This window comes from Nocardia terrae, from assembly GCF_009760405.1.
Lineage (GTDB): Bacteria > Actinomycetota > Actinomycetes > Mycobacteriales > Mycobacteriaceae > Nocardia > Nocardia terrae.
Map to the genome: position 1 here is coordinate 397,504 of NZ_WRPP01000006.1, position 57,671 is coordinate 455,174.

Below are 57,671 nucleotides of genomic sequence, written 5' to 3' on the forward strand. Positions count from 1 at the left end.
CACGGCGTGGCGGGTGTCGTAAAGGATCTGCTGCTGCTCTGGTGTCAGGTCTTCGAGCGGGGTGCCCACCACCGCCTGGAACTCGTCCTGGGGAATGCCAGCACGTTCCAGCGTCGGGGCGATTGCATCGGAAATCGTCGGTCGACTCGTCGCTGCTGCGTCACCTGCAGCACCGAGGCTGGAAGCGGTTTGTCCCGTACCGAGAAGGAACTGCGGTGCAGATTTGCCCAATTGGCTGGTGGCGAGCAGGATTTGGGCGTCGGACAGTCCTTGGGCAGCCAGTTCGCGGGCGATGAGTTCGGTGCCGACCAGTCGACCTGCGGTCCAGCCGAGTTCGGCGACACCGGTGACGGCCATGACTGCGTTGAACACGTCACTGGCCTTGTCCTCGACGTTGCCGGCATCCATCTTGGTGGTACCGACCAGATGGGTGACACCGTCGACGGTTTCGTATTTGACGATGGTGACGCCGGTGTAGTCGGAGGTTTGCAGGAACGCCAGGTTGCCCTTGGCATCGAACATCGCTGTGGCCGAGTATTGCTCGCCGTCGGGGCCGCGATAGAACCATTCCTGGGTGCTGGTGCCGTCGGGGTTGGTAATGAGAGGTCCGCGGTGGGTGACGGGGTCGCTGCGCCAGGTGCCGGTTTCGGGGTCGAACTGGTTCCAGTAGTTCGGCCCTCCGATAACGTCGCCGTAGCGGTCGATGGGCACGGTGGTGCCGTCGGGTTCGCGGACAACGCGGGTGCCATCGGGTTGGGTGATGATGCTGACCGGTTGGCCGTCGATGCGTCCAGGCCCGGTGGTGACCTGGGTGTGGCTGTCGTCGGGGTTGGTGATGTCGGTGTTGATGTAGTTGTCGGTTCCGAGATGGGAGTGCGCGGAGCTGGTGGTGCCGTCGTTGTTGTGTACGACGGTGTCGACGGTGGTGCTGTCGGGGCTGACCTGCGCGGTGATCGGCGCGGGCCCGTCGGTGTCCCCGCCGGGCGGCACGACATACAGTTCCCCGTCGGGGTAGCGCACGGAGTGGGAGCCGTCGGGGTTGGCGGTCCAGGTGGTGGCGCCGCCGTTGCCGTCGGGTACCGACCTCATCTGGCTGGTGGTGCCGTCGGGGTTGTGGATGGTGGTGTCGATGCTGCCGCCACTGTCGGGCACCGGTGTCGACATCGCGCTGGAGACGCCGCCGTGTCCGTCGTCATGGGTGGTGAATACGCTGCCGTCGAGGTGGGAGCTCGAGGTGGTGGTGCCGCCGTGCCCGTCGTTGGTGATCGTGCACTGCGGGATGGTGTCGGGGTCGGCCAGGATCGGGAACATGTCGTCGCCGTCGGGTTCGATGTGCTGGACGATGGTGTCGCCGTCGACCTCGTACCAGGTGCGGACCGGTCGGCCCAGCGCGTCGTATGCCCACGGCGGATTCGTGTGTGACACAACGTTTCCGGTGGCGTCGAGCACGTCGACGGAGCCGTCGGGGTTCTTGCGTAGTTGCCCGCCGGGCGGGACGTCTTGGGGGAAGCGGTATTCCCGCGGTGCGCTCGGGTCGTCCATGAGGATGAAGGTCTGCTCACCGCCGTCCCAGGGTTTGGTGATCGTCAACTGCTGCGAGGAACCGCCGCGCAGGCGCAGCGCGGGCGCGAGGAACGCTGCCACACCGGCGAGCAGCAGCCACGGAATCCGCTCATCGCTACCGCCGTGCGCAGGAGCCGACGACGTGGGTGTATCTCGGTGCGCCGGAAGCGGAACCGTCGTCACCGGCGGGGCCGGGGCCTGCGCTGGTACGGGTGTCGCGGTGGGCGCGGGTGCGTCATTGGCTGGCGGGGCCGCTGGATTCGTCTCTGGCGCTGGAGGGGTCGGCGCCGGCTGTGGTGCTGCTGGTGCCGGGGGCTGATTGCCGGGCAGGACCTGGGGCTCGGCTCCGGGAACGGGGACGATCGGTGTCCCGTTGCCGGGCGGTATGGGTGGCAGGGTGAGTGCGCCCGCGCCGATTCCGCCACCGCCGCCGGGCTGGGAGGGCAGGCCCGGGGTTTGCGAGGGTAGCGGCGGTGGGGTGGACAAGGTGGGCGGGCCGCCCGGCGGTACCGGTGGTACGGTCGGGGTGTCGATGCAGGGCCAGCCCGGGTGCATGGCCTGCCACTGCTCACACGGCACGTACCCTTGCGCGGTCGCGGCAGGGGATCCGGCCAGGATCACGGCTCCGATCCCGAGTCCCGTGGCGGTCGCGGCGAGGGCGAGCGCGGTGTGGCGGGCGAGTCGGGCTCTCATCGGCGCTCCCGCCGGTTCTTGGCCTGGTCGCGCAGGGTGTCGATCCCCCACCAGGTAAGTCGCCCGGCGATGGACATGTAGAGGAAGAACGCCAGATACACCAGGACCGCGCCATAATCGTCGGCCCAGCCCGGCATCCGGTTGAGATTCGCGAACGCCACGATCAGCAGCAACAAGCCGAGTACGAGGCCGCCGACCGCGACGACGGTTGGGTTCACCGGTTCCGGTGTGGCATCGGCACGAGAAGCCGCCGCAGTGTCGGCAACAGGAGTGGTATCGGTCATCGGTGTCTACCTTCCGGTGCGTCCGCTGCGTTATGAGCTGCGGGAAATGTTCTGGGGTGCAGGGTCTTTCACAACCAGATGGGGTCGCCGTAGACGGAGATGTTGTTGTCGGCAGTCGGCGTGGAGATCGCGGCAGTGGCGAAACTTCTGATGGTCACGGGCCCGGCGCACGCGTCCACGCGGATCTCCACCTGCTCGGCGGTGATCGATCCCCGCGGCCCCGCAAGGGGTTTCGACCCGAACGCGATGGTCGAGATCGCACCCGGTTTGAGGGTGGTGGAGATGTTCGGGTTCACTGCCGCTTGCCCGCCGATGGTCACACCCGGGAATTGGGAGATGGTGACCGAGGCGTTCGGGCCGATCGAGAATCCCAAACCCAGCGTGAGTCCGCTCGAAACATCGACGGCGCAGCCGATTTGATAACCGAGCGTCACGGTGCCGGAGGTGATCGGCTGGCCGCCACTGCCGGTGACCTCGGTGATCGCCTTGAGGCTGACGAAACCCTCCCGGCTGACCGGGGAATTGGCGAGGTTGGGCCAGCGGTCGAGGTTCTCGCTGGTCTTGGTGATTGAAAGGGTCCAGCCGTCGTCGGTAATGGCCTGCCGATACTTGTCGGCTATCGGATCAGCACTGGCCGAACCCGCCGTCCATGCAGCCCCCAGCAGGGTCGTGGCCAGCAGTCCGACCCCAGCAGCCATCGCCGGTCGTATCATCAACACGAGATCCCCTGCACTTTCAGACAACATTCAGCAAACTTTCTGGGCCGCCAGGCTGGCATGCAGGCCACGCACCGCACCAGGCAGATGGGATGCCCATCACTCGGGGCGGGAATCATGACGGCAATCACGAACTTCCGACCGTGAATCGAAAGATGTTCGGGTACTAGATGATTCAAAGCGTCGCGACCACTTGCGCACCCGGCTGAGTCTGGCCGTGTATCCATATCGTTACGGCCGCTAAGGGGTCGACGTGATCCCATTCGCGATGCTGGTCGAGCGCCACAGTCTGCCCGCCCGGCAGGCACGGCGACCCGGACCTGTGGCGCTACAGCCCGGATCGATCCCGCCGCAGCTGTGGAGACAGGCAGGATGCACGCAACGGAGGGCATCCGCCGCCGCACCGCAGGGCGAAACGAATGCGTTGAGAATCGCGACCGGCAGCCGGACGAGTGCAGTGCCGCGACCGTGGCGTTGCCTGCGCTGCTGACGTCGGTGGGGGCGATCAGCGCGCGCCAAACGAATGCGTGCGCACCTGGGCTTGTCCTGGCGTGCGAATCGTGCGCGCCGACAGCGTGTATAGGGGTGTTCGGGAACACCGGCAATCTCGAGCGTGCATAGGAACCTTCTCCCGTGGGGAATCCGATTGCGGGACGCTGCCTCCCTCCGTGTGCGTCGGGCGAAAGCTCACCGCGGACGGCCGTGAGTATCTCGGCGAGGCACACCACGACGTTCCAGGGCGGCGCGGACTGTGGTGGCCTTGACGCCGAGCCGGTCGCCGATGCGGGCAAGCGTTTGGCCGTCCTGATAGTCGACGACGGCCTGATCGATCTCCTTGCGGGACAGTCGGCACTGGTGGCGGATCGCCGCGCCTGCTGTGCGAAGGATTTCGAGGATGCTGCCCTTGGCAAGTTGGTGATCGGAGGCGAGCTGATTGGCTGAAGCTCCACTTTCGTAAGCGGCGACGATCTGTGCCCGATCCGACTCCGACAATCGCCGCGCCAGTGAATGTACCTTCTGAATCTTGGCGGCCGGTTGACGTTTGGGCTGGTCAGAGACTTGACCGCGGAGCTTTCCGAGAGCGGAAGTTAGGGTGCCCTGGTTCGAGTAAGCTCGCATAAGGTCCACCAATCGTGTCATTGCACGAACCGACTCCATTGGGGCTGGTACCGCAGAAGCGGTACCAGCCCCAATGTCGTTCGGTGCGGACGGAACGACCTGGTCGGTGGGCAAGGGTTGCTAGCGTTTCTGGTGTGGCCGGTGCGGTAGGTGTTGTAGTCGAATGGCTTTCGTCCCATGGGGGATGGGTCTCGCCTGCGATCGCCGCGGCAAGTGCGGGTGTTGCCACACGGGCGTACCGGACGTCACGCACCGTGGCTCGGCGGGATGCACTGCGATTTGCCGCCGACCTGCACAAGGACTTGACGACCGGAGCCGTCGCCGACGCGAGGCATGTGATCGGAACACGACTCTATGGAGATTTGGCTGCGCGCGGCCGAGTCGAAGATCGTGTGATCGAGTGCTACTACGTTCTGCTCTGGGCTTATGAACGGCTCGCGACCGGAGCCGACGTGTTGAAGCGAGCGAGGTACGTAGAGGCGCTTGCGGTCCTGAGTCAGGCTGTCGATTGGCATGCGGTCGAGATCGCTAAGAATATTCGAATACTGAACGCGGACACCGAACTGCGAATTCAAGGCGAGCAAGCGATCGCTCGATTCGAGCAGTGTTTCGAGACACTCAGGACCGCACGTATCGAATCGGGGCGGAGGAATCCGATCACGTAGTTGGTCATGGCTATTTCCCGGCATATTCGCGGTATTCGGGGCGGGTGATCGCGAGGCGACCCCGATTGGTGCAGCGCCAGCGCGCAGGTCCCTGCAGGGTGCCCATCGCGAGCCCGGTGCGCGACAGTCGCGCGCCTGGATGTCGGCGACGTAGACCACTAGCGAGATGGTGATTTACCACGGCAACGCTCCGTTGCCGGGTACTCCGGAGGCGGAGAGGATGCCGGAGGAGGACAAGAAGGCAGCCTTCGCTGACTACGCCGCCCTGGCGGAGATCGAGAACTGGAGCGGTGCACCGCCGATGGGATTGCCGCAGAACGCGACGATCGTCACGGTGACCGACGGTGCACCCGTTCTCACCGACGGCCCGTGGCTGGACATCAGGCACACGGTCGGCGGTTTCGCGGTGGTCGAGGCTCCAGACCTGGATGCCGCCGTCGCGCTCGCGGCCCAGGTCCCGCGGGCACGGCTGGGCGGCGCAGTCGAGGTGCGTCCATCGGTCTCGCTCTTCTGAAAGGCCGGGCCCGGCGTGCTTTTCACATGTCGGGCCCTGAGACATCGGGGTCAGTCCGGTCGACGGTCGACTTCGGCGGCGACACGGCGGACGCGGTCGGTGTCGCGGATGACGTCGATCCTGACGATCTTGTCGCCTGCGACAGTGAACACCATCACCGCGTAGGGCTGCTCGTCGCGGATGCTGAGGGCGCCGATCGCCCCGTTGATCACCAGGTGGCGCAGCCGGCCGCCCTGCGGAACGCGCACTTGTTCAGCCACGGCCGCGGGACCGCTGACAACACTCGCGGGACGGCCGGCGCCGTAGTCGGTCCGCAGCACGATGTCTGGATCCAGAACATGGAGCAAGGCATCGAGATCGGCATTACGGGCGGCCGCATAGAACGCATCGACCACCTTCCGCTGCTGTGCCAGATCCGGATCACAGCGCGGGACCTCGGCTCCATTCACGCGCCGCCGAGCACGACTGGCCAGCTGCCGCGTGGCCGCCGGACTACGCCCAACGATGTCGGCGATGTCGGAGAAGGGCAGGTCGAACATGTCGTGCAGCACGAACGCCACCCGTTCGGCCGGAGCGTAAGCGCAGACCCTCACACGAGGATGAATTCGGACATCACGATCTGAGACAGTTCGCCGCGAAGCCGGATGACTCGGGGGCGGTTTCGCCCCCGACGTCGTCAGCAGGTGGAAGTTACGGGGTCGCCTCGGAAGCGGGATTCGACGTAGTTCCAGGCGTCGGCGAAGCCGACGACCGCACCGGTCATGTGTTCGGCGACGTCGACGGGGTGGAACTGCAGGGGGACACCGGCTTTGCAGTAGCGGGACGCGACGTCGGCGACCGGGTCGAAGGCGGTGAGGGTGTCGTAGCGGGCCTGCCAGAAGTAGGTGGGGGCGGTCGGCACGCCGGTGTCGTAGCGGAGGCTGTTCTCGCGTAGGACCGCGTGCGCTTCGGTGCTGTCGAGCAGGCTCTTGGAGGCCGCCATCTGTTCGGCGCTGCGGAAGGCGCCGTGGAACAGCAGGAAACGGCGGCAGGCGTCGTGGGTGAATTCACGGAACCACAGGCCGTTTTCGTTGAGCTGGTCCGAGACCGGCAGCCGGGCAGGGTATTCGCGTTCGAGGCCCATGGCCGCCGCGAATGCCAGACCGAAGCCCGGATGCGGTTCGAAGCCCAGGGAGAGCGCCATCTGCTCCTCGTCGGCCGGAATTCCGCCCGCCACTACGGCATCCAGCTTCAGGTCCGGCGCGTAGGCCGGTTGCAGCGCACCCGCCCACGCGGTCGCCATGCCGCCGCCGGAGTAACCGGCCAGCGCCACCGGCGAATTCGCCAGCCCCAGCTCGCTCACCTTGCGCACGGCCTTCACGCTGTCGAGGGTGACCATCCCGCTGAGCTTGGCCGCGCCGTAGGCCACGTTCGGGCCGAGGTAGTCGGGCAGTGAGACGGCCCAGCCGCGCCCGATCGGCAGCATCGCCCCGACTCCGTCCTGGAGTTCGCCGTTGAACAGCGACCGCGACGGATTGCACTGCGAGCCCAGCGAATTGATCAGGGCCTGATAGGACACCAACGGCGGATTCCGCACCCCGGCGGGCATGAGCACGGTGGTCATGCCGAGAATCGGCTGCCCGGTGGAGTTGGTGCTGCGGAAGGCGATCTGCCAGCCCTCCGTACCCACGTACAGCCCGGTGTCGATGCGGCGCGTGCGCACCACGTCCCCGGGGGACAGGGCGGCCAGATCGGCGGGCGCGCCGTAGAACGGGTCGGGATCCGCCGTGGGATACAGGGGTTGCGCCGAGACCGGGGCGCTGATCAACCCCGCGGTCAGGATGCTCAAGGCCATCACGACAGCCTTGACGGAAACTCTGGACACTGTGTTCCTTCACATGTCAGCGTCACTCTCTCCGGTACCCCGACCTGGACGGGAGAGAGCTCACAATCAACAAGGGCACCACTGCGGCAGCCGAACTCACGCCCACCGCAACATGAGCGAGCTACCGGATAGCGAATACCACAGGAACAGTAAAACGGACAAATCGCCCAGCGAGTCGGTGTCGGGTCTGGGGAACATTTCTTCAATACCCGGCGTGATCGGCCGGTCGATAGTGGTGTTCATCCCCACCCCGATCGACGAGAGGACATGTCGTGACCGGCACCCTCGGCCCCGAAACCACCGCGCGAAGCACCGAAAAGCGGTCAGCGGCAACGCGAATACTGCTGGCCTGCGGCATTATCGGCCCGTTGCTCAACATCGTTGTCGTTCTCGCCCTCGGGGCGATACGCCCTGACTACGACGCCCTGGTAGTCCCGGACAGCAATCTGGAACTGGGGCCCGGCGGGTGGATGCAAATCACCAATTACATCGTGACCGGGGCGCTCCTGCTCGCTTTCGCCGTCGGGATGAGGCGGCCTCCGCGTACAGGAGGTGGATCCACCTGGGTCCCCATCCTGCTCGGCGGCTACGGCCTCACCTTCGTCGCCGTCGGGCTTCTCCTGCCCGACCCGTCGATGGGCTACCCGGCGGGAGCGTCGGACGCGCTGACCGTTCACGGCGCCGCGCACATTCTGCTCGGCCTGGTTCAGTTCGGTTCGCTGATCGCGGCCTGCTTCGTGCTGGCACGACGCGACGAGGCACTCGGAAACCGAGGCTGGTCCCGGTATTCGATGGCCACCGGCGTGCTGGTCGCCACCTCGTACGTGGCCTTCGCCCTCATCGCCAAATTGGTGGACGGGGGCCCGGCGGGGCTCATCGAACGGATCGGGATCGCCGCCTGCGGCATCTGGATCGCCCTGTTGGCGATCCGCCTGCTGACCGGTCCGGCCCCATACGGGTCTGCCGAATAGCGGTGCGGGGTCTGCGAACTCAGTGGCAGCAGTGCCCGTCGGGTCCGTCGGTCGACGGAAGTCGGCAGAAGCAGGACGCTCGAATCGGGACATCCGACAGGGCGGTAGCCAGTTTCAGCTGCTGGCCGATGATGTCGGCGGCGTCGGTCTTGCCGAGGCGCAGCAGGCATTCGTGGTAGCCGTGCAGGGCCCACACATTGCCCGGATGTTGGCAGGCGCGCGGGAGGGCGTGGTCGAGGCCCAGGTCGGCGCGGTAGACGGCCTCGGCTTCGGTGATTCGGCCCTGCTCGAGCAGGAGATGGCCCAGGGCGTGCCGGGCCGGGCGCATCCAACCCCAGGGCTCGTCGTAGGGGAGCGAGTCATCGAGTTCGACGGAGTGGCGCAGCGCTTCGAATGCCTTGTCGTGATCGCCTTTTCGATAGAGCAGCTCGCCGTCCAGCGTCGCGGCGGCAATGGCGAGGATGTCGCGGCAGGTGTTGTTGAACAGGGTTCTGGAGTCCGGCACCCGGGCCACGGCGGCGTGGAACAGTTCCCGCTCGCGCTCCGCCTCCTCGATCCGGCCGGTGGCGGAGTAGGCGACGCCCTTGCCGTAATGCAGCATCGCGGTCGTAACACAGTACAGCTGAGGGTCTTTCGGCAGTTCCAGTGCGATGATCTCCGCCCAGAGGCCGAAACGGACGAGTACGTGGACACGCATCGCCACGAAGCTCTCCAGCCAATCGGCCATCGGCCAAGGCTTGTTGTAGTTGGGGCCCAGCGCGAAGGCCAGGCCCCAGTGTGCCGAAGCGCAGCCGGGATCCGCTCGCAGCGCTCGCTGGAAACAGCGCGCGGCCTCGTCGTGGTTGAAGGCATAGGTTCAGATCAGGCCCCGGTCGAACCACCGCTGCGCGTCGGGCGAGGAAGTCGTGACGGGCCTCGAATACGCGCCGAGATCGAAGTAGTCCGTACTCATTCCATGATCGTGCCACCTGCCGGAATAAGGTGGCGGGTATGACGAGCAACCCGTTCTTCGAGCGCAGCGCGCTGCCCTATGAGCTGCCGCCGTTCACGGAGATCAGCGAAGAGCACTATCTGCCCGCCTTCGAACGGGGGATGGCGGAGCAGCTGGCCGAGATCGCCGCGGTCACGGCGCTCGAGGAGAGCCCGACGTTCGCGAACACCATTGCGGCGCTGGAGCGTTCGGGTGAGATCCTGACACGGGTGTCGCAGGTGTTCTTCAACCTGGTGTCCTCGGACACGAACGAGCGGATCCAGGAGATCGAGGCGGAGGTGTCGCCGCGGCTGGCCGCGCACGCGGATGCCATTCACCTGGATCCGGTGCTGTTCGGCCGGATCGACGCGCTGCACGAGCGCCGCGGCGAACTCGGGTTGGATGCCGAGCAGCTGCGGCTGCTGGAGCGGTACCATCTGCGTTTCGTGCGCGCCGGTGCGCGGCTGGATGCGGCGCAACAGGCGCGGCTGCGGGAGCTCAATGCGGAACTCGCCACGGCGTCAACGGAATTCGGTCAGAACAATCTGACGGCCACGAACGCGGCGACCCTGATTCTCGACAGCGCGGACGAACTCGCCGGGCTCACGCCGGCGGCGGTGACCGCCGCGGCGGAGAACGCCGACGCCCTCGGACATCCGGGTAAATGGGCGCTGAGCCTACAGAACGTCTCCAACCAGCCCGTATTGGCCGATCTGGCGGATCGGGCGGTGCGGGAACGGATGATGGCGGCCTCACTGGGGCGCGGGTTCGGAGCGAACGGCGACAACGCCGCTCTGGGCGCTCGCATGACGGCCTTGCGCGCCGAACGGGCGGAGCTGCTGGGCTACTCGGATCACGCCTCCTACGCGGTCGCCGATCAGACCGCGAAAACCGCTGCGGCGGTGGAGGACATGCTGGCTCGCCTGGTGCCGCCCGCGCTGGCCAATGCGGAGCGGGAGGCGGGCGAGCTCACCGCGGCCATGCGCGCCGTCGACCCCGATGCCGAACTGCGTTCGTGGGACTGGCAGTTCTGGTCGGAAAAGCTGCGGGCCGAACAGTTCTCGGTGGACGCCGAGGTGCTGCGCCCGTACCTCGAACTGGAGCGGGTGCTGTGGGACGGCGTATTCCACGCGGCCGGACTGGTTTACGGGCTCACCTTCCGGGAACGCACGGATCTGACCGGCTATCACCCGGAAGTGCGGGTGTTCGAGGTGTTCGACGCCGACGGCAGCGCGTTGGGTCTGTTCCTCGGCGACTTCTTCAAGCGTCCCTCCAAACGCGGTGGCGCGTGGATGAATTCGCTGGTGCGCCAGTCGAAACTGCTGGACCAGCGCCCCGTCGTGGTCAACAACCTCAATATCGTGAAACCGGCCGAGGGTGAACCGGCCCTGTTGACCTGGGACAACGTCCGCACTCTCTTCCACGAGTTCGGGCACGCCCTGCACGGACTGTTCTCGGATGTGGTGTATCCGTTCTTCTCCGGCACCGCGGTGCCCCGCGACTTCGTGGAATTCCCGTCGCAGGTGAACGAGATGTGGATGGCGCGGCCGGAAGTCCTGGCCAACTACGCGCGCCACATCGACACCGGCGAGCCGATGCCGGCCGAACTGATCGAGCGCATGGTCGCGGCGGAACGCTTCGGGGAGGGTTTCCGCACGGTCGAATACCTGGCCGCGGCACTGCTGGACTGGGCCTGGCATCGTCGCACCCGCGCCGACGCGGAGGCCGACACCGATGCCGCGGCGTTCGAGGACGAAGCCCTGCGCAAGGCCGGTATCGCCGTCGCCGCCATCCCGCCGCGTTATCGAACGGGCTATTTCGCGCACATCTTCGCGGGCGGTTACGGAGCCGGCTACTACTCCTACATCTGGAGCGAGGTCCTCGACGCCGACACCGTCCAGTGGTTCGACGAGGGCGAGGACTCGATCCGCGCCAAGGGCGAGCGGTTTCGCGGCGAACTGCTCTCGCGCGGCGGCTCGGTCGACCCGTTGGACGCTTTCGCCGCCTTCCGCGGACGCGCACCGGAGATCGAGCCGCTGCTGATCCGCCGGGGTTTGGCCGGATAGCCGATTCGATCGCCGATCACCGGGTTCAGTCGGTGCGCAGCACGCTGTAGGCGGTGATCGAGACGGGGGCCGGGCGCGGGGTCCCGTGCCAGCCGATGGTCTTGGCCCGTTCGGCGACCGCCGCGTTGGCGGCGGCCGCGGCGTTGTCGTCGTCGAAGAGGGAGATGCTCAACCCGTTTCCGGTGTCGGGGTCCTTCAGGTGGTAGGCGGCGACGAAGCCGGTCGAAAGTACTTAAGCGTGACGGATTCCCTGGTCGTCGGATCTCAATAGCGTTGTGGTCAGTAAGAACAACCACGGACGAGCAGGAGAATCCGATGCCGTACTTCGACTCCCATGACGGTACCCGGTTGCACTACCAGGACTGGGGTACCGGACAGCCGGTGCTGTTCCTGGCGGGCGGCTGGCTCAGCAGCACCTCCTGGGAACTGCAGATGTTGCCGCTGTCCAAACAGGGGCTGCGTTGCCTGTCCTACGACCGGCGTGGGCACGGCAAGTCCGACTGGGCCGGGCACGGTTACGACTACGACACCCTTTCCGAGGATCTGGCGGCGTTCCTCGAACACCTCGATTTGACCGATGTCGTGGTGGTCGCGCATTCCATGGCCGGCGGCGAGATCATCCGGTACCTGACCCGGCACGGCAGCGACCGGATCAATCGGATCATGCTGGTCTCGGCGACCCTGCCCTTCCCCGCCCGGACCGCCGACAACCCGGACGGCGTCCCCAAGGCCATCTTCGACGCGGTGAACGCGGCCCGTGCCGCCGACCGTCCGCTGTGGATGGAACAGAATGCGCAGGCGTTCTTCGCAACCCAACTGGGCAACCAGGTGTCCTCCGCGCGCATCGCATGGATGGTGCAGAAGTGCATGGACTGCTCACTGCTGGCGGCCGACGCGATCATGGAGACCATCTTCACCACCGACTTCCGTGCCGAACTGCGGGAAGTCACGGTTCCCACCATGATCATCCACGGTGATGCCGACGCCTCCGCCGCCATCGACATCTGCGGCCGCAAGACCAAGGACCTGATCCCCGTGAACACCTACAAGGAATACCCGGCCACCGGTCACGGCATCATGATCACGCACGCGGCGCAGCTCAACGCCGACATCATGGACTTCATCAAGTCCTGATTCCGGCCGCGGCCGGTTCCGATCGTGGCGGAGATGACCCGAAAGATCACCACCGCCGTACACGTCGCCTGAAACACCCAGGCGCACAACGGTCGCCGAGTCGCTCCGCGAGATCGACTCGGCCCGTCGCTACTCGGCGATATCACCCTTCCCGCTGGGATAGAGTGGATTCCCTGAAATCAGGTGGGAGGGGTGGGCGTAGTGAGATTCGAGGGACGCCGGACGTTTCGGGGTGTGTTGAAGCGGATCGTCACCGTCGCCGCGACGGCCGTGCTGGTGTCGGCCCTGGGGGCGGCGCAAGCGACGATCGGCAGCGGGCGGGCCGTGGCCGCGCCGTCGGGCGGATACGAGGAACTGTGGGTGCCCTCCAGCATGGGGCCGATCAAGGTGCAGGTGCAGTGGGCCGCGCACGGCGGCAGTTCGGCCCTGTACCTGCTGGACGGGTTACGCGCGCCCGGCGATCACAATCAGTGGACGTCCGATACCGACGCGCTGCGCCAATTCGTCGGGGACGACGTCACTCTGGTGTTCCCGGTCGGCGGGCACTCGAGCTTCTACACCGACTGGTTGCGGCCGAGCAGCACCAACGGGCAGACCTTCACCTACCGCTGGGAGACCTTCCTCACCGAGGAGCTCCCCAACTTCCTTGCCGGATACGGTGTTTCGCGCACCAACGATGCCATCGTCGGGCCGTCCATGGGCGGTAACGCCGCACTGGTGCTGGCGGCCCACCATCGGGATCAGTTCCGGTTCGCCGGATCCTTCTCCGGCTACGTGAATCCCACGTTCCCGCTGTGGAACGAGGGCATGCGCGCCGCCATGCGCGACGAGGGCAACTTCAACCTCGACGACATGTGGGGCCCGATCACGAATCCGGCCTGGAGCCGCAACGACGCCACCGTGCAGGCCGAGCTCCTGCGCGGCCTGCCCATGTACATCTGGAGCGGCAACGGCGTCCCCACCGGCGCGGACCTGCCCAACGGCGTCGGCAACACCGTCAACGCCATGGCCCTGGAAGCGATGACCCAGACCGCCACCCAAATCCTGCGAAACCGCCTCGCGGCCTTGGGAATCCCCGCCCGAGTCGACATCGGCCCGGGCACCCACACCTGGCCCTACTGGCAGGAGGCCCTGCGCACCGCCCGCCCCATGATCCTCGACGCCCTCGCCGCGCGCTGAGTAGGCGGTTCTGAGATTCGGGTGGCGGGGGGAATGATTTCTCGTTGATCGTTCCGTGATGACCGGGCCACATCGATGTGGACCGCAACACCGATACCTGGCGCTATCGGACCGCCTCGAATCCGGCCGATCCCAGCGAGCCCAACGACGGCGACGCGACCACCGCCACGCTCATGCTGGATCCGACGACGCCCGCGCAGCAGCAACAGACCTTCCCCTGTCTCGCGCACGACACCGAGGGCGCGAAGGGCGCCGGCCCCCGAAACGGCGCTCCGCCGCTCACGGTGTTCCTCGACGGCGACCCGATCAACCACGGATACCTGCTGATCACCGATGATCGAGGCAAACGGATCGGACACGTCAATGGCAAACGGGTGAACGAGATTCCGGGCGCCCGCTTCAACGACGTCAAATCCAACAACTCCACCTACAAGTTCGAGCCGGAATACCAATTCCCGGCCGGGACGCACTTCACCGTCACCGTGGACGGCGCCGGACTGACGAAGCCGGACAAGACCGACGTGGTGATCCTCGACGCCGACTGCGACGAACAGCTCGTTTCAGCTGGTCGGGCGGGGGTCGCGGATCGCCGAGCGGACGAAGCCGTTCGACTGTGCGAGCAGGGTGCGGGCGGTTGCCGCGTCGACTCCGGCCAATTGCATGACGATGGCGGTTTTCGGGTGTCCGCCGGCGGCGTCGAGAAGGGCTGCGGCGGTGGGGAGGTCGATGTCGGCGGCCTCGGCGACGATGCGGCGGGCTCGGTCGACGAGTTTGGCGTTGGTCGGGGCCACATCCACCATCAGGTTGCCGTAGACCTTGCCGTCCAGGACCATGGTCGCGGTCGTGAGCATGTTGCAGACCATCTTCTGGGCGGTGCCGGCCTTGAGGCGGGTGGAGCCGGTCAACACCTCCGGGCCGGTCTCGATTTCGATGGCCACGTCGGCGTGGACGCTGATCTCGGCGTTGCGGTTACAGGAGATCGCGATCGTCGTCGCGCCGACCGCGCGTCCGTAGCGCAGTGCCCCGATGGCGTAGGGGGTGCGGCCGCTGGCGGCCAGCGCCACGACGGCGTCGGCGGCGCTGAGGTGCACCGCGGACAGATCCTGTTCGGCCCGGGCCGGATCGTCTTCCGCGCCTTCGACCGCCCGGGCGAAGGCCCCGGCGCCGCCCGCGATGATGCCGAGCACCTCGCCGGAGTCGATGCCGAAGGTCGGCGGGCATTCGACCGCGTCGAGCACGCCGAGCCTGCCGCTGGTCCCGGCTCCGATATAGATGAGTCTGCCGCCGCGCCGCCGGGCCTCGACAATGCCTTCGACCGCCCGGGTGATCTCTGGAATCGCCTGCGCCACAGCGGAGGCCACGCCCGCATCCTCGGCGTTCATGGTGCGCAGCATCTCCTCGACCGGCATCGAGTCGAGCGCGGCGGTGCGCGGGTTGGCGAGCTCGGTAGTCAGTGCGGCGATACCGTGCGCGGGGCGTGCGCGGCTCATCGAACCCCCTTCGTCCGGCGGTTCGCGACCGCATCGTAGGTGCGGTGCAGCGCCGCGTGCGCGGACGGGGTGCGCTGCAGGACCCCGACATAGAGGGTGTCGACGATCAGGAGCTGGCTCATTCGACTCGCCAGGGCCGCCGAGCGGAAACCGTCCTCCCGTCCGGCCACCAGAACGGTATGTTGTGCCGCGCGTGCCAGTTTCGACCGGTCTCCCGCCGTCACCGCGACCGTGGTGGCACGCGACGCGTGCTCGACCGCCTCGACGATGCCGGCGGTCTCACCGGAATGGGAGAAGGCGACGATTACATCGCCCGCCTCCAGCAGGCTCGCCTGCACCAGCGCGTCGTCCTCGGAAGTGCAGGCACTGCACCACATTCCGATCCGGGTGAGCTTCTGCGCCAGATCCATGGCGACGAGCCCGGAAGCGCCGATGCCGATGAGTTGCACGCGCCGCGCCCCGGCCAGGGCGTCGACGACGGCCTCCAAGGCCGCGGGGTCGGCGAGTTCGGCGGTGGCCAGCATGCCCTCGGTCTCGAAGGCGGTCAGCTTGTGCAGCACCTTCGACAGCTCGTCGGCGGCGTGGATATCGGTGGCGAACACCGGTGAGCCGTCTTCGCTGCCGGCGGCGGCCAGGGCGAGGCGCAGTTGAGGATATCCGTCGTAGCCGAGCGTTTTGGCCAGCCGGACCACCGCGGAGGTGCTGGTGCGGGACTGCTCCGCGAGCTGGTTCACCGTCAGTTGCGCGACGCCGGAGGGATCGTGCTGAATCACGCGCGCGACTTTCAGCCCGCTCGGAGACAGCCGCGGGATCGCCGCGAGCAGCCGAGTGCGGACATCGTCACCGGCCGACACGGCGCTCATCCCGTCACCGTGAGTCGCCGAGGCGGCGTGAAAGATGCTGCGGGGAAGTCGAATCCGGCAGCACCGGGGGTGAGCGAGCCGAGCACGCTGGCGTGCGCCGCTCCGGTGCACGCGGCGTAGCTGCCGGCGTGGCCGTGCGCGGTGAGAAAGCCGAGAACGGCGAAGGCGGTGGCCTCCTTCGCCGCCGAGGGCAGCCCGAGTTCGTCGGAGGTGCGCAGCCGAGCCGCGCCCAGCCGATCGCGCAGCATCGCCACTAGGGCCGGATTGCGAGTTCCGCCGCCCGAGGCGATGATCTCGGTGAGCGCGAAGGGCTCGAGCGCGTCGGCGATGGTGTGTGCGGTCAGCGCGGTCACGGTGGCGACGATATCGTCGGGCGCGAGCGGCCGGTCGCGCAACACGCGCGCGAGGTAGTCGCGGTTGAACAGCTCTTTGCCGGTCGACTTGGGTGGCGGCTCGGAGTAATAGGGTTCGGCGAGAAGCTGTTTCAGCAGCTTGTCGTCGACCGCACCGCGTTCGGCGCGCGCACCCGCGCGGTCGAAATGCTCGCCGCCGTCGGTGACGATCGCGACGGCGGCATCGATCAGCGCGTTGCCCGGCCCGGTGTCGAAGGCCGCCGGGGAATCGCCGGTGACGGTCACGTTCGCGATCCCGCCGATATTGAGCGCGGCCGAGCGCACCGGACGTCCGGCCAGCCACAGCATGTCGAACAGTGCGACCAGCGGCGCGCCCTGCCCGCCCGCGGCGATGTCGCGGGCTCGGAAATCGCTGACGACCGGCAGACCGGTCGCCTCGGCGATCCAGGCGGGCTGGCCGAGTTGGAGGGTGCCGCGCGCCCTGCCCCCGCGCACCCAGTGGTACACCGTCTGGCCGTGGGAAGCGACGAGATCAGCGGCGCCGCCGAAGAATTCGCTACTCGCCGCGGCGGCGGCCGCCGCGAATTCCTGTCCGATCGCGGTGTCCAGGCGGCACACCGCCGCCATGTCGACCGACCCCGGCGGCAGTGCGGCGACAAGTTCCGAGCGCAGCCGGTCGGGATACGGGCGACTGAGCAGTCCGGCGATGCGGATGTGCATGGCGTCGTCCCGCATGCCGATCTCGACGCCGACCGCGTCGATCGCATCGTGGGAAGTCCCCGACATCAGCCCGATGACGCGCATTACGCCACCACCCTCGCCGGAGCCGTCTCGACGGCGGCGGGCGCGGAATGGAAGCGCGAGGTGATCCCCCCGACCACGAGGGTGACGACCACGCCGATGGGCACCAGCCACTGGGCGGCTATGCCCTTGTGGGTCACCGTCCCCGCCATCGTCACCTCGATCTTGATCACCCGCACCACGAAGGTCATCACGGCCACCGTGACCACGAAGGCGACGATCGCATCGAACTGGTTGGCACGCTTGACGAGTCGGCCGAGCAGGAACGCGCCCAACAGCGCGCCGTAGGTGTAACCGGCGATCGTCAGCGCGGTGAGGTACACATTGCCGGTGGTCGCGCTGAAGCCCATCGCGAACAACGCCATCAGCACCGCCCACACCAATGTCATGGCGCGCGCCAGGCGCAGCATCGCGACATCGGAGATCGTCGCGCGACTGAAGCTGCGAATGATATCCGCGACAGTCGAATTGGCCATCGAGTTCAGCGCCGAGGACAGCGATCCCATGGCCGCGCCGAGTATTCCGGCGACCAGCAGCCCGGAGATCACCACCGGTAGCCGGTGCAGGATGAAGTCGGGGTAGAGGCCGTCCGTGCTGGACAGCCCGAGCTGCTTGGGTGTCCTGCCGCCGTTGTAGGACCACAGCAGCGCGCCGACCAGGGAGAAGGCCGCGAACTGCACGGCGACGAAGACGCCGGAGGCGATCATCGCCCGCTGGCTGTCGCGGAGCGTTCTGGTCGCGAGAATGCGCTGCACGATCAGCTGATCGGAGCCGTGCGAGGCCATGGCGAAGATGGCGCCGCCCAGGATCGCGGTCGGCAGCGCGAAGCTGCTGGTGAGGATGTGCGCCAGGCCGAAGTCGGTGTCGAAGACGCGGAATTTGCCCGCGTGCAACGCATCCGAGTAGCCGTGCGCGCCGACGTGGCCGGTGAGCACGGCGATCGCGATGATCGCGCCGGTGAGGTAGAGGCCCATCTGCAGTGCCTCGGTCCAGATGACCGCCTTGATGCCGCCGAGGTAGGTGTAGACCACGGTCAGCAGTGTCAGCGCGACGATGATGACGTCGTAGCCGATGGTCAGCCCGAATTCGCTGAGCAGCAACTTGATCGGGATGGCGGAGGCGAACAGCCGCACGCCCTCGGCGAGGAGCCGGGTGAACACGAACGTCACCGACGCGACACCCTGCAGATAGCGGCCGAATCGCAGTTCGAGGTATTGGTAGGCGCTGACGAAACCGCCGCGCTTGTACAGCGGAATCAGCACGGCGGCGACGACGGTGCGGCCGATGATGTAGCCCAGTGCCAGCTCGACGTTGCCGAATCCCTGGTCGCTGTAGGCGCCGCCGGGGACGGAGATGACGGTGAGCACGCTGGTCTCGGTGGCGACGACCGAGAAACATACTGTCCACCAGGGCATTCGGCCCTCGCCGACGAAGTAGTCGGTGCTGGATTTCTGCTTGCCGGACAGCCGTAGGCCGATCCAGGCGACGGTGACGAGGTAGATGACGATGACGGCGAGATTGAGTGCGTTCATCGCAACTCCCCGGTGACGCGGTGGATCGATTGCAAATTAGTGTCAGTCGTAACATCGCCGCTGTCAATATTTGTCAGAAGACTCGAATGACCAAGCCCTCCAAGGCGGTCGCCGTGTCGGTGGCCAGCAGGGCGGCACCGTCGATCGGTCGGCCCAGGGGAGCACGACGGTCGACCACCCCGTCGATCGCCCGATCGAGCGGGTCCAGCAGTGCCGCACCGAGATTGACCAGGCCGCCGGTGATCGCGCAGGGCACCGGCGGGCGCAGCCCGGACTGCTCGACGGCGGCGAGAACCGACCGGCCCAGGGCGTGCCCCGCGGCCGTCATGATGGCCGCGGCGGTCTCGTCGGTGGTGGCGGCCGCGGCGACGGCGGGCGCGAACCGCGCGGCGGTCGACGCCGGATTGTCCTGTCGCCCGAGCAGGTTCGGCAGCTCGTGCACCGCGATGCCGTAGCGTTCCCCGACGGCGTCGACCAGCGCCGTGCGTGGCCCACGGCCGTCGTGCGAACGCAGCGCGGCCCGCAGACCCTCGAGGCCGATCCATCCGCCGCTGCCCTCGTCGCCCAGCAGCGGACCCCAGCCATCGACCCGGGTGAAGCGTCCCCTGTCGTCGACCGCGGTCGCGACGGCCCCGGTGCCCGCCGCGAGCACGACACCGGATGATCCGCCGAGCGCTCCGGCATGGGCGGTCACGGCATCGGAGGCCACGGCGACCGCGTCCGCGCCGCTGTGTTCGGCCAGCCGCCCGGCGAGCAGCGCGGCAGCGTCCGGTGCGGCCGCGGCTCCCGCCGCACCGACGGACAGCGCGAAAGCCGTTGCCGGCGCGATCCGGTCGACCACGGCCAGAATCGCCTGCTCCGCCGCCGCGACGCCGCCCGCGTTCGCCAGCCCCGGCGCACCGGCCACCTCGGCGCACCGCGTCGGCTTCCCGCCGACCCGCAGGGATCCGCGGCAGCCGGTCTTTCCGAGATCGATAGCGAGGACGCAACTGGTCATGAGCGAACATCGTCGCAGCAATGCCGCGCCGGTCGCGTCCGCTTCCTGGTGTTCGGTCCAAGGACTGCACCGGCGACCCGGTCGCCACCGTGGCGGCGGGTACGACCGCGACCTTCTACGGTTGGTCGGCGATCGCGTCGAGATAGGAGCGCCGATGCGCGATCCCCTGAACCGGGACTGACAGGATCGCCAGCGCCAACACCGTCACGGTGCGGGCGGTGGCGGCGCCGAGAATCCAGCAGCCCGAGCCGAATTCATTCGGTTCAGAGGGTCCGGGAACGCCCTGCCCCAGGACGTGTCCGCACGCGCTGGTTGCCGGAGCCGAGCGGGGTCAGCATGGTGGCGGCGACGAGCGACACCGCGGTCCCGGCCGCGGGCACACTGCCGATCAACTGTCGATAGGACGCCTTGTCGTTCGGCAGGTTGTAGGTGAATTCCCATGCGCACCAGTGAATCTGAGCAACCATCGCATGCTGTTGCGGGCTCTGGTCGGCGTAGTCGACCAGCGGGGCGAACGAGCCGACGACGAACAGGACCGCGATCGCGGTCAGCAATCTTGCCGCCGCCTGGTCGGCCCGCGCGTGCCGTGGTCGCACGGAAACCATGTCAAGTTGTTCGCGGTGCGGCCGATCAGCGCAACACTCGCGGGCGGCGGGGGCGCAATGTGCTGCCTATACTGAGCGCCGATTTGACGACCGTCCAGGAGGTACGTGGTGGGGGAGTGGCTGCTGGGCATTGCGTTCGGCACGACGGCGACGGCCGCCGCGAGTATGGATCCGGCTGTGCGGCAGGTGACGCCGATCGGGCTGCCGGGTGGTGTGGCCGTGATTCCGGCGGACCCGCAGGGGGCGACGGCGGTGCTGCGGGCGGTACTGGACGCCGCGCTGTTCACGCGGAGCGGACCGCCGCCGGCGGGGTTGGCCTTCGCGTATCCGGACCAGTGGGCGCCACAGCAGGTCGCGATCCTCACACAAGCGGCTGCGGCACTGGGGTATCCGGCGAATCTGGTTCGGCTGATGCCTATTTCGGCTGCGGCCGTACATCATTCGGCCGGGTATCCCGAGGACAACGCGGTCTCGGCGGCCGCCCGGGGCGCGCTGCTCGCCGCGACCGGGCCGCTGGCCGCTGATCAGGCTCCGCGGCAATCGGCTCCGATGTCGGGACCCTCGCCGGTCGGCCCGCGCCGGTCCGCACCGCGAACAGGGCTGATCGTGGCGGCGGTCGCGGCCCTCGTGGTCGTAATCGGCGGTGCGGCAACGGCAGCCATCGTTCTGGCCAGTAGTGGCGGAGACACCACCAGCGCCGCGGCGGGCACCACGACCAACCGAACGACGGCCATGCATCCGACCGTCTCGCCGACCACTACTCCGGCCGTCACCTCCGCGAGACCGCCCGCCGCCGGGGACTCGACCTCACCGGTGCCTCCGCCCCCGCCGGAATCCAGCACGGTCAGCCCCGAACCGCCGCCGACCACCACAACGCGACCGGCTCCGACCACCGACAAACCCACCGCGCCCGAACAACCCGCTCCACCTGCGAAACCGACTACCTCGGAAGTTCCTCCCACGGATATCCACGAAGCCGTTGTCCGCGGGACCTGCAAGGGATTCCTTGACGAGGTGGATACCTTTCCGGGCGGACTAGCGGGAATGCGCGCCGCCTTGCAGCGGCCCTTCTTCACATCCGAGGCCGATTGGGACGAAGCCTGGGCCCGTGCGGCCACCGGATCGTGCTACTAGCTCCATACGAGAAGGCCCGGTCCATCGGGACCGGGCCTGTGTTCTTCAGAGCGTGCCGTTTTCGATGTCCCGCTTCAACGCGGCCTGATACGCCTGATGCGATGAGGTCCCGTTGTCGGCGGTGAAGCCGATCAGCAGCGGGTTCGCGATGAAGGTGATGTGCTCGTTCACCGACGTGGTGCCGTTGCCGTTGTCGACGAAGGTCACCTTCTGGTGGGTGATGACCCCGGGCTGGTCGTAGCTGTCGGTGAGGTAGTAGTGGTCGATCGGGTAGAGCTTCTGTTCGGCCTGGGTCTTCGCCGGGTAGTCGACCGACCCCATCGGGACGTTCTCCAGCGCCGTGAAATCGATGGTCGTGGTGACGCCGTCGCTGCAGGTGCGATGCGTGATGATGTCCTGCAGGAACGGATGCCGCCCGATGTCGTTGCGCAGATTCGAGTAGACCGTCCAGACGTGGGCGATCGGCGCGTTGATGGTGATCGGCAGATCCACCGTGCGGGACGAATTGCCGGAGGACGGACTCTTCTGCTCGGCCTGATAGGAGGCCCAACCGGTCTGCCAGCCGGGGGTGTAGGAGTTCGGGGTGTCGGTACACGTCGGTGCGGTATCAGCCTGCGCGACCGGCGAACCCGCCGCGAACGACAGGGCGAGTGCGCATCCCACAAGATATTTCACGGGCGGACTGTAACGCGTTCTCGAGCCGCTCGCCCGGCCAACCGCCCATTTCGGGGACGAATCGGCCGGGCTCGCGTCCTCAGTCGCGCGCAGTGGACACGCCGAGCCGCGCGGCGAGCGCGGCGGCCGTGTCGGGGAATCGCTCGAGCAATCCGGTTACCTCACGGTTTCCGGCCGGTCCGGCGGCCTGCCAGCCGCCCTCGATCCCGAGCAGACCGGCGAGCGCGTCGCAGGCCGCCGGGTGCGCGGCCAGCAGCTCGGCGACCGGACCGCTCGGCATCGCCGCCACCGCAGGTGCCGCCGCGGTGAATTCGACCGACCATGGCGGCACGAAGGCATCCACGGCGGGCAGCGCCCCCGGGAAGGTCCGGCCCGCCTCCCGGACCAGGCCCGGAATCAGCTCGCCCGCCTGATCCTTCAGCGTGGTGATGAGCTTGGGCAGCCACGGCAGCAGCACCGCGTCCGGCAGCGTGCCGAAGGCTTTCGACAACAGCTCCACCACAAAGGGTTTCAGCGCCGGCGCCGGGTCGATCGCCTGGACGAAACCGCTCACGTACTGCGGAACCGTGGGCAGCACCAGCGGATTGGACAACATGGCGTCGCACCGCTCGCGCAGCTGCGCCATGCTCAGCAGGCCGAGCTGGAAGCGCGCCGCCCACAGCAGCGCCACCTTCGCCGGAGCCTCCGGATGCGACTGCAGCACAGCCAATTCCAGCTGGGTGTGATCGCAGCCCAGCGACAGTGCCAGATTCTCCATCCCGAACAGGAAGCCCAGCATGGCGGCCACCTGCGCCGCCCCGGTCTCCTCGGCGGCGAAGGCGGTGGGCAGCAGGGTGCAGTAGTGGGCGTACCCCGCCGTCACGAACCGTCCGCACCAGGCCGGCAGACCGTCCTCGGTGGATCGGAAATAGTTGAGCAGCAGCCTGATTCGGCGCAGCACCACCGGCGCGTCGTCGACGGTCCGCTCGGCGGCGAGCAGTTCGACCGCGCGATTGCCCAACTCGTCGGCGAGCCGCACCGACTTCAGGTAGACCAGCGCGTCCTCGACCGCGGCCAGCGCCACCGCCGCGGTCGCGTCCGGCGCGGTGACCGCGCGCCGCAGACGCTGCTCGAGCACCTGCTCCACCGAGACGCCCTCGTACCCGATCTCCACCAGCGAGCGCTGATACTTGCCGAGCCCGATGTCCCAGCTCTCCTGGATCGACGTCTCGCCCAATCCGCGCGATCCCATGATGGGCCGCAACGCATCCTGCGGCAGCAGCCTGCGCAGCAGCCACAGCAGATCCGAGCACGGCCGCAGCTCGGGATTCGTCTTCAGATCCAGCAGCGCGCGCTGCAGCGTCCGTTTGGACAGATCCAGTCCCAGCGGCGCGAGCCGGTCGTAGACGTCGCGGGCCAGCGGCGGCAGCGCCGCGTAGCCGACCTGACCGACACGGTCGCCGCCGAGCAGGATCTCGCACAGCCGCCGCACATCCCGCCGCCCCGGCACCCGATCCTTCTCGATGCAGGTGACGGCCGCGTCCTGGAAGTCGTACGGCGTCGGACGAGCGCGATTGCGCAAGCCCGCCAACAGGATCGAGGTCTCGAAGACGGCGATGGCGTCGGCAGTGCTGGCCAGGTAGCCGTTGCGCCGGGCCAGGCGGACGATGTCCACCGACCATTCCAGCAGCTCGGCCTCGTCGAGCGGATCCAGGGCCGGCGGCCGCTTCAGGAACCCCGAAAGCTGGTCCGTGACTTCGGCTTCCGGCACGGCCGGGAGCGGTGGCTTCTTGACGCGCTTGGCGGTGCCCGGCTGTCCGTCCAGCTGGAACGACTGCAACCGGCCGCGCCGCAATCCTTTCGCCCAGGTGGCCGCCGCGATCGACACCGCGCCCCCGGCCAGCCCGAACTGCGCCTCGATGGCCGAATGGCTCGACGGAATCAAGCCGTAGTGCCACGTGGTGGCCGAGCGCGGCGAGATCTCGAACGACGCCTCGGAATCCAGTCCGAACTGCTCGACCGGGCTGGCCGCGTGCGCCGCGCCGCACACGTACAACGCCTGCGCCGGATCGATTCCGTTGGCGGACAGGTGTTCCCGCATTCGGGTCCACATGTACCGCTCGCGGTCCTCGTCCTCGACGGCGCCGTCGCGCCGCAGTCGCCGGAACAGGCTGCCGATCATCACCATGACCTGGCGGTAGGTGTCGTAGTCGGCGTCCACCAGGGGCTGCTCGACGTACTGATCCCACCATTCCGACCAGTGCCGGACCTTGCCGTGGTGCAGCAGGTGCTCTTCCAGCTCGGCGAAACGCGGTCGCAGATCACCGATCTCGAGCCCGACCGCCGCACCGTGCAGGCCGTCGTGCTCGGCGCGCTCCTCGTCGGCGGGAGTGCTCTCCGGCTCGGGCGCCCACTGGAAGACGTGATCGGTGGACCGATCCACCAGTACCAGTTCGACACCCGGCGTCTCGAGCGCGTAGGCGATGGCCTGGTACTCGGCCGAGGACTCGGTGATCGGCGCGACCACCGACAGCGGCGCCCACTCGGCCGGGAAGCCCTCGATCTCGGTGGCGAAGGCCTGCAACGCGATCGGCAACCGGCAGTTGCGCAGTTCGTCCAGCAGCGGCCGCAGGTCCTCGCAGAGTTCCAGATAGATGACCTTCGGCTGCTTCTCGCGCAGCCGCCGCACCATGGCCAGCCCGGAGGCGGGGGAGTGGTGGCAGACCGGGAAGATCTCCAGCCGCTCCGAGAGCGCGCGGTCCACATCGTCGACCATGCCGGCCAGGATGTCGCCCGCCGCCCCGGGCAGCCCGGCGAACGCGAGGGCCGCGTCCGCCAGCTGATCCCGCAGCGCGGCAAAGGTATTCGGCGCGAGCCGAGTTCCCGAGACGTTCACGAGAGCCTCGCGATCGCCGCCCGGCCACCCTCCAGGAATTCACCCCAGGCGGCCTCGCCCTTCTTGTCTTTGGTGCGGGGCTCGACCACGCCGTGCAGGTACTTGTTGAGAATCGCGAGGTCCTCGGGCGTGCGGCGGGCCAGGGATCCGACCAGCGACCCGGCGATGGTCTCGGCGCGCAACTCCTTCTCGCCGAAGAACTGGCTGTGCAGGATGGCGTCCTCGAGCACACCGATCTGTTCGGCGGTCGACAGCGCCGACTCCAGCTTGTCGTCGTCATTGGTGGCCGCCGCGGCGGCGGCGCGCAGATCGGCGAAGCTCTCGAGCAGGATGTCCAGCAGCGTGGGCGGCAGTTCCAGTTCGATGGAGTGGCGGCGCAGCAACTCCGCGGTGCGGAAGCGCACGATCTCCGCCTCGCTCTTCTTGCTGGACACCACCGGGATGCGCACGAAGTTGAAGCGCCGCTTGAGCGCCGAGGACAGGTCGTTCACGCCGCGGTCGCGGCTGTTGGCGGTGGCGATGATGGAGAAGCCGGGCTGCGCGAACACCACATTGTCGTCATCCAGCTCGGGGATCGAGACGTATTTTTCCGACAGGATGGAGATGAGCGCGTCCTGGACATCACTGGTGGAGCGGGTCAGCTCCTCGAAGCGCCCGATCACGCCCTGCTCCATGGCGGTCATGATCGGGGAAGGGATCATCGATTCCCGCGACTGGCCCTTGGCGATGACCATGGAGATGTTCCACGAGTACTTGATGTGGTCCTCGGTGGTGCCGGCCGTACCCTGCACCACCAGCGTGGAATTGCGGCTGATGGCGGCCGACAACAGCTCGGCCAGCCAGCTCTTGCCGGTGCCCGGATCGCCGATGAGCAGCAGGCCCCGGTCCGAGGCCAGGGTGACGATGCTGCGCTCGACGAAGCTGCGGTCGCCGAACCACTTCTGCTCGACCTGGCGATCCAGGCCGTCGGCGCGTTCGGAGCCGAGAATGAACAGCCGCACCATCTTCGGGCTCAGCCGCCACGCGAACGGCTTGGGGCCGTCGTCGATGGACTCCAGCCAGTCCAGCTCCTCGGCGTACTTGATCTCGGCGGGGGCGCGCAACACGTCGTTCATGATGGGTCTCCTAGTCGATGAAGTTCTTGAGCTCGTGCACGAGCTTCTGGATGCGTCCGGAAAGCACCGGGGTGCCGAGGTTTTTGAACCGTTCGCGGAACCACGGGTTGACGCTCTGATGGCCGGAGCTGTTCACCGAGCCGACCGGGATGAGCTTCACCCCGGAGCGGTGGACGGCCTCCATGGACTCGAACAGTTCCTGGCACTGCCATTCGTAGAAATCCGAAATCCACACCAGCACGGTGTTCTTCGGATCGGTGATCTTGGGTTGCGCCAGGGTCATGGCGACCCGGCCGTCGGTGCCGCCCCCGAGATTGGTGCGCAGCAGCACCTCGAACGGGTCGTGCACCCAGGGGGTCAGATCCAGGGCATTGGTGTCGTAGGCGACCAGATGCACGTCGACCTTGGGCAGTCCGGCGAAGATCGAGGCCAGGATGGTGCAGTTCACCATGGCGTCGACCATCGAACCGGACTGGTCCACCACCACGATCATCTTCGCGGGCACGGTGCGTTTCGCGGTCTGCTTGTAGAACAGGCGGTCCACGTAGAGGCGCTCGTCCCGCGGATTCCAGTTGGGCAGGTTCTTCCAGATGGTCCGGTCCACATCGAGATTGCGCAGGATGCGCTTGGGCGGCACGGACCGGTCGATGGTGCCGACGCTGGTCTGCTGCACCTGGGTGCGCAGCACCTCGGCGACCTGATCGACGAAGCGCCGGATGAGCGCCTTGGCGTTGGCCAGCGCCACGCCGGACAGATTGTGCTTGTCCCGCAACAGCTGTTCGACCAGGGACATGCTGGGGGTGAGCTGGGCGGCCAGTTGCGGATCGGCCAGCACCTCGCGCAATCGCATGCGGGACACCAGCTCGCCCTCCAGACCGGCGAGCACGCCCTGCACGGCACCGGCCTGCTCCTCGCCCAGGCTGCGGCGCAGCCAGTTCGCGTCCGACTGCCAGCCTGCCAGCTGCGTGGCGCTGACCTGACCGGAGCCGGTCGCGAACACATTCAGCAGCAGCTTGGAAACCAGTGCGGCGGTGCGGACGTCGGTCGCGCCGATCGGTTGGGTGGTATCGGGTTCGGTGGAATCGATTTCGGCATTCTCGGTTTCGGTGAAATCGAGGTTGTCGAACTCGTCCCTCATCTCCGGATAGCGTTGCACCACATTGTCGATGGACAGTCCCGGGTCCAGCACCGCGAGCGGCAGACCCAGGTCCTCCACGATGCCCGCGCTCGCCTGCTCGAGGGTCGCCTGGCGGTCACCGGCGAAGATTCCGGCCATCAGCCGCCAGTACAGGATCTGGCGGCGTGTCTCATGATTCGTCATTTGCGCAGCAACCGTCCCGCTCGTTCCCGCAGCACCGCCACGGCGTCACCCGACTTCGCCTGTGCCTTGGCGACTTTCGGGTCGGTCGGGCCGAGCGCCCAGTCGCCGTTGTGGAAGTCGGTGAGCGTGCTCTTGACCTTGCGGCGCACGGCCAGCGGTCGCACCGACCAGCCGCCGTCCCAGCGCAGCAAGCCGATCATCAGGCTGGAATTGGTCACCGCGACCGTGGTGAGCGGGCCCGCGGACGGCAGTGCGTCCAGCTCGACCCGGATCCTTTGATCACCCAATTCCATTGCGCCATCGCGGAATCGGTACCCCTCGAACAGAACCGGTTCGGCGATGTGGATCGGATCGCGATCCAGCGGCGCGACGGCCGGGGCCTGCGCCTGCGGCAGTTGCACGGTGGCGGTGACGAACGGATCGGCGGCCTCCCCGACCTTCGCCCGATCGTCATCCCACAGCAGGTCACCGGTAGCCAGCAGGGGCATGTCGGTGATTTCCAGCGTGCGGTGTCCGGCCAGCGCGGTGAGCAGCTGCCGATGTGTACCGAGCAGTTGCCAGATCGCCGGTCCCACAATGGTGTCCACCTTGGCGGCCACCACGGAGACACGCACCCGGCGAGCCGGAGCGCCCGCGACCTCCAGGACGCCGTGCAGCTGTGCCTGCACCGCGGTCCCGTGCTCGTGCAGGTCGACGCCCAAGGGTAGAAGGCGACCCGAAACGGTCTCGGGCGCAGTGGATTCCGCGCCACGCCAGGACAGCAGCAGGGCGCGCGTCCACAGATCGGCCCAGCGGCGGGCCGGTATCCGATCCATGGTGGCGATCGGCGCCGAAGCGCCCAGCTCGGCGGTGAATCCGTCCAGCAGCATGGCCAGGCGTCGCAGTGCGGGATCGGCCAGCAGCGATTCCACGGTCTGGTCGGCGGCCGCCACCAGATCGTGGTCCACGCCGCGCCAGCCCGCGATGGCCAGCTCGCCCAGCCAGGCGCGGGAGCCCGCGGCCAAGGGGCTCGGGGCGGCGCTGTCCGAGGTCGTCGACCACTCGAATCGACTGCGGCCCAGAGCATTATCCGCTTGGTCCACCAGCGCGTCGTGTACGGCTCCGAGCAGAGCGGCGCGGGCGGCGGCCAGCGCCGACACCTCCTCGGCGCCGATCGCCCCGGTGCTCACCTTGGACACCGCCGCCGCGACCGCGTCGGCCAGCGGCGAGCCCGCCACCCCCGCGGCCAGCGCCGCCAATGCCGCGTTCTGCGGCTCGGAAACCCGCGCGAAGCCGTTGACCAGCGCGGTATCGAACCCGCTCACCGCTTCCAGAGCGGCCGACACACCCGCCGGCGCTTCCGTCAGCGCGGTCATCTGTATCGCCTGCATCAGCGACCCACCCCCGCCGGAAACCACTGCAACTCCGGAATCGGTGTCGCACTACCCGGCAACTCCAGGTAGGTCAGGTGCCGCAGGAACCGGCTGAACACCGCCGCGGCGGGCGCGGGATCACGAGATCCGTTGAGGCAACCGGCAAGTCGTCCACCCTCGGGCACCTCGACCCGCAGGAACCGCGCCACTCGATCCTGCCCGTACTGCAACACCGCCTCCTCGATGAGCGCGTCGAGATGCTTGCAGCACCACCCCTGATTCAACCCGCCACACGGCCGATTGTTGTTGGTGCTGCAGCTGAGCCCATGCGTCCCCGCCGTCACCGACGCCACATACACCCGCGAAATGTCCGACCCGCTCGACACCACGCCCTGCAGCCGCCCATCCGCCAACTCGACGAACGGCACCTTGTTCAGTTTCCGCGGCGCCACGGCGGGCAAAACCCTTACCACAGAAGCACTTTCCCAAGCCAGCTGATCCGGCTCGGTGTTCGGATTCGAGACCATCGTTCTCCCTCCCGGTCGATCACGATGCGGCCAAAGGTAGGTGACCCCACCGACAAGTCCTTCGTAGCCGCTGAACCCGCTGGTGGACGCCCGTTCCGTGTCGGTGGGCAGTGCTAGATTCCGGGTAGTTGTCGATCCTCGGACGAAACGGGGGGAGTGTCATGCGACTCGGAACAGTCACCATCGCAACGGTTCTCGCGGTGTGCGTCGGTGTCCTACTGGGCGTACCGGTCCGGCTGTCAGCGGTCTGCCAGGCGCCTCGGGCAGGCTCGCGGAGTCGGCGCGCGGGCTCGCCGGCGAGCGACTGTGAGGAGCATTCGGATGGGCATCGCATCGGGGCCGGTCTTTCAGGTGGCGTGGGTCGTCACCGATCTCGAGGCGGCGGAGAAGGAATTCGGCGCGCGGTACGGGGTGGAGAACTGGGTTCGGATTCCGGGGATTCACTTCGCACCGGAGACCTGCCGGTTTCGCGGTGCGCCCGCGGATTTCACCATCGACTCCTCGATGGGGTACGCGGGCGGGCAGCAGGTGGAGCTGATCACACCCGTTACGGGGGAGAGCCTCTACACCGAGGCGCTCGCGCAGGGCGGGCCGGGGCTGCACCACATCGCCTGGGTGCCGGATGATTTCGACGCCGCCGTGGCCGAATTGCGGGCGAGCGGTGTCGAAATCCTCCAGCACGGTGTGTTCGCCGAGGTCGGGATGGAGTCCGTCTATTACTCCGGCGGCCCCCTCGGTTCCTTCGTAGAACTCCTGCGTCTGTCCCCCCAGGTCCGTGGCATGTTCGACGGTATGGTCCCGGAGGGCTACCGCAATCCCTGGCACGCCCGCTGACCCGGAAGGGCGCGACGATACGGAATTGATGACAGGGCACGGCGGGCGCTCCCGGGAGAACCTGTGCGGTGAGGTGGCGGGATCATGTGGGCGGCAAATATGCTGGGCGGCGTTTAATCCGGCTCAACGATTGGCGTCCATGGTCGACCGTCTCGGGATCGAGGCATTTCTGATCCTCGCGGAGGAGCGGCATTTCGGGCGCACGGCACAACGCCTGCATCTGACGACCGGGCGGATCAGCCAGACGATCCGCAAGCTCGAACGCAATATCGGCGCACCGCTTTTCGAGCGGACCAGCCGCAAGGTGCAGCTCACGCCGCTGGGGGAGCGGCTGTATCGGCGGTTGCGCCCGGCCTACGACGAGATCGTGGCGGGCTTCGAGGAGGCCCGGTCGTTCGCGCAGGGGGCGTGCGGGGTGCTGCGGGTCGGGTTCGTCAGTTCCGCCGCGGGGCTGCTCGCCGTGGAGGCGGCCGTGCTGTTCGAGCAGCGGAATCCGGGTTGGCGCGCGGAAGCCAAGCAGGTGGCTCCGACCCACTGCCTGCGCGCCGTGCGGGAGCGGGATGTCGACGTCCTGATCGTGGTCACCCCGCACGACGAACCCGACATGACCACCGGCCCGGAGTTCTTCACCGAACAGCGGGTGCTGGCGGTGTCCGCCGCCCACCCGTTCGCGCGGCGGCGGAGCGTGTCCATGAGCGATCTCGCCGATATCGAGCTGCTGTCGATCAATTCGACCGGCGACTTTCCCCGCGGCTGGCGCGCGGACCGGCTCGAACGGGGCGCGGGAGCGAGCTTCGACACCGTCGCCGAGGCCCTGGCGCTGATCGGCGCGGACCGCGGCGCCTATGTCTTCGGCGCGCAGATCATGCACTTCCACGCGCGACCGGACGTCCGCTATATCCCCATCCTCGACGCCGAGCCGATGGGGTGGGTGCCGACCTGGCTGACCGCTCGCGACGGCGAGGTCATTCGATCCTTCGTCGCCGCCGCCGTCGACACCCCGATCCCGGACTATTTCGGCCGCCACTCGTTCGTTGAGCCGGATTAAACGCTCGTGTCATCGTTCGGTCTTGTTCCGGCTCTTGCGGAATCACAAGCTGGAGATGTGCTCGAAGCGACCGACAATGTGTTGTTGCCCCAGTCCGTCCTGCGCCACGCGGTGGGCGCCGGGCTGAAGCCGCGGCAGCTGGCGGCCGCGACCGGCTTGCCCAGCTGGTCGTTGAGCGGAGCGGAGGAGTACCGGGTGCCCAGCACCGGATACCTGCGCACCTGGGAGGTCGTCGAGCACGGTCTCGGCGATCCGAACGCGGCCATCGAGATCGCCAAGCGCTACGTCCTGGGGCAAGTCGGTTTGTACGACTACCTTTTCAGCACGGCGCCGACCCTCGGCGCGGGCCTGGAAGCCTGCGGCACCTACCTGGGCGCGATCACCACCAACTTCCGCATGGCGCCGGGACTGGAAACCGAGCAGGAGGTCACGTTCGAGATCTCCATGATCAACGGCGAAGGCCGGGGCCGGGAGCTGGCGGCGCAGTGGGGCCTGGCCGCGATCTTCACGCGCAGCCGCCTGATCATGGACGGGCCGGTGAATCCGGTGCGAATCGCGTTCGAGCAGCAGGCTCCACGCAACCACGACCAGCTGGTCGAGCTGTTCGGCACGACCGAGATCGATTTCGGCGCACCTTCGGACAGCATCACCGTCAGCGTCGCCGATCTGGCCCGCCCGCTGCGCACCGCGGACGCGCGACTGGCCGAGATCCTGCATCAGCACGCGGCCCGGACCCAGCCCGTGGCCCCGCCGCACGCGAGCACCTGGCTCGATCATCTGGCCGGAATCATTTCGACCGCGCTGGACGAGAATTCGGCCGGCATCGACGCGGTGGCCGCCCGCATGTACCTGAGCCGCCGCTCCCTGCAACGCCGGCTCAGTGAGCACGGCACCACCTGGCGGACCGAACTCGAGCGGGTGCGGCGGGCTCGCTACGAGACGGCCGATGCCTCGCTGGGCCGCTCGGGCCAGGCGGTGCTGCTCGGATACAAGGACCACCGCTCCGCCCGCCGAGCCGTGAAACGCTGGGACCGTTGACGCGTTCCGGACCGGGTTGGCACGTTTTTGCATTGTCGATGGCACATTTCGCCCTCCCCGCCGGACCGGCCTGCCGTGAGACTGACTGCACGGAGAATCGAATCGAGTGGGTTGACGTCGAGCGAGGAACGTGTGGGACAGATAAGACTCCTTGGGGGCGTGGCGATTTCGGCGGATGGCGGGGTGCGGCGGGTGGGCGGCCCGCGGGTGCGGATGCTGTTGGCGCTGCTCGCCGTGCAGCCGGGCCGGGTGATCAGCTGTGACGCGCTGATCTGCGGCATCTGGGGTGACGTCCTGCCCGCCGATCCGGCCAATGCGCTGCAGACCCTGGTGAAGCGGGTCCGCGCACTGCTGCCGCCGGATACGGCCGTGGAGTCGGCCGCGGGTGGCTACCGGCTGCGAATCGACGCCGACGACATCGACATTCATCGATTCGTGCGACTGGCCGAGGACGGGATGGCGCAATTCGAGGCCCGAGCCGCCGAACGCGCGGCCGAGCTGCTCGCTGCCGCGCTGGAGCTGTGGCGGGGTGAGGCGTTCGCCGACCTTCCCGAGAATCCCGACCTGTACTGGCATGCGGATCGTTTGAACCAGCTGCGACTGGATGTGGTGGAAGCCCGCGCGGAGGTGTACCTGTCGCTGGGCCGCGGACGCGATCTGGTCGAGTCGCTCGCTCGCGAGCTGCGCGACGAGCCGTTGCGGGAGTCCCTGGCGGTGAAGCTGATCCAGGTACTCGTCGCCACCGGCCAGACGACCCGGGCCCGGGAGGTTTTCGACGCCACCCGCGCACTGTTGCGTGACGAACTGGGCGTGCCGCCGTCGCCGGAACTGGTGGCCGCGATGGACCGGATCGACAGCGGCGCAGCCGAGTTCACGCCCGCGCTGCCGGTTCGGCTCACCAGCCTGATCGGCCGGGAACCGGAGCTCGAGCGTCTCGGCGCGACGCTGGGCGCGACGCGACTGCTGACCCTCACCGGCCCCGGCGGCGTCGGCAAGACCAGCCTCGCCCTCGAGGCCGCCACCCGGCTGGCCGCCCGGTGGCGTGACGGCTGCCGGCTGATCGAACTGGCCGCGATCGCGGACGCGCGCACCGCCGGCGAGGTCATTCTGGCCGAGCTCGGCATGCACGCGGACCCGGAATCGGCCCACGTCTGCCCGATTCACCGTCCGGCGGTGGTCGGCCACAAGGAGTTGCTGCTCATCCTCGACAACTGCGAACACGTCCTGGACACCGCCGGACTCGTCGCCGAGCTACTGCATCGCTGCCCGAATCTGACGGTCCTCGCCACCAGCCGCGAGCCGCTCGGCATCCACGGCGAGACGCTGTTCCCGGTGGCGCCGCTGGCCGCGCCCGCGCTGGGCTCCGCGCCCGCCGAGGCGCTCGGATCGCCCGCGGTGCATCTCTTCCTGGACCGGGCGCGGGCGGTCCGCTCGGGTTTCACCGTGACCGGCGACAACTGCGAGACCATCGCCGCCATCTGCCGTCGCCTGGACGGCATTCCGCTGGCCCTGGAGCTGGCCGCGGCCCGCATCCACACCCTGACCCCCGCCCAGATCCTGGCCCGCCTCGACGACCGATTCCGCCTGCTGTCGGGCAATCGCGCCGCCGCGGCCCGCCACCGCTCCCTCTACACCGCGATCGAATGGAGCTGGGAGTCCCTCGGCGACCCGGAACGCCGCATGGCGCAACGACTCTGGCTGTTCCCCGAGGGCGCCACCCTGGAAGCCCTCGAGGACGTCGGCGGCGGCGACGCGGCCGGACCGCTCAGTCGGCTCGTCGACAAGTCCCTGGTCGAATTCGACGGCCGCCGTTATCGCATGCTGGAGACCATCCAGGCGTTCGTCGGATCGACCGTCAGCTCCGAACAGCGTGTGGCATAAAGGATCTCACGTGCGAGGGGACAGGTCCCAGGCGCGTTGCTCGATCTCTACGTGCTCCGAGGCGCGCAGGCGGGTGAGCAGGTCACGCCAAGGCGGCGACCAATCGGCGGTGGGAGCGTAGTTCTCGATCAGGGACAGGGCCATCAATTGCGCTGAGAGCGAGCGCTGTTCGGTGAGGGCCGTGGCAGCGGGGAGCAGGTCGGAATCGGCGGCGGGTCGGCCGCGTCGCGTGAAATGCCACAGGAGTTCGCGCTGAGCGAGGCTGCCGACATAGACCGGGCGATCCCGGAGGAGGGCTGCCAGTGCGACCAGTTCGGTGGCCAGCCGCCGCGCGGACAAAACATCCCGCGGTCGTGGTAGCAGATTGACGGCGAGGCTGGTCGCCTGCTCGAGGAACAGGGGCTGGGTGACGAGTCGGCGCCGAGCCGCTCTCGCCAGTGCGAGTTCCGCGTCCGACGGGGAACGGCGAGGGTTCTCGATCCGCCTGGAGATCCGTCCGATGATCGCCCGCACACGATCTCGGGCCTGCTCGTCTCGGGGCGCGGCGACCAGCTGCTCGAGCGGCGGCAAGATCTCCTCGGCGATCGCGCCGGAATCCAGCAGTGCCAACAGGACCGGCAACTCGTCCGCGCCGCGGGGATCGGAGGGATCGCCCACGGCCGCGATCAGGTCCGTGAATCCGCCGTCGTACCAGGGGGCCCAATACGAGAAGGCACGGGTGGTGCGGAAGCGGACGCCCGGGTCCTCGGAGGCGGTCAGGAGCCGGCGCACGAGTGCCGCGTACCGCGGGCGGTCGCTCGGGGCGTAGTCGAGCGGGCCCGTGCGGCACAGGGTGCGGACGAACAGGTCTCCGGCGCCGGGAATCGCCGCGTCGAGCAGCGCGTCCAGCGCGCGAGATTCCTCGGGCCAGTGCTGGAGTGCCACGGCGATCGCAGTGCGCACGTCCCGGTGGAGTTCGGGTTGATTCCACTGGTGCAGAAGGGCATTCAACGGTGCGGCCCGATGTCTTTCGAGCAGCCGGGCCGCCTGTTTGCGGACGATGATCTTGCGGTCCGGGGCGGTGAGGGCCGACACGAGCATCTGCCCCAGCTCGGATGGCGGTACCGAACCGGCGCAGCGCGCCATGGCGGCGACCGCGGCCGCCGACGTCGGGCCGGTGGCGCGATCCAGCAACAGGGTCATGACTCGTTCGCCGCCGATTCGGGCCGCGGCATCCAGGGCCGCCTCCGCAATCGGGATGTCGTCATGGCGGCCGAGCTCGGCCAGGGCGGTCAGACTACCGGGGATCAGACCCAGGGACCGCACGGCCTTCAGGCGTGTATCGACCGGTAGCGCACGCGTGTTCGCGACCGATGCGACGACCTCCCGCACTTGATCCCGCTGCGAATCGGTCCAGTGTGCCGCCATGGTCGCGGTGACGTCGGGCAACCAGCCCTCGTTCTCCGCGCGCAGGGCCGTGAGCGTCACAGCGAGCAGGTCGGGTCGCTCGCACGCGACAACGCGCCACAGATCATGGGCCGATCGCACCCGCGGATCCCCGACGAGGAGTTCCGCCACCCGCTCATCGTGCCGTGCCGGCTCGGCGAACCAGAACCGCTCGCGGTGTTCTCGCCGCATCGTCAGCTCGAAGTCCTCGTGGGCGCGGAGATCGGCCTGCAGTTCTGTCAGATACTCGGCCCTGCGACCCAGTGACTTCGCCAAAGTTGTTGCGAGCGAGGCGGTCCGACGCTCGCGCTCGCCGCGCAATTGTGGCTCCAGCGCGGCGAGCAGCCGTGTGTCCATGCCGCGCGGCAGTGTCCGATCGAGCCGGTCCTGCCCGGAATCGAAGTCGCGGTGTTCCTCGGTGTGCCAGCGGCGCCGTCCGGTGCTCGTGCGCGGGCGGTCCTGGTCGAGACGCAGGGCCTGGTATCCGAAGCGGCCGATCAATCGGGCGTAGCTGCCGAATGCCCAATCCATCAGTACGGGAGCGTGATTCGCATCCGTGTGTCGAATTACCCGAGATATCAGTCGGCGCAATGCGAACATACTGCGCTCGGAGGCGTCGCGAGCCTGGACCACGGACTCGGTGAACGCGGTCAGTGCGGGCGCGAGCTCGTCGTCGAGCACTCGGACACGCAGCAGCGCAAGTGATTCCAGGATGTCCGCCCGAACCGGATCCTGCTCGTGGCGGGTGCGCTGCGCGACCTCGAGGAGCGTCGTACGGACGACTGCCGGCTCGCCGGAACGGGCCGCGCATTCGATGAGCAGTACACGAGCGGTCCCGCGTGTGCGCGCGTCACCGCCGTAGGCCGCCGCGTGCAGGGATTGTGCCGCTTCGCCGAACGACAGATGCGCCTTGATCCGCAACGGTACGAGCGGGTCGTCGAGCCGCCGTCGCGACGAATGCCACACCGAACCATGCCATTCCAACATTCTCCGGGCTTCTGCGGCTGCACGCTCGGGTGGGAGCCAGCGCAGCGCCGGGAGCGCGGCGAGATCGCGCCCGAGGTACGGATCGCGGGCTACGAGCGCGTCGAACACGCTCTCGCGCAGGCGCGGCGGCACCACGGACAGGTCGTGCGTCGGCCGCCACGAACGGTAGCCGCCAGTCGCGATGAGCTCGACAATGGTGGATACCGGCAGCGCCGGGCGGTGTGCCAGCAGCAGCTTCCGGCCGAGATCGGCGGTGTAGTGATCACTCGCGATCACCAGATCGGCGGTGCGGTCGGCGTCCTCGCGAATCAGGGCTCGCAATGTTGCCGCGGGTAGGCTCCCGCACCACTGGGTCTCCCGATGTGTTTCCAGAATATCCAGCGCCCGTTCGGGTTTCAGCCGTGCTGCCTCGGCGAATCCCCGTTGACAGCGTTTCCACCAGTGGTAGCCGTTCACGCCTTCGGACGCGCCGTCGATGGCGTCGAGGACCGCGCGAGGATGCCCCCGGCCGATCGCACGCCATGCCGTGATCTCGTGCAGCAGTTCGGGCAGTGCGCGCGAGACGACCGCGCCCGAGCACGCCGGCAGCAGTGCCGCCGCCTCCCGATCGCCCCAGCGTGATCGAACGGTCGGCAGCAGACTGTCTGCGGCGTCGGTGCGGCCGCCGTGCCGGAGAGCGCGGTAGATGGCCCGGCGCAAGTCGGTCGGTGCGTCGATCATCGCCGCCGCGATGGCCGCGTCCGACACCGGCAGCGTCCGCACCGCGCGCAGCGCCGCACGGCGCAGCGCCGGGTCCGGCCCGGCCAGCACGCGCTGGATATGAATCAGATCGCGCGCGGCCATCGCCATATGCAGCGCGAGCCGCGGACCATCCGTGCCCACCGTGCTGAGCTGCGTCAACACGGAGGCGAGCTCGGAAGATCCGGCCAATCGCCGGGAGATCAGTGCCAATTCCCGCATGCGCCGGGAGTAGGGAAGAGAGTCATCGAGAGCCAGTGCACGCACCGGCGCGAAGGGGCTCAACAGCCCGGGCGGAAACCGCCCTTCCATGAGATGAACATGCGATCAACAGTAGCCCATGGGTCCGAGTCCTGGGAACCGCACGTCAGCGGGTCGACACCACCGATACCGAACCGGAGCGCGAATTGGCCACGTACAAGCAGCCGTCGGTGGACATGGCCAGGCCCGCGGGTTCCTGTTCGACGCGGATCCGATCGACGACCTTCGCGGTGGCGGTGTCGACGACCATGAGGGTGGCCGTGTCCTCGGCGGCGATGTACGCGCGGGAGCCGTCGGCGGACAGCGCGATACCCGAGAGCCGGGAACCGAGATCGATACTGCCGGTGACGGATTCGGTCGCGGTATCGATGAAGAAGGCGCTGTTGGCGGTCCAGGTCGTCACCGCGGCCCGGCGGCCGTCGGCGGACACGGCCAGGTCCCGGGTCCGCACGCCCACATCGATTTTCGTGACCGCGCCGGTCGCGGGGTGGTAGACGGAGATGTCGTTCTTCTTCTGGTTCATCAGGCTGTATTCGGCGATGATCAGATTGCCCGAGCCCGGCAGCGGGCGGATCTCACCCGGCTGATGGTCGATCGGAATACGGTCACCGACACGGGATTTCGTGTTCGCGTCGAAGATCGAGAGGTTGTCGCCGTCCGGGACGTAGACCTGCCGGCCGTCGGGAGACACGTCCGGGCGCTTGGGGGAGTCGATCGGACCGAGGGTCCCGATCTCGTTGCCCGTCGCGCCGTCGAGGATACGGATCACCTTGCGGGCGATCGACGGTGCGTAGATGCGGCTGCCGTCGGGGGAGACGACGGCCTCCTCGAACATCGCCAGGTCGAGTTTGACGGTCCGGACGACGGCGTTGGTCGCGGTGTCGACGACCTGCACACCGCCGGGATCGAGGACGAACAAGCGGGTGCCGTCGGCCGACAGCGCCACCGAGGTCGGAACGCCGCCGACCGATATGCGGGCAGGTCGGGGTGTGGAGGTCGTCGATACGACCGAAGACGCTGTGGCCGAGGTCTTCTCGGCACCGTGCACGGCCATGTAGGTGAGCCCGCCCGCCACCACGAGCATGACGATCGCCAGCACCGCGAGTGTGAGCAGCACCGCGTTCCGCCGGCGTGGCGCGAGCTCCGGCCGGGTTGTCTCGGCACGCACGGTCAGGTCGGCGATCTCGCGTGTGAAGACCCGGGTGCCCTCGGTCACGTCGACGGGCAGCCACCGGTCCGCCCGGGTTCGGGTCGTGCGGTTGAGGACCGCGAGCAGATCGGCCGGGTGCGGCCGGGCGGCCGGATCGACGGAAAGGCACTGCGCCACCAGGTCACCGAGCGATCCCGGTGGCAGTCCGGACAGATCCGGTTCGCCGCGGGCCACGCGCATGAGCAGCGCGGCGGGATCGCCGTTGCCGAACGGGCCCCGGCCGCAGGCGGCGAACATGAGCACCGAGCCCAGTGAGAACACATCGCCCGCGGGTCCCACGAACCCGCCGCGGGCTTGTTCGGGGGACATGTATCCGGGCGTGCCGATCACACCGCCGGTCACCGTGAGCGTCGACTCGTCCTCGCCCAGCGACTGCGCGATGCCGAAGTCGATGACGCGCGGCCCGTCGGCGGCGACCAGCACATTCGAGGGTTTGAGGTCCCGGTGCACCACCCGCGCCGCATGGATCGCCCGCAGCGCCTCGGCCATACCGCGGGCCAGCTCCCACAGCGAATCGACCGGCAGCGGGCCGTAGGTCGCGACCACCTGATCCAGCGCGGGCGCGGCGATGTATTCGCTCGCACTCCACGGCAGCGGGCCCGAGACGTCGGCGTCCACCACGGCGGGCGTGTGGAATCCGCCCACGGCCCGCGCCGCCGCCACCTCACGCGCGAATCGCCGCCGGAACTCCGGATTCCGGGCCAGATGCGGGTGGACCACCTTCACCGCCACCAGCCTGCGGCCCGGTGACAGGCCGAGGAACACCTCACCCATGCCGCCCGCCCCGAGCCTGCCCAGCACCCGATATCGGCCGATGGTGCGCGGATCGTCGGCGGCCGGTGGCTCGATGGGCCGGGGCAGTGACGGCGCGTTCATGCGTTGACCGCGTAGACGTTTCGGTCGTCACAGCACAGGAACACCGTTCCCGAGCCGTAGGCGACCCGGCCGAGCTTGTCCGGGGCTTCGAAGCTCCAGCGTCGTTCTCCGCTGCCGCTGTCGAGCGCGTGCAGGACCTTGGCCTCGAGGAGATAGACGGAGTCGGTGCCCGCCGCGATCGCCGCCGTCAGCGGCTGCTCGGCGCGATACAACCAGCGCACGGTGCCGTCCGCCGCGTCGAAGCCGTAGGCGCGCTCGTAGTCCACCATGAACACCGTGCCGCCGCGCACGGCGATCGCCGAGCCGGTGTAGTGGTCGAACTTCCATTTCTCGGTACCGGTGGCGAGATCGTATGCGCGGAAGGCGGATCCGGCCGCGATGAACAGGGTGCCGCCCGCGATGACCGGTGACTCCAGCTTGGAGAAATCAAGTTTCGCATCGCCGGCCCGCCAGCGCTGGGCGCCGGTCGCGGCGTCGAGGACGCACAGCTGGGCGCCCCCGGTCACGGTGGTGACCACGCCGCCGGCAGCGCACAGGTGCGGGACGGAGAGCGTGTCCCCTTCGAGGGCGCTCCAGCGCTGAACGCCGGTGGCGGCATCGAAGGCGGCAATTCCGTTGCCGTGCAACGACGACAGCGCACCGAAGACCAGCGCGCCGTCCGTCGCGACCGCGCCGCCGATATCGGCGTTGCTCCACAATTGGGCGCCTGTGGTCGCGTCGAAGGCGAACAGTCCACTCGTGTTGGAGGCGAACACCTTTCCGCCGGACACCACCGGTCCGTTCGAAAGCTCCCGTTGCATAGGGGCTTTCCATCGCGTCGAACCCGATGCGATGTCCAGGGTGTACATCGACCCGTCGATGCTTCCGACATGGATCGAATTCGCGCCCACCGCGATCGGGTCGAGCACGAAGTCGGTGCCGACGAAGGCTCCGATATCGCTCTTCCATCGCAGCGTGCTTCCCGGAGTCGGGTGTGCCGCAGGATCTTTGGAGCGAAGTCCTTTCATGATCAATGTGCCCGCGCCGAAGGACCCCGCCAGCACGGCCGCCGCGCCGACCGCGGCCGCTCCCACCACCTTGCGGCGGCTCACCCCGCGCGCCGGTTCCAGCGGCTCGACCGCGGGCGGTGCCGCCACCGCCCGCAGCATCGGTGGTGGCAGCCAGTCCTTCGTGCTCGGGTCGTGCCGGTGGTCGGCCAGCGCGGTCAGCAGGTCCGCGGTGCGCGGACGGGAGTCGGGGTCCTTGTGCAGGCAGGCCGTGATGATCCGATACAGCCTGCCCTCGCGCAGGCCGCTGAGATCGGGTTTGTCGTGCGCCACCCGCATCATGATCAGCGCGGAGGTCTTGTCCTCGAATGGACCGTGCCCGGTGGCCGCGAAGGTGAGGACCGAGCCGAGGGAGAAGACGTCGCCCGCGGGACCGATCTCGCCGTCGAGCACATGCTCGGGCGACATGTAGCCGGGCGTGCCGATGATCGAGCCGGTCGCCGTCACCGACTGGGTCTCGGCGACGAGCTTGGCAATGCCGAAATCGATGACGCGCGGCCCGGATTCGGTCAACAGCACATTGCCCGGCGTGAGATCCCGATGGGTGACGCCCGCGGCGTGGATGGCGATGAGCGCCTCGACGATGCCCGCCGCCAGTTCCTCGGCCGATGCCTCGGGCAGCGGCCCGAAATCGGTCACCACCTGCTTCAACGACTGTCCCGCAATGAAATCGGTGGCCAGCCAGGGCTGGGCCGCCTCCCAATCGGCGTCGACGACCGCGGCCGTGTAGAAGCCGCCGACCGCCTGTGCCGCCTGGATCTCGCGGGCGAAACGAGCGCGAAAGACATTGTCCCGGGCCAGATGCCGGTGCACCACCTTGAGCGCGACCCGCCTCCCGCCCGGCGACTCGCCGAGCAGCACCTCGCCCATACCGCCGGAGCCCAGCCGGCCGATCACCCGGTAGGCGCCGATGGTCCGTGGCGGGTCGGTGCTCACCGAAGCCGATCCAGCATGGTGTGCGCCTGGTCCTCGGCGGCCTTGCGCACCTCCTCGCGGGTGGTGTGCAAGCCGCTGCCGGTCACCTTGAAAGTGATGCGCAGGGAGAGGTTCTCGTCGATCGCCTCGACCACCGCCGTGAGATAGGTGCTCGTCGCATTGCCTCGGTCCTCGACCGTGAAATACGCGGAGCTGCCGAGGCCGGAGATCGCGCCCGAGGTCGTATCCGCGGGCGGCGTCTGGATGGCGCTGGTCTTCGACTCCTCGAAGATCTCCGGATCCTCGGTCGCCTCGTAACTGGCCTGCCCGGTCAGTGCGCCGTTGTCGAGATCGGCCACGCACTCCAGGCTGCCGGTGGTGCCCGCGTCGGTCTCCTGGTGGACGGGTGTACCGGTGACGGGGAAGCCGAGCTTCGCGGTCGCGGAGAAGTCCAGCGCGTCACAGGAATTGGCGACCTTGCCCGGCTTGTATTTGCCCGGCGTGGGCCGGAGCGGTCCACCCGGCTGATAGGTGGTGGTCGTGCCCGCGGCGCTGCTGTCGTCCTTGCCGCCGGAGAGCACCACCACCGCGGACACCACGGTCGCCACGAGCAGCACCGCGCACACCGCCGCGACCAGCCACGGCAGCCGATTCCGCGAGGAGACCGGGGGCCGAACCGTCACTTCAGCCTCCCGAGCACGACCTTGGCCTGCGTCTGGCAGATCTCGGCCAGCTTGTCGCGACCGGTGCCGTTGTCCTCGGACAGATTGACGTCGACGATGGCCACCACATTCGATGTCAGGAACCCGAGGGTGCAGCCGATCTCCTGGGTATTGCCCTTGTTCGGTTCGTGAATGACCTGATAGGCGTCCTCGCCGATGCCGGGCACCTTGGCGGTGGTCACGCCGGAGCCGGTGGTGCCGAGTCCATCCGACCGGTGACCGTCGTACAGCTGGTGCACCATGTCCATCTTGTCGGAGACCTCGATGTGCAGCATTGCGAAGCCGTTCTCGCTCATCGGGAGGCATTCCAGCGAATCGGCGACCGTCGGCATCTCGAGCTTGTCGCCCTGGGGAGTGTTGATGGTCTTGCCGATGTACTTCTCCAGGGTGGGCCAGTCCAGCAGGGCGCAGGCGTCGCCGATGCTCGCGGCGGTGTACTTGACCGCCGGAGCGGCCTTTCCGCTCGTGGGTTCGGCGCCGCCACCGGCCTTGCCGGAGTCACCGCGAGTGGCGACCACGACGCCGACGGTGGCGAGAATCGCCACGATCAGGACCGCGCACGCGGCGGCGAGGATCCACGGTAGTCGGCTTCGCGAATCCGGCTGTGCCACAGGCTGTCCCGGGGCGACCGGGACGGTTGGGCCGGGCGGAATCCGTTGCGTAACCGAATCGGGGATCGGCGGTGGCGGGACGCGATCCCGCACGAGCGGCGCGGCCTCGGCGAGCGACCGGGCGAGATCGGCCGCACCGGGTCTGCGGCTCGCATCGTCGGATAGACAGTCGCCCAGCGCCATTCGCAATCCGAACGGCAGCGCATCCCATCCGCCGTCGCGGGGCGGGCGGCCGGTGGCGGCGAAAACCAGTACCGCCGCGAGCGCATACACATCGTCGGCGGGCCCGGTCGCGGGCTGTGCGGACGGCCGGGGGTTTCCCAGCCGCGGCCCCTCCGGATACACCAGCACCGTTTCCGGCCGCAGATCCCCGAACACCTGCCGTAGCGCGTGGATTGCTGCCAGCGCCTCCGCCAGTCGGGTACCCACGGCGCGCACCGTGGGCTCCGGCATCGGGCCGTATTCCGCGATCAGCCGGGCCAAGGTCGGTTCGCTCGCGCCGCCACTCGGCGGTTCGGGCGTCTGTGTCACGTCATCCGGGCTCACGGACGGCGGCCGACCCTCGTTCTCGGCGTTCTCACTTCCTGTCATGGTCAAGTCCTCCCTCCTGACCGCGCAGTTCAGCGCCGGGCCACCGTACCGCGATTGCCCGATTCAGGCAGTGGAGATGGCCTGATCGGCTCCGTTCTCGCGCTCGCCAGGAGTTAGCCCACCCCGGTGCCCCGAGTTGCCCCTCCGGGTCCAGACCGCTGCGACGCAGGCGATCGCGACGGCGAAGCAGGCGAGGGTGTACCAGAGATTGCCGACGGGATCGCCGTTGCGGGTGAGGCCATTGGTGGCGTCCAGGAAATCCGGCAGGGCGGCGGCCCACAGGATGGCGAACACCACGAGGTAGGCCGCGCTGTAGACCTGGACGAACTTGTTCGTGTAGACGGATTCGGGCGCTTCCCGCCGCAGGCGGGTCCACTGCCGGTACAGGATCGGGATCGCGACCACGGTCACGGCGACCAGTTCGAGGGCGTAGACGACGCCGCGAACGGTAGTGCCGGCCATGCCGAGGACGGTCGCCGGGAGCGGGAGGATGAAAGTGCCCAGGGAAGCGAGCAGGCCGATGACGACGGTGCGCCAGGTCAATTCGAATCCCGGCATGTGGATGCCCCGGTCGGCGCGGCGGCCGACGAAGCGGTAGACGCAGTAGGCCAGCGACATCGGCCACAGGGCGGCGAAGACGACCACGCTGGGCAGCGGGACCGAGTCGAACATGGGCTGGTTCAGGGGGTTCGAGGTCGTCCATTCCCACCAGCGCAGCTGGGGGCCGAGGTGGTCGAAGATCTCGTAGAAGGCGTGGTGGACGAAACCGACGCAGGTCGCGCCGGCCAGGGCGCCGTAACGGCCGAAAATGCCCAGCATGCGCACGATTTCGTAGGCGAGCGTGGCCATGAACGGGTAGATCGCCACGATGTAGAGGGGCAGGCGGCCCCACAGGAAGTCCACCGTGAAGACGTTGTGGGCGAACATGGTGTCCACGTGGCCCGAAATGCCGAACGCGGCAGGGAAATACAATGGCGGCTCGATGACGAACAGGTAGGCGGTCGCACCGAACCAGAGCACCAGGTTGGTCGGATCGCCGTGGCGGCGCAGGCGGACCACGGCCAGCACCAGGGCCAGTACCGAGCCGAGGATGACCGTCGTCTCGAGGACCGGCAGCGTCCAATTCTCCAGTGCGAAAGGGTTTCTCACCTCGACCAGGCCGCCCGCGGTGTCGCACGAGAACCCGAGCGAGTGGGCGAGCTGGTCGAAGGTGGTGGCGCAATGGTCGGCCATCAGTTCTTCTCCGCTCCGGTCGTCTCGGCGGTGTACCAGCGCGTGACGTCGTAGCCGTCCCGGTAACGCTCGAACCACACATCCGCCAGGGCGGGCGTGTTCTCGTGCGCGGGATCGTGTTTGGGCATCTGGCTGCGAATGATGCCACGCAGGGCGATGAGCTGCTCGCCCAGCGGCAGGTCATCGAAGGCCCGCGGGCCCGGGCCGGCGTAGGGCACCGCGAAGCGCGGGAACACCTTGCCGAGCAGCTGCTGGTAGCGGTACGTCGCGAACATCGACATGGCGTCGATCTTCCGATCCTCCAGCGGCACATGCTTGTTGAATCCGGCGCAGGCGATCCGCATGATGCGCAGCACGTGCCGGAAGATCGACGGCGCCACCCGCATGCGGTAGAGATCGCTGCCCACCAGCGAGTCGAAGATGATGAGCGCGGAGCTGCGGTGCTCGACCTCCTCGACGAAATGCCAGATGAACAGCGACGCGACCCGGTCGTCGCCGGGCCGGAACAGCGCCGCCTCGTTGTCGAGCATGAGCTTGAACACCGAGGTGAAGGTGGCCTCGAGGTCCGCGGTGTAGGCGAGCCGGTACTTCAGCGGGGTCTGCGCGGTGAGCTTGTCGAATTCGGTGACCACCTCGTCGAGGGTCTCCTGCAGGCCGGGGTAGCTGCGGATCAGTCCGCGCACGTGCTGGCGGTGGGCGGTCGAATGCTGGCCCTCCTGCCGCATGAAGGCGTCGGCCTCCTCGGCCACCGCGGGATCGGTGAACATCGGCTTGGCCTGCGTGATCATCTGCACGATCATCTTCTCGAATCCGATGGCCAGGAACGACACCGCGTTGGCCATGCTCGAGAAGGCCGGGTTCTCGGGATTCCACAGGAACGGCACATCGTGTTCCTCGAACGCGAAAGTCAGCTTTCGCACAATCAAATCGGTCATATCGGGCGATACCTCGTCTTCCGGGCTCCGGTGCCGCTGTGAACATACAAACATACACAGGCACGTTCAAGTGTATGATTTGAAAACCCTGCTCAGTGGGCCTGGCATACGGGGCCGCACGGTGGTGCGTGTTACCGTCTGGCCGTGGCACGAAGGCGCGGGTGGGGCGGCAGTCCGCCGGAGAACGATGAGGAAGCGAGTCGTCGAATCGTCGCCGCGGCAGTCGAATTGATCGGGCGGACCGGCGCGGAGATCAGCATCGCGGACGTGGCCGAATCGCTCGGGGTGATCCGGCAGACGGTCTATCGGTACTTCCCCAGCGCCGACGCGCTCATGCGGGCCTCCGCCATCGCCTCGGTGGACGGGTTCCTGGATCGGCTGACCGCGCAGGTGCGCGGGCTCACCGATCCGGTCGAGGCCATGACCGAAGGCATAGTCTTCACCCTCACCGAGGTGCGCCGCACACCCCATCTGGGCATCCTGCTCGCGGCCAACTACTCCAACGCCGACCCGGCCGGGATCACCTCCGCGGAGGCCCAGGCCTTCGGCATGACCATGATCGAACGCTTCGACGTGGACTGGCGCAGCTACGGCTACGACGACGAATCCCTGCCCGAGCTGGTCGAATACCTGCTGCGCACCATGCAGTCCTTCTTCATCTCGCCGGGCAATCCACCGCGCGACGAAGCCGCCCTGCGCCGCTACCTGCGGCGCTGGATGGGATCGGCCATCATCGCCCAAGCGACCGTTCACTAGGCTCGGCTGCCGTGCCCGAATCCCGCTCGATGGAGGTCTCGCGTTCCGGTTCAACGCTTTTCGCGCTCGCCCTGAGCGCGATCACGGCGTTGACCTTGGTGTTCACCACGGTCGACCCCTGGCTGAAGAAGGCGGGAATCCTGGCGGGCGGGCTCGACGTGCACATCTACCGGGAGGGCGCGTGGCGGCTGCTGCACGGGCACTCGCTCTACCTCGACGAGACCGTCGGCGGGCTGCTCTACACCTACACCCCGTTCTCGGCGATCGTGTTCATGCCGGGGCTGGCCGTGCCCGCGGCCTGGATCACCGACGCGTTTCTGCTGGTGAATCTGGCTGTGCTGTATGCCTGCGTGCTGATGTGCTGGCGGCTGCTCGGCTACCGGTTGAGCGCGCGGCTCGCGAGTATCGCAGCGCTGCTGGCCATCACGTGCGTATTCCTGGAACCGGTGCGGACCACGCTGTTCTACGGGCAGATCAATCTGGTGCTGATGCTGCTGGTGCTCTGGGACTTCTCGCGCGCGGACGGCTCGCGACTGCGCGGCGTCGGTGTCGGGCTGGCGGCCGGGGTCAAGCTGGTCCCGGCGTTCTTCATCGTGCAGAATCTGGCGCTGCGCCAATGGCGTTCGGCCGCGACGGCGACGGCGGCCCTGGCGGGAACGGTCGCGCTGGCCTGGATCGTCTCGCCGAGTGATTCTCGGCAGTACTGGTTTTCGACCTTCTTCCACTCCGATCGCATCGCGCCCGACACCGAACCGGCCAACCAGTCGATTCGCGGGGTGCTCGCGCACCTGAGCGGGGGATCGTCACCGGTCTGGCTGTGGCTGGCGCTCGCGGCCGCGGTCGCCGGGCTGGGTCTGTGGATGAGCGTGCTGCTGTACCGGCGCGACGAGCGTCTGCTGTCGGTCACGCTGGCCGGGATGACGGCCTGCGCCGTCTCGCCCTTCTCCTGGGGACACCACTGGGTGTGGTTCGTTCCCCTGCTCGTGCACCTGATCCACCGTGCGCAGACCCGGCCGGGCTGGTGGGTCGCCGCGGTGTCGCTGTTCGTCTCGACCGGTGCCTGGACCTACCAATGGGCCCCGGACTACGCCTCGGTCGGCGTGTTCGTCCTGCCCAAGCCCTGGCACAGCGAGCCCGTGCTGGAAAACGTCTACATGGTGGTGTTCGCCTTCGCGCTGCTCTACGCGTGGCGAGTGATCCGGACCGTGGCGGACGGCATCGTCGGGACATCCGTCCAGTCTTCGGCAACGAATAGAGGATCAGCACTGATGTCGGGTCGGGAACGAACCGACTAGTGAGTAATGATCATTCGTTCGCAGAAGGAGGAAAGGCGCATGATTCCGCACTTCATCGGTGATGTCATCGCGATCGTGAACGACGTCCTCACGAGGCTGCTCGTTCCGTGGTGATCGTCGTTGTGTTTCATGGGTAGGTGATCGCCGAGCCTGATTCGCTGGGAGAAAGCCCGCCACCTGTTGCCCGCCGCCGGAACTTGTTGCTGAAACTCGCCCCCGGCGGCTGGCGCTGGGATGCGGGGTTGCGCACCGCCCTGGCCTTTGGCATTCCCGCTGGGTTGCTGGTCGCGTGCGGGCGTGCGAGTTGGGCATTGTTCGTCTGCTTCGGGGCCTTCGCCGTCATGTACGGCGAGGGGAGGGCGTATCGGGTTCGGTGGCGGGTGATTTCGATCGCCGGGGCGGCGCTGCTGGGCTGCGTGGGGGTCGGGATCGCGGTGGGGGCGAATCTGCCGCCGGCGATGGCGGCATGGCCGGTCGAGATCGTGGTGCTGACGGCCATCGGGGTGGCCGGGGTGTATGTCATCGACGCGGCGCGGCTCGGACCGCCGGGGGTGATGTTCTTTCTGGTGGCGTGCTCGGGCGCGTTGGTCGCGGCGCGATCCGGGATCGCGGCGGGCGGGATTCTGATCGCGACGGCACTGGGAGTCGCGGGCGCACTGGTGGTGTCGATGGCCGGTCGGCTGATCGCCCGTGACCAGCCCGAGCGGCTGGCGGTCGCCCTGGCCGTGCGCGAGGTGGACGGTTACGTCGGCGATCACGAACGCGGGACCGCGAGCGCGGCCCGGCGGCATCGTGCGGGCGAGGCCCTGTGGAACGCGTGGGCGACCGTCCACGACGCCGGACTCCCCGAGGGGGAGTCGCCGCTGGTGGCCGAATTGCTCGCGGCGCACGAACGATTGGCCGCCACCGCGCCGGTGGAGGACGACGAGGCACCGGGCGAGGATGCCGATCCGCAGGGAATCCCCTTGGCCCGCCCCACGCTCGGCCATCGGTTGCGGCGTTCGCTGAACTGGAGCTCGCACGCGACGGTCACCTCGGTGCGCGTGCTGTGCGCGTGCGTGGCCGCGGGCACGGTCGGCGGCCTGATCGGCTCGACCCGCCCGCACTGGGCGATCCTGACCGCGTTGATCATCCTGCAGGCCGGACCCGACCGGGTGCACGGCAGCGCGCGTGCGGTGAACCGGCTGATCGGCACCGCGCTCGGTCTCGGGGTCTTCGCGGCGCTGGTCCAGTTGCGGCCCAGCGGTTTCGCGCTGGTCGCCGTGCTGGCGGTGCTGCAGTTCGGCGTGGAGCTGTTCATCACCCGCAACTACTCGCTGGCCGCGATCTTCTTCACCCCGGTGGCGCTGCTCGCGGGCGGCGCGGGCGCGGGCGGGCAGGCGGTCGGCGCGGTCATGCGGGATCGGCTGGGAGAGACCGCGATCGGGGTGGTGATCGCGCTGCTCGCCTTGCGATTCCTGCTGCCGGACGCGCATCGGCGCACGCTGGGCTGGGTCGACCGGCGGGTCCGGGACGGCGCGCAGCGGCTGCTGGACCGCCTGCGCACCGATCCGGTGGACGCGCCGGCGGCCATGGCGCTGCGGCAGGATCTGCAGTTCGAGCTGATCGGGGCCATGCGCGCCGGTGTCGACTCCGCCCACAACGATCCCGGCTGGACGCGGCCGCTCTGGCCCGCGCACGCGCGCCTGCAGCACGCGGGATACGACCTGCTGGCGCAGTGCCGGACCGCCGGGTCGGGCACGCGGTTGCCCGGAATCGACCGGTGGGAGCGGGCTTTCGCCCGGCCCCTAGGGTGATCTGATGGACATCTGCGTGTTTCTGTCGGCCGCCGACCTCGACGATCGCTACACCGGCCCCGCCCGCGAGTTCGCGGAGTTGATCGGGAAGGGCGGACACACGCTGGTGTGGGGCGGATCGAACGTCGGGCTGATGAAGGTCGTCGCCGACGGGGTGCAGGACAGCGGCGGGCGGCTGGTCGGGGTGTCGGTGGAATTCCTGGCGGGCAAGGCGCGGCCGGACGCCGACGAGATGATCATCGCCGCCGACCTGGCCGAGCGGAAGGCCCGATTGATCGGCCTCGCCGACGCGGTGGTGATCATGGTCGGCGGGACCGGGACCCTCGACGAGGCCACCGAGATCCTCGAGATGAAAAAGCACGGCCTGCACCGCAAACCGGTGGTGCTGCTGAACACCGAGGGCTTCTACGACGGCCTGCTCGCCCAGTTCGAGCGCATGGAGTCCGAGGGCTTCCTCCCGCTGCCCCTGGCCGAGCTGGTCTCCTTCGCCGACACTCCCGCCGATGCCCTGGCCCTGCTCGAGGCCACGGTGCGAAAGGGCTGATCGGCGGCGGGTTCTCGTTGCCTCCCCGGCACGTCCGTGCCAGCCTGGAGAACAGCGGGTCGCGTGTCGAGGAGGCAGCCGTGAAGTCACACACCGAGCTCGGGGAGCCGCCGGCGATCGAGGCACTGCGTGTGACCGTGGAATTCGACGACGCGGCCCACCGGTCGCTGCGGGTCGGCTGGACGCCGGACGCGTACCGGCGCTTCGAGTCCGCGCGGATCTTCCTGGTGGACGGGGCGGATCGGACCTATCTGCGCCTGGTCGACTGGCAGGACCGCACCTCGATCCAGCTCCCGGAGGCACTGCCCGCCGGTTCCTATGCCATCGACGTCGATGCCTACGGCAGCGCCAGCTGGGGTGACGGTCACCTGGACGCGCGCGGCCGCAGCGACTGTTTCACCGTCGCGCCGGGCGGGGCCGAATCCGATTCCGGCAGTGGCGATTAGTCCGGCGGCAGGTCGCGGGGCCGGGCGACGACCTGGCCGAGCAGGTCGGCCACCTGCAACAACCGGCCCGCGTACCACGGAATCTGGAGCGGGTCCCGCAATGGCCCCGGAACCGCTGTGTAGGTGAGCAATTCGTTCCCGTGCAGGCTCCACAGCGGCACCGTGCGGGCGATGTGCGCGGCCACCAGCGCCGGGCTCACCATGGCCTTGGCATGGGCTGGGTCGGCCGCGTCGATCCGGTATTTCGCATCGAAGAGGACATCGTCGGTCGCGGTGGGCTTGTCGCCGAAGAGCGCACGCCCGAACTGTGACATCAGTCCTCGGTTCCGCACGGCGAGCGGCGGATGCGGCCGGTCCAGCTGCACGGTCACCACGATGAAGTGATGCGTGGTGGTGGTTTCGGATTCCCCGGAGCCGGAACTCGACCGATACGAGTACTCGGACACCCGCACCCAGCGGCCGCCCATCGGACCGGTGACCGTCACGCCGATCCCGTGCCGATTGCCTCCGGGGAGTTGTCTGGTCCAGGCCGCGCCCGCACGCTCGTGAAACATCCAGCCGTGGGCCGCGGCCCAGCTTTGGATGCGGGCCTTGCGTTCCCGCTCGCGCGCGATCGAGAGCGGAATCAACACGATCAGCAACACGAACGGAAGAACGCACATCGCACCGAAAATGAGCGTGAACGCGGTCATCTGTGCCCTCCCCGGTATCCGCATCCCCCGTGGACGCGACGTCTGTGGCCGCTACCTTTCGCGAGAAACCTTCCGGTCCGCTTAACGATTGGTTGCGGCCCTCCGCGTAACTTTCCTGGTTAGCTATCGGTGGGGGAGTGGATCGACTGCCCCCGTCGAGTCGAAAGTGGTTTCCTGCCATGAAGGTTCACCATCTCAACTGCGGCACCATGCGACTGCCCACCGTGACGCTGGTCTGCCACGTGCTCCTGATCGAAACCGCCGATGGCCTGGTGCTGGTGGACGCGGGTTTCGGGCTGCGCGATATCGCCGACCCCGCGGGCCGGATCGGGCCGCAGCGCAGGTTCAACCGCCCGGCCCTGGATCTCGCCGAGACCGCGGTGCACCAGATCCGCCGTCTCGGTTTCGATCCCGAGGATGTCCGCCACGTGATCGCCACCCACCTCGATTCCGACCATGTCGGCGGGCTCGCCGACTTTCCGCACGCCACACTGCATCTCACGGCGGACGAGGCCGACGCCGCGATGCACCATCCGACGCGGCGGGAGCGGATGCGGTTCAATCCGGCGCTGTGGGAACACGATCCGAAGATCGTCGAGTATCGGGCGGAGGGGGAGCGCTGGCGGGGGTTCGTCGCGCAGGAGCTGACCGACATCGCGCCGGGCATCGTGCTGATCCCGATGCCCGGGCATACCCGCGGCCACACGGCGATCGCGGTCGACGCCGGTCACCGCTGGGTCATGCACTGCGGGGACGCCTTTCTCCATCCGGGCAAGGTGGACGGGCACTCTCGCGTCCCGGCCATGCTCACCGTCGCGGAGAACATGCTCGCCCACGACCGTGCCCTGGTTCGGGACAATCACGCCCGGCTGGCGCATCTGTATCAGTCCAGTGGGCCGGATCTGCTGATGGTCTGCGCTCACGATCCCGGCATGTTCGAGCGGGCCGCGGCCACCGCCTGATTCGATATATTTCAACAAACTGTTGAAGTTGGTGGCGGTGTCTTGTTGAATGTGACCCGTGACGAACCCGACCCGGATCCGCATCACCTGGCCCGCCAACCAGCTGACCGCCACCCTCGAGGACACCCCGACCACGCGCGCGCTGGTCGCCGCCCTGCCGATCTCCTCCAGCGCGAGCACCTGGGGTGAGGAGGTCTACTTCGAGACCGGCGTGAGCGTCCCCCGCGAGCTGGACGCGCGGCAGATCGTGGATCCGGGCACGGTCGCCTTCTGGACCGACGGCGACTCGCTGGCCCTGCCCTACGGTCCCACCCCGATCTCGCACGGCGACGAATGCCGCCTGGCCAGCGCGTGCAATGTGCTGGGCGCCTTCGACGGCGACCCGCGCCTGCTCGCCACCGTCCGGCCCGGGGATCCGATCCGCGTCGAACTCGCCTGATCTCGCGTGTAGCCGTCTGGGCCACAATCCCATTCGAGGAGACCCCGCGAACCCCACCCGATATGCTGCACGGCGAACCGCCGCGCCGGGAACAGGGGAGCGGGGGAGGATCGAGGGGAGTGGCCGCGGGTCGGCCGCACAACAGAAGGGCAAAACAGGATATGCGGGGAGGATGGGCCAAGCGGGGCCTCATAGGTGCCGCGGTGGCCGCACTGCTGCCGTTCGGGGTGGTAGCCGGTCCGGCTGCGGCGGATACGAATCCGAACGCCTTCGATTTCTACGTCGATTCCAGCATGGGTTCGGTGAAGACTCGGATCGTGCGGGCCGCGGACGGGAATACCGATCGGGTGGTGTATCTGCTCGATGGTGAGCGCGCGCAGAACGATTACAACGGCTGGGAGATCCACACCAGCATTCCGGCCGCGCTGGCCAAGTTCAATATCAATGTGGTGATGCCGGTCGGCGGCGAGTCCAGTTTCTACCAGGACTGGGATGCCCCGAGCAGCTTCGGCGGCACGAACCCCGACGCCAACCTGTTCCCCAGCCGGGATTCCGGTTCGGCGATCGCGGGCTGGGACGAGACCTCCGGGAAGACCTACGCCTACCAGTGGGAAACCTTCCTCACCCAGAACCTGCGCAACGCGCTGCGAGATCGCCTGGGCTTCAGTGACTCTCGCAACGGGGTCTTCGGGTTGTCCAGCGGCGGCAGCGCGTCCCTGCTCCTCGCCGCCTACCATCCGGACCAGTTCAATTACGCCGGTTCGCTCTCCGGCTACCTGTACATGTCCGCGCCCGGCATGCGCGACGCCCTGCGCCTGGCCCTGCTCGCCGCGGGCGGCTACAACATCGACTCCATGGCCGCCGCGGGCAGCGCCAAGTGGAATCGCATGGACCCGTACGGTTTCGTCGACCAGCTGATCGCCAACAACACCCGCCTCTACATCGCGGCCGGTAGCGCGGTCCCCGCCCAGCAGGATCTGTCCTCGACCGACGCCGTCATCCAGGGCATGCCGCTCGAGGGCATCGCCCTCGCCAACACCAAGGCCTTCCAGGCCAAGCTGCAGGGCCTCGGCTATGACAACGTCAGCTACGACTTCCCCAGCCTCGGCGTGCACAACTGGGGCAACTGGGAGCAGGTCGCCAACCGCATGCTCCCCGACATCGCCCAGCACATCGGCAAGCCGCTGCCCCCGGGCGCCCAGCCCGCCCCGCCGGCCGACGGCGCGGGCGGCCCCCCGAACGGCGACCAGCCCGCCGGCGGCCCGGCCCCGCAGAACTGACCCGGAACCGAAAGATCCGCCGCTGCACGGCTTTCCGTGTAGCGGCGGATCTTTTCACATATCGGTGGCCTTTGCTTGCGCTGCCTCCTGGAAGTCGGCGATGGCCTCGCCGTGGTCTCTCGCCCAGGCCGTCAGGACCTCGATGGGTTCGACGAGGGTCCGGCCGAGATCGGTGAGGCTGTACTCGACTCGCCGGGGCGCTTCGGCACGGCGTTCGACCAGTCCGTACTGCTGGAGTCGGCGCAGGGTCTGGGTGAGGACTTTGCGCGAGATACCGCCGATGAGGTCGACGAGTTCGCCGTGCCGGCGCGGCTGTCGGCTGAGTCCGAAGAGCACGAGCACGGCCCATTTGTCGGAGATGATCTCGACCGCCAGGCGCGTGGGGCAGTCGGCCAGATAGGCCGGTCCAGCCATGTTCTGCATGGAATTCGAAGGTACCAGGAGGTAACTCAGGGCTCCGTAACGTCGTCGGGGCAAACGAATTCAGCACCGCATGTGGAGGAGTCACCATGCCACGAGTAGTCGTATTCGACGAGTTCGGCGGCCCGGAGGTCTTGCGCGTCGTCGAGGAGCCGGTCGTCGCGCCCGCTGCCGGCGAGATACGGGTCAGGATCGAAGCTTTCGCCGTCAACCCGCTCGACCGGATGATGCGTTCGGGCATCTCACCCGCTCCCGTGCCGTTGCCGCACGCTCGGCTGGGTGTCGAAGGAACCGGCGTCGTCGACGCGCTGGGCGCCGGGGTCACCGGGATCGGGATCGGCGATCCGATCATCCTCACGGCCGTTCCGGACGCGAACGCGCGGGGCAGCTACGGCGAATACACCACGGTCCCCGCGAGCCGGGTCGTCGCCCGACCGGCCGGGCTGGAAGTCGCTGAGGCGGCGGCGATCTGGGTCGCCTACTCCACCGCCTACGGCGCGCTCATCGAGAAGGCGAGGATGCGGCCCGGCGATCACGTCCTCATCACCGCCGCGTCGGGCGGCGTCGGGCGGGCGGCGATCCAGATCGCCAACCAGATCGGGGCCGTGCCCATCGCCCTCACCCGGGACGCCGCGAAGCGGGACGACCTGCTCGCCGTCGGCGCCGCCGCGGTCATCGCCACGGACCACGCCGACCTCGCCGAAGCCGTCCGGCACCATACCGGCGGAAACGGCGCGGACATCATCCTCGACCTGGTCATGGGCCCCGGCCAGCAGGATCTCGTGCAGGCGGCCCGCCCCGGCGGAACACTGGTCGTCGCCGGCTTCCTGGACCCTCGGCCCACGGCCTTCCCGACCGGCACGCCGCTCACGATCTTCAGCTACCGCAGCTTCGAGCACACCCTCGACGCCGTCGTGGTGGCGCGTATGGCGGCCTTCCTCAATGCCGGTGTACGTCTCGGAACACTGCGACCCGCCATCGACACGGTGTTCGCCCTCGAGGACATCGTCGAGGCACACCGCCTCCTCGAGAAGGGGCTCCATACCGGGAAGATCGTCGTCACGGCCTAGGAGCGGACCAGAACGCTGCCCGCTCGACGGCGACCGGCGAGCGCGTTGCGGCCGCGCCTGCCAGCAGCGACAGGGCCGCGAGATAGAGCAGGCGGACTCCCACGACGAATGGCTGGAACGGCAAGGGCATCAGGGGGAGAAGGGACAGCAGGAGGACGGCGACGAGAGTTGTCGTCAGCCAGAAGCGCTTCGGTGCGCGGCGGACGGGCGGCGGGGCACCGTGCCAGGTTCGCAGCAGACCGCGGCGGCCGATGTAGTAGAACAGGCCGACCGCCAGTACGGCACCGGCTGTGGTCGATGTCTGCTGAAGCAGATACCACCAGGGTCTGCCGAGTGGGCTCGGCCGCAGCAGCGCGGGGAATTCGGCGACTCCCCAGCCGTGGCCGCCGGCCGGGTCGTGAGTGAAACCGTCCCAGAAGATATGGGTGATCGCGCCGATCAGAATCGAGTAGCAGGTGACGTACCAGCGGTATCGCACGGTGCCGAGTACGCCGTAGGCGGGGAGGTCGAATGCTCCGAGGCGGGGTAGGTGGGCGGCGATCTGTGGAGCGCCCCAACGGATTACCGCCGTGGCGATGATGCCCACGGGCAGACACCACCACAGCAGTGCCGGGAGGGCGTGAGTCTCCGGCATCGAGAAGAACCCCGCCACCGGATAGGAGGCGTCGGGGACTGCGGAGCCGACCACCAGCGCGACACCGTCCAACCGCCGAGGCCATCGAATCTTCATCGGGAGCACCGGCAACGCATGCGACGGAAAGGTGAGTGGCACGGCCAAGGGTATCCGGTGGCTCACCAGCCGCCGTCACGTCAGCGCGGATCGGTCGTGTCAGTGGGTCTGGGTGGGATCCGAGGCCGCCTTGATGGGGGAGTCGTCGGTCCAGCCCCAACGGTTTTCGACGCGGACGTCGACGGGGGCGGTGGGGGCGTCGTTGTAGGGGGTGAGGCGTTGGAGTTCGCCCCAGTCCCGGGTCCAGTCGTGGTCGAGGTAGGAGGGGACGGGCTGGGATTTCAGCAGCAGGGTGGACCAGCCGAGGGGGCCGCCGCCCGAGTCGCCCTGCCAGGTTTCGGAGACCTGGGAGTTCAGCTTGTCGGGCAGGATGCGCCAGGTCGGCAGCTGGGCCACGCCGTCGCGGTGGTCGAGGGGGTGCTGGCAGGGGAAGGCCAGGCCCACATGGAAATCCGTGAGGACGGGCGTGTCGTGGCCGACCACGGAATCCAGGGTGGACAGGTGCGGCAGGCGCGGAGGCGTGAGCGCCAGCCATTGTTTGCCGGTGGGGTCGTCGGCCCTGGCGACCAGGCGAATCAGGGTGGTACCGGCGGGAATTCGATCCAGGGCGATCGGGAGGTTGCGCCAGCCGGGTGCGCCGCCGACATTCGGCGGGGTCAGGTCGCCCAGGGGCTGGATGGTGCCGTCATCGGTGTGGCGGGCGAACTCCAGACGCAGTTGTGCGCCGTCGATCGAATGGCCGTCGTCGTTCCCGGCGATGTGACCCGCGACCGTCAGGACCAGGACGTGGTAGGTGGAATCCCGCTGTGCCGCAGCCAGATCCATGCGATACCACTGGGTGGTGAGATGGGCGGGTTGCGGTTGGGCGGTGGTGTAGCTGCCCAGGACCGGCGTGCGTTTGGGGTCCAGGCCGTAGGGCAGGGCGACGGTGCTGCCGTTGATTCCGGGGTCGGCCTTGGGCTTGTCGGCGGGGCCGCCGCCGGGCGGCGGGGTGGGCCTCTGACCGCCGCCGCTCCCGCCACCGGGACCAGCGCCCTCGGGGGCCAGGTCGCCGACGCCATTGGCGGTGAATCCGCTGTTGTCGGCGGCCAGCCCGTCGGCCGGGGTTCCGGTGTAGGGGACGAGCAGAGAGTCCTCGGGCTTGTCCTCCACCAGCACGTCATCGGCCATGGCGCAGGGATGGCCCTGCAGGGCACGAAGATTCGAGAGCGCGACCGAGTAGGCGGGGTATTGGGACCAGGCCGCGAAGGCCATCGTGCCCACCTCGAACAACACCAGCGCCGCAGCCGCCACCGTCAGCGACCGAATCGCGATCCGGTCGAAAGGCCGCGCAGCGGAAGCGTTCTCGCGATACGGCTCGCGATAGTACTGCCAGGCCGCGACGAGCAGGCACAACCCGCCCAGCGCGAAGATCATTGTCGAGATGCCGATCCCGCCGAGCAGCGGGGCCCGGTCCGGCCACCGCACGCCGTAGCCGGAGACATACCACCAGCCATTGGACCCGGTGAAGCA

General features: G+C 68.2%; 50 protein-coding genes and 2 pseudogenes (2 of these 52 only partly in view). 19 read left to right on the plus strand and 33 right to left on the minus strand.

Annotated elements, in window-relative coordinates:
* The 5 genes from GPX89_RS29750 to GPX89_RS44170 all read right to left on the minus strand — a co-directional run.
* Positions 1 to 1,590, minus strand: the 5' portion of a protein-coding gene (locus GPX89_RS29750; RefSeq protein WP_157390990.1) for a hypothetical protein. Its footprint begins 516 nt before the window's first position; 1,590 of the gene's 2,106 nt are visible here — the first part of the coding sequence; it begins with the start codon at positions 1,588 to 1,590; the stop codon falls past the left edge of the window.
* 662 nt (positions 1,591 to 2,252) lie between these two features.
* A complete protein-coding gene (locus GPX89_RS29755; RefSeq protein ID WP_198347651.1) occupies positions 2,253 to 2,540 on the minus strand; it encodes a hypothetical protein in 288 nt (95 codons plus the stop codon).
* A gap of 68 nt (positions 2,541 to 2,608) precedes the next feature.
* A complete protein-coding gene (locus tag GPX89_RS29760) occupies positions 2,609 to 3,238 on the minus strand; it encodes an MspA family porin (protein WP_157390991.1) in 630 nt (209 codons plus the stop codon).
* A 705-nt stretch (positions 3,239 to 3,943) separates the two neighbouring features.
* Positions 3,944 to 4,396 carry a hypothetical protein gene (locus GPX89_RS29765; protein ID WP_157390992.1) on the minus strand — a complete coding sequence of 151 codons (453 nt, stop codon included), beginning with the start codon at positions 4,394 to 4,396 and terminating at the stop codon, positions 3,944 to 3,946.
* A 224-nt stretch (positions 4,397 to 4,620) separates the two neighbouring features.
* Positions 4,621 to 4,950 (minus strand): hypothetical protein, encoded by a 330-nt coding sequence (locus GPX89_RS44170; protein ID WP_157390993.1) that lies wholly within the window; start codon positions 4,948 to 4,950, stop codon positions 4,621 to 4,623.
* Positions 4,951 to 5,260: 310 nt separating this feature from the next.
* Between GPX89_RS44170 and GPX89_RS29775 the strand changes: the two genes are divergently transcribed.
* On the plus strand, positions 5,261 to 5,554 hold the full coding sequence (locus GPX89_RS29775) for a YciI family protein (RefSeq protein ID WP_198347653.1): 294 nt from the start codon (positions 5,261 to 5,263) through the stop codon (positions 5,552 to 5,554).
* Between the two features lie 50 nt (positions 5,555 to 5,604).
* Here GPX89_RS29775 and GPX89_RS46005 read toward each other — a convergent pair whose 3' ends face one another.
* Both GPX89_RS46005 and GPX89_RS29785 read right to left on the minus strand, forming a co-directional pair.
* Complete coding sequence (locus GPX89_RS46005) at positions 5,605 to 6,114, minus strand: sigma factor-like helix-turn-helix DNA-binding protein (protein WP_328602445.1); 510 nt, start codon at positions 6,112 to 6,114, stop codon at positions 5,605 to 5,607.
* 116 nt (positions 6,115 to 6,230) lie between these two features.
* Complete coding sequence (locus GPX89_RS29785) at positions 6,231 to 7,388, minus strand: lipase family protein (protein WP_157391236.1); 1,158 nt, start codon at positions 7,386 to 7,388, stop codon at positions 6,231 to 6,233.
* 302 nt (positions 7,389 to 7,690) lie between these two features.
* Between GPX89_RS29785 and GPX89_RS29790 the strand changes: the two genes are divergently transcribed.
* Entirely contained in the window at positions 7,691 to 8,389 is a 699-nt protein-coding gene (locus GPX89_RS29790) for a DUF998 domain-containing protein (RefSeq protein ID WP_157390995.1), read from the plus strand.
* 19 nt (positions 8,390 to 8,408) lie between these two features.
* On the opposite strand, the pseudogene GPX89_RS29795 reads toward GPX89_RS29790, so the two are convergent.
* A pseudogene (locus GPX89_RS29795) lies at positions 8,409 to 9,119 on the minus strand (hypothetical protein); the annotation flags it as partial.
* 45 nt (positions 9,120 to 9,164) lie between these two features.
* A pseudogene (locus GPX89_RS46305) lies at positions 9,165 to 9,221 on the minus strand (hypothetical protein); the annotation flags it as partial.
* Positions 9,222 to 9,379: 158 nt separating this feature from the next.
* Between GPX89_RS46305 and GPX89_RS29800 the strand changes: the two are divergent.
* Entirely contained in the window at positions 9,380 to 11,425 is a 2,046-nt protein-coding gene (locus tag GPX89_RS29800; RefSeq protein WP_157390996.1) for a M3 family metallopeptidase, read from the plus strand.
* Between the two features lie 25 nt (positions 11,426 to 11,450).
* Here GPX89_RS29800 and GPX89_RS29805 read toward each other — a convergent pair whose 3' ends face one another.
* Entirely contained in the window at positions 11,451 to 11,597 is a 147-nt protein-coding gene (locus GPX89_RS29805) for a hypothetical protein (protein WP_157390997.1), read from the minus strand.
* A gap of 143 nt (positions 11,598 to 11,740) precedes the next feature.
* Here GPX89_RS29805 and GPX89_RS29810 point away from each other — a divergent pair, with 143 nt between their 5' ends.
* The gene (locus tag GPX89_RS29810) at positions 11,741 to 12,559 is read left to right on the plus strand and encodes an alpha/beta fold hydrolase (protein WP_157390998.1); all 819 of its coding nucleotides are present in this window, start codon (positions 11,741 to 11,743) and stop codon (positions 12,557 to 12,559) included.
* Positions 12,560 to 12,760: 201 nt separating this feature from the next.
* The gene (locus GPX89_RS29815) at positions 12,761 to 13,738 is read left to right on the plus strand and encodes an alpha/beta hydrolase (RefSeq protein WP_407939499.1); all 978 of its coding nucleotides are present in this window, start codon (positions 12,761 to 12,763) and stop codon (positions 13,736 to 13,738) included.
* Between the two features lie 560 nt (positions 13,739 to 14,298).
* Here the strand turns inward: GPX89_RS29815 and murQ are convergent.
* The 6 genes from murQ to GPX89_RS29845 form a co-directional block, all read right to left on the minus strand.
* Entirely contained in the window at positions 14,299 to 15,228 is a 930-nt protein-coding gene (gene murQ, locus GPX89_RS29820; protein ID WP_157390999.1) for an N-acetylmuramic acid 6-phosphate etherase, read from the minus strand.
* Entirely contained in the window at positions 15,225 to 16,091 is an 867-nt protein-coding gene (locus GPX89_RS29825; RefSeq protein WP_157391000.1) for a MurR/RpiR family transcriptional regulator, read from the minus strand. The genes murQ and GPX89_RS29825 overlap by 4 nt, the downstream gene beginning before the upstream one ends.
* Positions 16,088 to 17,248, minus strand: coding sequence for an anhydro-N-acetylmuramic acid kinase (locus tag GPX89_RS29830; RefSeq protein WP_157391001.1), 1,161 nt, complete (start codon positions 17,246 to 17,248; stop codon positions 16,088 to 16,090). The genes GPX89_RS29825 and GPX89_RS29830 overlap by 4 nt, the downstream gene beginning before the upstream one ends.
* On the minus strand, positions 17,248 to 18,777 hold the full coding sequence (locus GPX89_RS29835) for a sodium:solute symporter (RefSeq protein WP_157391002.1): 1,530 nt from the start codon (positions 18,775 to 18,777) through the stop codon (positions 17,248 to 17,250). Before GPX89_RS29835 ends, GPX89_RS29830 begins: the two co-directional genes overlap by 1 nt.
* A 73-nt stretch (positions 18,778 to 18,850) precedes the next feature.
* Positions 18,851 to 19,774: a BadF/BadG/BcrA/BcrD ATPase family protein gene (locus GPX89_RS29840; RefSeq protein WP_157391003.1), complete on the minus strand. Its 924-nt coding sequence runs from the start codon at positions 19,772 to 19,774 to the stop codon at positions 18,851 to 18,853.
* A 263-nt stretch (positions 19,775 to 20,037) separates the two neighbouring features.
* The gene (locus GPX89_RS29845) at positions 20,038 to 20,379 is read right to left on the minus strand and encodes a hypothetical protein (RefSeq protein WP_157391004.1); all 342 of its coding nucleotides are present in this window, start codon (positions 20,377 to 20,379) and stop codon (positions 20,038 to 20,040) included.
* Between the two features lie 108 nt (positions 20,380 to 20,487).
* Here GPX89_RS29845 and GPX89_RS29850 point away from each other — a divergent pair, with 108 nt between their 5' ends.
* Entirely contained in the window at positions 20,488 to 21,513 is a 1,026-nt protein-coding gene (locus tag GPX89_RS29850; RefSeq protein WP_157391005.1) for a hypothetical protein, read from the plus strand.
* Between the two features lie 45 nt (positions 21,514 to 21,558).
* On the opposite strand, the gene GPX89_RS29855 is transcribed toward GPX89_RS29850, so the two are convergent.
* The 6 genes from GPX89_RS29855 to GPX89_RS29880 all read right to left on the minus strand — a co-directional run bounded on the left by GPX89_RS29855 (position 21,559) and on the right by GPX89_RS29880 (position 29,303).
* On the minus strand, positions 21,559 to 22,188 hold the full coding sequence (locus tag GPX89_RS29855) for a hypothetical protein (RefSeq protein WP_157391006.1): 630 nt from the start codon (positions 22,186 to 22,188) through the stop codon (positions 21,559 to 21,561).
* Positions 22,189 to 22,267: 79 nt separating this feature from the next.
* Positions 22,268 to 25,063 (minus strand): DUF5682 family protein, encoded by a 2,796-nt coding sequence (locus tag GPX89_RS29860; protein WP_328602446.1) that lies wholly within the window; start codon positions 25,061 to 25,063, stop codon positions 22,268 to 22,270.
* The gene (locus GPX89_RS29865; protein ID WP_157391007.1) at positions 25,060 to 26,178 is read right to left on the minus strand and encodes an ATP-binding protein; all 1,119 of its coding nucleotides are present in this window, start codon (positions 26,176 to 26,178) and stop codon (positions 25,060 to 25,062) included. Before GPX89_RS29865 ends, GPX89_RS29860 begins: the two co-directional genes overlap by 4 nt.
* A 10-nt stretch (positions 26,179 to 26,188) precedes the next feature.
* Positions 26,189 to 27,499, minus strand: a complete 1,311-nt coding sequence (locus GPX89_RS29870) for a vWA domain-containing protein (protein ID WP_157391008.1) — start codon at positions 27,497 to 27,499, stop codon at positions 26,189 to 26,191.
* Positions 27,496 to 28,854 (minus strand): hypothetical protein, encoded by a 1,359-nt coding sequence (locus GPX89_RS29875; RefSeq protein WP_235948331.1) that lies wholly within the window; start codon positions 28,852 to 28,854, stop codon positions 27,496 to 27,498. Before GPX89_RS29875 ends, GPX89_RS29870 begins: the two co-directional genes overlap by 4 nt.
* Positions 28,855 to 28,868: 14 nt before the next feature.
* The gene (locus GPX89_RS29880) at positions 28,869 to 29,303 is read right to left on the minus strand and encodes a hypothetical protein (RefSeq protein ID WP_328602447.1); all 435 of its coding nucleotides are present in this window, start codon (positions 29,301 to 29,303) and stop codon (positions 28,869 to 28,871) included.
* A 396-nt stretch (positions 29,304 to 29,699) separates the two neighbouring features.
* On the opposite strand from GPX89_RS29880, the gene GPX89_RS29885 reads away from it, so the two are divergent.
* The 4 genes from GPX89_RS29885 to GPX89_RS29900 all read left to right on the plus strand — a co-directional run bounded on the left by GPX89_RS29885 (position 29,700) and on the right by GPX89_RS29900 (position 34,179).
* Complete coding sequence (locus GPX89_RS29885) at positions 29,700 to 30,212, plus strand: VOC family protein (RefSeq protein WP_157391011.1); 513 nt, start codon at positions 29,700 to 29,702, stop codon at positions 30,210 to 30,212.
* Between the two features lie 139 nt (positions 30,213 to 30,351).
* Positions 30,352 to 31,260, plus strand: coding sequence for a LysR family transcriptional regulator (locus tag GPX89_RS29890; protein ID WP_198347654.1), 909 nt, complete (start codon positions 30,352 to 30,354; stop codon positions 31,258 to 31,260).
* 57 nt (positions 31,261 to 31,317) lie between these two features.
* On the plus strand, positions 31,318 to 32,298 hold the full coding sequence (locus tag GPX89_RS29895) for an AraC family transcriptional regulator ligand-binding domain-containing protein (protein ID WP_157391013.1): 981 nt from the start codon (positions 31,318 to 31,320) through the stop codon (positions 32,296 to 32,298).
* 159 nt (positions 32,299 to 32,457) lie between these two features.
* Positions 32,458 to 34,179, plus strand: a complete 1,722-nt coding sequence (locus GPX89_RS29900) for an AfsR/SARP family transcriptional regulator (RefSeq protein WP_157391014.1) — start codon at positions 32,458 to 32,460, stop codon at positions 34,177 to 34,179.
* A gap of 6 nt (positions 34,180 to 34,185) precedes the next feature.
* Here the strand turns inward: GPX89_RS29900 and GPX89_RS29905 are convergent, their stop codons facing one another.
* From GPX89_RS29905 to GPX89_RS29935, 7 genes are all read right to left on the minus strand, one after another.
* The gene (locus tag GPX89_RS29905; protein ID WP_157391015.1) at positions 34,186 to 37,551 is read right to left on the minus strand and encodes a hypothetical protein; all 3,366 of its coding nucleotides are present in this window, start codon (positions 37,549 to 37,551) and stop codon (positions 34,186 to 34,188) included.
* A gap of 145 nt (positions 37,552 to 37,696) precedes the next feature.
* Complete coding sequence (locus tag GPX89_RS43985; protein WP_198347655.1) at positions 37,697 to 39,676, minus strand: serine/threonine-protein kinase; 1,980 nt, start codon at positions 39,674 to 39,676, stop codon at positions 37,697 to 37,699.
* Entirely contained in the window at positions 39,673 to 41,658 is a 1,986-nt protein-coding gene (locus GPX89_RS46010) for a protein kinase domain-containing protein (RefSeq protein WP_157391016.1), read from the minus strand. Before GPX89_RS46010 ends, GPX89_RS43985 begins: the two co-directional genes overlap by 4 nt.
* The gene (locus tag GPX89_RS29920) at positions 41,655 to 42,320 is read right to left on the minus strand and encodes a hypothetical protein (RefSeq protein ID WP_157391017.1); all 666 of its coding nucleotides are present in this window, start codon (positions 42,318 to 42,320) and stop codon (positions 41,655 to 41,657) included. The genes GPX89_RS46010 and GPX89_RS29920 overlap by 4 nt, the downstream gene beginning before the upstream one ends.
* On the minus strand, positions 42,317 to 43,561 hold the full coding sequence (locus tag GPX89_RS29925) for a serine/threonine-protein kinase (protein ID WP_157391018.1): 1,245 nt from the start codon (positions 43,559 to 43,561) through the stop codon (positions 42,317 to 42,319). The genes GPX89_RS29920 and GPX89_RS29925 overlap by 4 nt, the downstream gene beginning before the upstream one ends.
* A 63-nt stretch (positions 43,562 to 43,624) precedes the next feature.
* A complete protein-coding gene (locus tag GPX89_RS29930) occupies positions 43,625 to 44,794 on the minus strand; it encodes a hypothetical protein (protein ID WP_157391019.1) in 1,170 nt (389 codons plus the stop codon).
* Positions 44,794 to 45,729: a metal-dependent hydrolase gene (locus tag GPX89_RS29935; protein ID WP_157391020.1), complete on the minus strand. Its 936-nt coding sequence runs from the start codon at positions 45,727 to 45,729 to the stop codon at positions 44,794 to 44,796. Before GPX89_RS29935 ends, GPX89_RS29930 begins: the two co-directional genes overlap by 1 nt.
* Before the next feature lie 144 nt (positions 45,730 to 45,873).
* Between GPX89_RS29935 and GPX89_RS29940 the strand changes: the two genes are divergently transcribed.
* The 5 genes from GPX89_RS29940 (at position 45,874) to GPX89_RS29960 (ending at position 50,566) form a co-directional block, all read left to right on the plus strand.
* On the plus strand, positions 45,874 to 46,485 hold the full coding sequence (locus GPX89_RS29940) for a TetR/AcrR family transcriptional regulator (RefSeq protein ID WP_328602448.1): 612 nt from the start codon (positions 45,874 to 45,876) through the stop codon (positions 46,483 to 46,485).
* An 11-nt stretch (positions 46,486 to 46,496) separates the two neighbouring features.
* A complete protein-coding gene (locus GPX89_RS29945) occupies positions 46,497 to 47,780 on the plus strand; it encodes a glycosyltransferase 87 family protein (RefSeq protein WP_328602449.1) in 1,284 nt (427 codons plus the stop codon).
* 137 nt (positions 47,781 to 47,917) lie between these two features.
* On the plus strand, positions 47,918 to 49,576 hold the full coding sequence (locus GPX89_RS29950; protein WP_157391021.1) for an FUSC family protein: 1,659 nt from the start codon (positions 47,918 to 47,920) through the stop codon (positions 49,574 to 49,576).
* A 4-nt stretch (positions 49,577 to 49,580) separates the two neighbouring features.
* On the plus strand, positions 49,581 to 50,120 hold the full coding sequence (locus GPX89_RS29955) for an LOG family protein (RefSeq protein ID WP_157391022.1): 540 nt from the start codon (positions 49,581 to 49,583) through the stop codon (positions 50,118 to 50,120).
* A gap of 80 nt (positions 50,121 to 50,200) precedes the next feature.
* Positions 50,201 to 50,566, plus strand: a complete 366-nt coding sequence (locus tag GPX89_RS29960; protein ID WP_157391023.1) for a hypothetical protein — start codon at positions 50,201 to 50,203, stop codon at positions 50,564 to 50,566.
* Here the strand turns inward: GPX89_RS29960 and GPX89_RS29965 are convergent.
* Positions 50,563 to 51,258 carry a hypothetical protein gene (locus GPX89_RS29965; protein WP_157391024.1) on the minus strand — a complete coding sequence of 232 codons (696 nt, stop codon included), beginning with the start codon at positions 51,256 to 51,258 and terminating at the stop codon, positions 50,563 to 50,565. The two genes, GPX89_RS29960 and GPX89_RS29965, sit on opposite strands and share 4 nt — an antisense overlap.
* Positions 51,259 to 51,437: 179 nt before the next feature.
* Here GPX89_RS29965 and GPX89_RS29970 point away from each other — a divergent pair, with 179 nt between their 5' ends.
* The 3 genes from GPX89_RS29970 to GPX89_RS29980 all read left to right on the plus strand — a co-directional run bounded on the left by GPX89_RS29970 (position 51,438) and on the right by GPX89_RS29980 (position 53,939).
* A complete protein-coding gene (locus GPX89_RS29970) occupies positions 51,438 to 52,220 on the plus strand; it encodes an MBL fold metallo-hydrolase (protein ID WP_157391025.1) in 783 nt (260 codons plus the stop codon).
* A gap of 58 nt (positions 52,221 to 52,278) precedes the next feature.
* Positions 52,279 to 52,659 carry a cyclophilin-like fold protein gene (locus GPX89_RS29975; RefSeq protein ID WP_198347656.1) on the plus strand — a complete coding sequence of 127 codons (381 nt, stop codon included), beginning with the start codon at positions 52,279 to 52,281 and terminating at the stop codon, positions 52,657 to 52,659.
* A gap of 161 nt (positions 52,660 to 52,820) precedes the next feature.
* Positions 52,821 to 53,939, plus strand: a complete 1,119-nt coding sequence (locus GPX89_RS29980; protein ID WP_157391026.1) for an alpha/beta hydrolase — start codon at positions 52,821 to 52,823, stop codon at positions 53,937 to 53,939.
* 54 nt (positions 53,940 to 53,993) lie between these two features.
* On the opposite strand, the gene GPX89_RS29985 is transcribed toward GPX89_RS29980, so the two are convergent.
* Positions 53,994 to 54,362 (minus strand): winged helix-turn-helix transcriptional regulator, encoded by a 369-nt coding sequence (locus GPX89_RS29985; RefSeq protein WP_157391027.1) that lies wholly within the window; start codon positions 54,360 to 54,362, stop codon positions 53,994 to 53,996.
* Between the two features lie 86 nt (positions 54,363 to 54,448).
* Here GPX89_RS29985 and GPX89_RS29990 point away from each other — a divergent pair, with 86 nt between their 5' ends.
* Entirely contained in the window at positions 54,449 to 55,429 is a 981-nt protein-coding gene (locus GPX89_RS29990; RefSeq protein ID WP_157391028.1) for a zinc-dependent alcohol dehydrogenase family protein, read from the plus strand.
* Here GPX89_RS29990 and GPX89_RS29995 read toward each other — a convergent pair.
* Complete coding sequence (locus tag GPX89_RS29995; protein WP_328602451.1) at positions 55,419 to 56,225, minus strand: DUF4184 family protein; 807 nt, start codon at positions 56,223 to 56,225, stop codon at positions 55,419 to 55,421. The two genes, GPX89_RS29990 and GPX89_RS29995, sit on opposite strands and share 11 nt — an antisense overlap.
* 33 nt (positions 56,226 to 56,258) lie before the next feature.
* Positions 56,259 to 57,671: the 3' portion of an arabinosyltransferase domain-containing protein gene (locus GPX89_RS30000; RefSeq protein ID WP_328602452.1), read on the minus strand. 2,358 nt of this gene lie beyond the right edge of the window; 1,413 of the gene's 3,771 nt are visible here — the last part of the coding sequence; its start codon lies off the right edge, out of view; it ends in the stop codon at positions 56,259 to 56,261.

Coding starts and splice junctions, on each gene's coding strand:
- GPX89_RS29760 (WP_157390991.1), bottom strand. CDS start 3,238: ATGGCTGCTGGGGTCGGACTGCTGGCCACGACCCTGCTGGGGGCTGCA.
- GPX89_RS29990 (WP_157391028.1), top strand. CDS start 54,449: ATGCCACGAGTAGTCGTATTCGACGAGTTCGGCGGCCCGGAGGTCTTG.
- GPX89_RS29865 (WP_157391007.1), bottom strand. CDS start 26,178: ATGAACGACGTGTTGCGCGCCCCCGCCGAGATCAAGTACGCCGAGGAG.
- GPX89_RS29890 (WP_198347654.1), top strand. CDS start 30,352: ATGGTCGACCGTCTCGGGATCGAGGCATTTCTGATCCTCGCGGAGGAG.
- GPX89_RS29800 (WP_157390996.1), top strand. CDS start 9,380: ATGACGAGCAACCCGTTCTTCGAGCGCAGCGCGCTGCCCTATGAGCTG.
- GPX89_RS43985 (WP_198347655.1), bottom strand. CDS start 39,676: ATGAACGCGCCGTCACTGCCCCGGCCCATCGAGCCACCGGCCGCCGAC.
- GPX89_RS29955 (WP_157391022.1), top strand. CDS start 49,581: ATGGACATCTGCGTGTTTCTGTCGGCCGCCGACCTCGACGATCGCTAC.
- GPX89_RS29765 (WP_157390992.1), bottom strand. CDS start 4,396: ATGACACGATTGGTGGACCTTATGCGAGCTTACTCGAACCAGGGCACC.
- GPX89_RS29845 (WP_157391004.1), bottom strand. CDS start 20,379: ATGGTTTCCGTGCGACCACGGCACGCGCGGGCCGACCAGGCGGCGGCA.
- GPX89_RS29885 (WP_157391011.1), top strand. CDS start 29,700: ATGGGCATCGCATCGGGGCCGGTCTTTCAGGTGGCGTGGGTCGTCACC.
- GPX89_RS29835 (WP_157391002.1), bottom strand. CDS start 18,777: ATGAACGCACTCAATCTCGCCGTCATCGTCATCTACCTCGTCACCGTC.
- GPX89_RS29775 (WP_198347653.1), top strand. CDS start 5,261: ATGCCGGAGGAGGACAAGAAGGCAGCCTTCGCTGACTACGCCGCCCTG.
- GPX89_RS29925 (WP_157391018.1), bottom strand. CDS start 43,561: ATGACAGGAAGTGAGAACGCCGAGAACGAGGGTCGGCCGCCGTCCGTG.
- GPX89_RS29980 (WP_157391026.1), top strand. CDS start 52,821: ATGCGGGGAGGATGGGCCAAGCGGGGCCTCATAGGTGCCGCGGTGGCC.
- GPX89_RS29905 (WP_157391015.1), bottom strand. CDS start 37,551: ATGCGGGAATTGGCACTGATCTCCCGGCGATTGGCCGGATCTTCCGAG.
- GPX89_RS29840 (WP_157391003.1), bottom strand. CDS start 19,774: ATGACCAGTTGCGTCCTCGCTATCGATCTCGGAAAGACCGGCTGCCGC.
- GPX89_RS29965 (WP_157391024.1), bottom strand. CDS start 51,258: ATGACCGCGTTCACGCTCATTTTCGGTGCGATGTGCGTTCTTCCGTTC.
- GPX89_RS29755 (WP_198347651.1), bottom strand. CDS start 2,540: ATGACCGATACCACTCCTGTTGCCGACACTGCGGCGGCTTCTCGTGCC.
- GPX89_RS29870 (WP_157391008.1), bottom strand. CDS start 27,499: ATGACGAATCATGAGACACGCCGCCAGATCCTGTACTGGCGGCTGATG.
- GPX89_RS29985 (WP_157391027.1), bottom strand. CDS start 54,362: ATGCAGAACATGGCTGGACCGGCCTATCTGGCCGACTGCCCCACGCGC.
- GPX89_RS29970 (WP_157391025.1), top strand. CDS start 51,438: ATGAAGGTTCACCATCTCAACTGCGGCACCATGCGACTGCCCACCGTG.
- GPX89_RS29810 (WP_157390998.1), top strand. CDS start 11,741: ATGCCGTACTTCGACTCCCATGACGGTACCCGGTTGCACTACCAGGAC.
- GPX89_RS29930 (WP_157391019.1), bottom strand. CDS start 44,794: ATGGCCGACCATTGCGCCACCACCTTCGACCAGCTCGCCCACTCGCTC.
- GPX89_RS29935 (WP_157391020.1), bottom strand. CDS start 45,729: ATGACCGATTTGATTGTGCGAAAGCTGACTTTCGCGTTCGAGGAACAC.
- GPX89_RS29830 (WP_157391001.1), bottom strand. CDS start 17,248: ATGCGCGTCATCGGGCTGATGTCGGGGACTTCCCACGATGCGATCGAC.
- murQ (WP_157390999.1), bottom strand. CDS start 15,228: ATGAGCCGCGCACGCCCCGCGCACGGTATCGCCGCACTGACTACCGAG.
- GPX89_RS29875 (WP_235948331.1), bottom strand. CDS start 28,854: ATGACCGCGCTGACGGAAGCGCCGGCGGGTGTGTCGGCCGCTCTGGAA.
- GPX89_RS29785 (WP_157391236.1), bottom strand. CDS start 7,388: ATGGCCTTGAGCATCCTGACCGCGGGGTTGATCAGCGCCCCGGTCTCG.
- GPX89_RS29825 (WP_157391000.1), bottom strand. CDS start 16,091: ATGAGCGCCGTGTCGGCCGGTGACGATGTCCGCACTCGGCTGCTCGCG.